The sequence below is a fragment of the Halalkalibacter alkalisediminis genome, from assembly GCF_028610705.1.
Lineage (GTDB): Bacteria > Bacillota > Bacilli > Bacillales > Bacillaceae_D > Halalkalibacter > Halalkalibacter alkalisediminis.
This window is the reverse complement of sequence record NZ_JAQQWT010000003.1, coordinates 1-57,671: the sequence shown is the minus strand read 5'-3', so window position 1 is coordinate 57,671 and position 57,671 is coordinate 1. Positions and strand designations below refer to the sequence as shown.

Annotated in this window: 55 protein-coding genes and 2 pseudogenes (1 of these 57 running past the window's edge); 53 read left to right on the top strand and 4 right to left on the bottom strand. The window is 38.4% G+C overall.

Translation table 11 applies throughout. The features are described 5' to 3' along the window. The 7 genes from PQ474_RS05145 to PQ474_RS05115 form a co-directional block, all read left to right on the top strand. On the top strand, positions 1-260 hold the 3' portion of the coding sequence (locus tag PQ474_RS05145) for a cupin domain-containing protein (protein ID WP_273840974.1). Its footprint begins 82 nt before the window's first position; the window shows 260 of its 342 coding nt (coding positions 83-342); the start codon falls outside the window, past its left edge; the stop codon is at positions 258-260. Between the two features lie 24 nt (positions 261-284). Next, on the top strand, positions 285-1,421 hold the full coding sequence (locus PQ474_RS05140; RefSeq protein ID WP_273840973.1) for an acyl-CoA dehydrogenase family protein: 1,137 nt from the start codon (positions 285-287) through the stop codon (positions 1,419-1,421). 64 nt (positions 1,422-1,485) lie between these two features. Further along, positions 1,486-2,859, top strand: a complete 1,374-nt coding sequence (locus PQ474_RS05135) for a solute carrier family 23 protein (protein WP_273840972.1) — start codon at positions 1,486-1,488, stop codon at positions 2,857-2,859. 113 nt (positions 2,860-2,972) lie between these two features. After that, on the top strand, positions 2,973-5,189 hold the full coding sequence (locus PQ474_RS05130; RefSeq protein WP_273840971.1) for a helix-turn-helix domain-containing protein: 2,217 nt from the start codon (positions 2,973-2,975) through the stop codon (positions 5,187-5,189). Positions 5,190-5,239: 50 nt separating this feature from the next. Beyond that, complete coding sequence (locus PQ474_RS05125) at positions 5,240-6,037, top strand: MBL fold metallo-hydrolase (RefSeq protein ID WP_273840970.1); 798 nt, start codon at positions 5,240-5,242, stop codon at positions 6,035-6,037. A 15-nt stretch (positions 6,038-6,052) separates the two neighbouring features. Next, positions 6,053-6,457, top strand: coding sequence for an acyl-CoA thioesterase (locus PQ474_RS05120; protein ID WP_273840969.1), 405 nt, complete (start codon positions 6,053-6,055; stop codon positions 6,455-6,457). A gap of 234 nt (positions 6,458-6,691) precedes the next feature. Beyond that, positions 6,692-7,936, top strand: a complete 1,245-nt coding sequence (locus PQ474_RS05115; protein WP_273840968.1) for a benzoate/H(+) symporter BenE family transporter — start codon at positions 6,692-6,694, stop codon at positions 7,934-7,936. A gap of 15 nt (positions 7,937-7,951) precedes the next feature. On the opposite strand, the gene PQ474_RS05110 is transcribed toward PQ474_RS05115, so the two are convergent. Next, positions 7,952-8,926, bottom strand: coding sequence for an MBL fold metallo-hydrolase (locus PQ474_RS05110; protein ID WP_273840967.1), 975 nt, complete (start codon positions 8,924-8,926; stop codon positions 7,952-7,954). A 327-nt stretch (positions 8,927-9,253) separates the two neighbouring features. On the opposite strand from PQ474_RS05110, the gene PQ474_RS05105 reads away from it, so the two are divergent. The 6 genes from PQ474_RS05105 (at position 9,254) to PQ474_RS05080 (ending at position 15,366) form a co-directional block, all read left to right on the top strand. Further along, positions 9,254-10,477, top strand: coding sequence for an ABC transporter substrate-binding protein (locus tag PQ474_RS05105; RefSeq protein ID WP_273841340.1), 1,224 nt, complete (start codon positions 9,254-9,256; stop codon positions 10,475-10,477). Between the two features lie 23 nt (positions 10,478-10,500). Continuing rightward, positions 10,501-11,367: a branched-chain amino acid ABC transporter permease gene (locus tag PQ474_RS05100; protein WP_273840966.1), complete on the top strand. Its 867-nt coding sequence runs from the start codon at positions 10,501-10,503 to the stop codon at positions 11,365-11,367. Between the two features lie 2 nt (positions 11,368-11,369). Further along, positions 11,370-12,344, top strand: a complete 975-nt coding sequence (locus PQ474_RS05095; protein WP_273840965.1) for a branched-chain amino acid ABC transporter permease — start codon at positions 11,370-11,372, stop codon at positions 12,342-12,344. Between the two features lie 27 nt (positions 12,345-12,371). Beyond that, positions 12,372-13,142: an ABC transporter ATP-binding protein gene (locus tag PQ474_RS05090; RefSeq protein WP_273840964.1), complete on the top strand. Its 771-nt coding sequence runs from the start codon at positions 12,372-12,374 to the stop codon at positions 13,140-13,142. Continuing rightward, the gene (locus PQ474_RS05085) at positions 13,136-13,828 is read left to right on the top strand and encodes an ABC transporter ATP-binding protein (RefSeq protein ID WP_273840963.1); all 693 of its coding nucleotides are present in this window, start codon (positions 13,136-13,138) and stop codon (positions 13,826-13,828) included. The genes PQ474_RS05090 and PQ474_RS05085 overlap by 7 nt, the downstream gene beginning before the upstream one ends. Positions 13,829-14,100: 272 nt before the next feature. Beyond that, positions 14,101-15,366 (top strand): benzoate/H(+) symporter BenE family transporter, encoded by a 1,266-nt coding sequence (locus tag PQ474_RS05080; protein WP_273840962.1) that lies wholly within the window; start codon positions 14,101-14,103, stop codon positions 15,364-15,366. Between the two features lie 67 nt (positions 15,367-15,433). Here the strand turns inward: PQ474_RS05080 and PQ474_RS05075 are convergent, their stop codons facing one another. Next, positions 15,434-15,676: a ferredoxin gene (locus tag PQ474_RS05075; protein ID WP_273840961.1), complete on the bottom strand. Its 243-nt coding sequence runs from the start codon at positions 15,674-15,676 to the stop codon at positions 15,434-15,436. A 26-nt stretch (positions 15,677-15,702) separates the two neighbouring features. Further along, positions 15,703-16,692: an NAD(P)/FAD-dependent oxidoreductase gene (locus PQ474_RS05070; protein WP_273840960.1), complete on the bottom strand. Its 990-nt coding sequence runs from the start codon at positions 16,690-16,692 to the stop codon at positions 15,703-15,705. Between the two features lie 370 nt (positions 16,693-17,062). On the opposite strand from PQ474_RS05070, the gene PQ474_RS05065 reads away from it, so the two are divergent. The 28 genes and pseudogenes from PQ474_RS05065 to PQ474_RS04935 all read left to right on the top strand — a co-directional run. Beyond that, a complete protein-coding gene (locus PQ474_RS05065; RefSeq protein WP_273840959.1) occupies positions 17,063-17,860 on the top strand; it encodes an enoyl-CoA hydratase/isomerase family protein in 798 nt (265 codons plus the stop codon). 87 nt (positions 17,861-17,947) lie between these two features. After that, the gene (locus PQ474_RS05060) at positions 17,948-18,862 is read left to right on the top strand and encodes a CoA transferase subunit A (RefSeq protein WP_273840958.1); all 915 of its coding nucleotides are present in this window, start codon (positions 17,948-17,950) and stop codon (positions 18,860-18,862) included. Positions 18,863-18,880: 18 nt separating this feature from the next. Then, positions 18,881-19,654, top strand: coding sequence for a CoA-transferase subunit beta (locus tag PQ474_RS05055; RefSeq protein ID WP_273840957.1), 774 nt, complete (start codon positions 18,881-18,883; stop codon positions 19,652-19,654). 1 nt (position 19,655) lies between these two features. Then, positions 19,656-20,105, top strand: coding sequence for an acyl-CoA thioesterase (locus tag PQ474_RS05050; protein ID WP_273840956.1), 450 nt, complete (start codon positions 19,656-19,658; stop codon positions 20,103-20,105). A gap of 72 nt (positions 20,106-20,177) precedes the next feature. Further along, positions 20,178-21,056 (top strand): PaaX family transcriptional regulator, encoded by an 879-nt coding sequence (locus PQ474_RS05045; protein WP_273840955.1) that lies wholly within the window; start codon positions 20,178-20,180, stop codon positions 21,054-21,056. 259 nt (positions 21,057-21,315) lie between these two features. After that, positions 21,316-22,092 (top strand): enoyl-CoA hydratase-related protein, encoded by a 777-nt coding sequence (locus PQ474_RS05040; RefSeq protein ID WP_273840954.1) that lies wholly within the window; start codon positions 21,316-21,318, stop codon positions 22,090-22,092. Positions 22,093-22,113: 21 nt separating this feature from the next. Then, complete coding sequence (locus tag PQ474_RS05035) at positions 22,114-23,100, top strand: NAD(P)H-dependent flavin oxidoreductase (RefSeq protein ID WP_273840953.1); 987 nt, start codon at positions 22,114-22,116, stop codon at positions 23,098-23,100. A gap of 20 nt (positions 23,101-23,120) precedes the next feature. After that, a complete protein-coding gene (locus PQ474_RS05030) occupies positions 23,121-23,891 on the top strand; it encodes an enoyl-CoA hydratase/isomerase family protein (RefSeq protein ID WP_273840952.1) in 771 nt (256 codons plus the stop codon). Positions 23,892-23,901: 10 nt separating this feature from the next. Then, positions 23,902-24,864 (top strand): MBL fold metallo-hydrolase, encoded by a 963-nt coding sequence (locus PQ474_RS05025; protein WP_273840951.1) that lies wholly within the window; start codon positions 23,902-23,904, stop codon positions 24,862-24,864. Positions 24,865-25,129: 265 nt separating this feature from the next. Then, entirely contained in the window at positions 25,130-26,071 is a 942-nt protein-coding gene (locus PQ474_RS05020) for a Phenylacetic acid catabolic protein (RefSeq protein WP_273840950.1), read from the top strand. 3 nt (positions 26,072-26,074) lie between these two features. After that, positions 26,075-26,407 (top strand): metal-sulfur cluster assembly factor, encoded by a 333-nt coding sequence (locus tag PQ474_RS05015; protein ID WP_273840949.1) that lies wholly within the window; start codon positions 26,075-26,077, stop codon positions 26,405-26,407. After that, positions 26,404-26,628 (top strand): hypothetical protein, encoded by a 225-nt coding sequence (locus PQ474_RS05010; protein WP_273840948.1) that lies wholly within the window; start codon positions 26,404-26,406, stop codon positions 26,626-26,628. Before PQ474_RS05015 ends, PQ474_RS05010 begins: the two co-directional genes overlap by 4 nt. Beyond that, the gene (locus PQ474_RS05005) at positions 26,629-27,270 is read left to right on the top strand and encodes a Phenylacetic acid catabolic protein (RefSeq protein ID WP_273840947.1); all 642 of its coding nucleotides are present in this window, start codon (positions 26,629-26,631) and stop codon (positions 27,268-27,270) included. Then, on the top strand, positions 27,242-27,436 hold the full coding sequence (locus tag PQ474_RS26555) for a PaaD-like zinc ribbon domain-containing protein (RefSeq protein ID WP_420537702.1): 195 nt from the start codon (positions 27,242-27,244) through the stop codon (positions 27,434-27,436). The genes PQ474_RS05005 and PQ474_RS26555 overlap by 29 nt, the downstream gene beginning before the upstream one ends. Further along, complete coding sequence (locus PQ474_RS05000) at positions 27,436-28,293, top strand: 3-hydroxyacyl-CoA dehydrogenase NAD-binding domain-containing protein (protein WP_273840946.1); 858 nt, start codon at positions 27,436-27,438, stop codon at positions 28,291-28,293. Before PQ474_RS26555 ends, PQ474_RS05000 begins: the two co-directional genes overlap by 1 nt. After that, positions 28,286-29,038, top strand: a complete 753-nt coding sequence (locus PQ474_RS04995; protein WP_273840945.1) for a 3-hydroxyacyl-CoA dehydrogenase family protein — start codon at positions 28,286-28,288, stop codon at positions 29,036-29,038. The genes PQ474_RS05000 and PQ474_RS04995 overlap by 8 nt, the downstream gene beginning before the upstream one ends. After that, complete coding sequence (locus tag PQ474_RS04990; RefSeq protein WP_273840944.1) at positions 29,035-30,234, top strand: thiolase family protein; 1,200 nt, start codon at positions 29,035-29,037, stop codon at positions 30,232-30,234. Before PQ474_RS04995 ends, PQ474_RS04990 begins: the two co-directional genes overlap by 4 nt. Positions 30,235-30,247: 13 nt before the next feature. Then, complete coding sequence (locus tag PQ474_RS04985; protein WP_273840943.1) at positions 30,248-31,768, top strand: aldehyde dehydrogenase family protein; 1,521 nt, start codon at positions 30,248-30,250, stop codon at positions 31,766-31,768. Between the two features lie 65 nt (positions 31,769-31,833). Continuing rightward, positions 31,834-32,631: an enoyl-CoA hydratase/isomerase family protein gene (locus PQ474_RS04980; RefSeq protein WP_273840942.1), complete on the top strand. Its 798-nt coding sequence runs from the start codon at positions 31,834-31,836 to the stop codon at positions 32,629-32,631. A 154-nt stretch (positions 32,632-32,785) separates the two neighbouring features. Continuing rightward, positions 32,786-34,360, top strand: a complete 1,575-nt coding sequence (locus PQ474_RS04975; protein WP_273840941.1) for a benzoate-CoA ligase family protein — start codon at positions 32,786-32,788, stop codon at positions 34,358-34,360. Between the two features lie 123 nt (positions 34,361-34,483). Beyond that, the gene (locus PQ474_RS04970) at positions 34,484-35,470 is read left to right on the top strand and encodes a beta-ketoacyl-ACP synthase III (RefSeq protein ID WP_273841339.1); all 987 of its coding nucleotides are present in this window, start codon (positions 34,484-34,486) and stop codon (positions 35,468-35,470) included. Between the two features lie 138 nt (positions 35,471-35,608). Next, on the top strand, positions 35,609-36,982 hold the full coding sequence (locus PQ474_RS04965) for a sigma-54 interaction domain-containing protein (RefSeq protein ID WP_273840940.1): 1,374 nt from the start codon (positions 35,609-35,611) through the stop codon (positions 36,980-36,982). A 579-nt stretch (positions 36,983-37,561) separates the two neighbouring features. Continuing rightward, complete coding sequence (locus PQ474_RS04960; protein WP_273840939.1) at positions 37,562-39,187, top strand: amidohydrolase; 1,626 nt, start codon at positions 37,562-37,564, stop codon at positions 39,185-39,187. Positions 39,188-39,512: 325 nt separating this feature from the next. Then, the gene (locus tag PQ474_RS04955; protein ID WP_273840938.1) at positions 39,513-40,388 is read left to right on the top strand and encodes an alanine/glycine:cation symporter family protein; all 876 of its coding nucleotides are present in this window, start codon (positions 39,513-39,515) and stop codon (positions 40,386-40,388) included. Positions 40,389-40,437: 49 nt separating this feature from the next. Next, complete coding sequence (locus PQ474_RS04950; protein ID WP_337956344.1) at positions 40,438-40,674, top strand: alanine:cation symporter family protein; 237 nt, start codon at positions 40,438-40,440, stop codon at positions 40,672-40,674. A gap of 65 nt (positions 40,675-40,739) precedes the next feature. After that, positions 40,740-41,915: a M20 family metallopeptidase gene (locus PQ474_RS04945; RefSeq protein ID WP_273840937.1), complete on the top strand. Its 1,176-nt coding sequence runs from the start codon at positions 40,740-40,742 to the stop codon at positions 41,913-41,915. Positions 41,916-41,936: 21 nt separating this feature from the next. Then, a complete protein-coding gene (locus PQ474_RS04940) occupies positions 41,937-43,157 on the top strand; it encodes a YfcC family protein (RefSeq protein ID WP_273840936.1) in 1,221 nt (406 codons plus the stop codon). A 53-nt stretch (positions 43,158-43,210) separates the two neighbouring features. Continuing rightward, a pseudogene (locus PQ474_RS04935) lies at positions 43,211-43,363 on the top strand (YfcC family protein); the annotation flags it as partial. Positions 43,364-43,432: 69 nt separating this feature from the next. Here the strand turns inward: PQ474_RS04935 and PQ474_RS04930 are convergent. Further along, entirely contained in the window at positions 43,433-44,893 is a 1,461-nt protein-coding gene (locus tag PQ474_RS04930; protein ID WP_273840935.1) for a sigma-54 interaction domain-containing protein, read from the bottom strand. 284 nt (positions 44,894-45,177) lie between these two features. On the opposite strand from PQ474_RS04930, the gene PQ474_RS04925 reads away from it, so the two are divergent. The 12 genes and pseudogenes from PQ474_RS04925 to PQ474_RS04870 all read left to right on the top strand — a co-directional run. Continuing rightward, positions 45,178-46,374: an ornithine--oxo-acid transaminase gene (locus tag PQ474_RS04925; RefSeq protein WP_273840934.1), complete on the top strand. Its 1,197-nt coding sequence runs from the start codon at positions 45,178-45,180 to the stop codon at positions 46,372-46,374. A gap of 35 nt (positions 46,375-46,409) precedes the next feature. Then, positions 46,410-47,672 carry a Glu/Leu/Phe/Val family dehydrogenase gene (locus PQ474_RS04920; protein ID WP_273840933.1) on the top strand — a complete coding sequence of 421 codons (1,263 nt, stop codon included), beginning with the start codon at positions 46,410-46,412 and terminating at the stop codon, positions 47,670-47,672. 11 nt (positions 47,673-47,683) lie between these two features. Beyond that, complete coding sequence (locus PQ474_RS04915) at positions 47,684-47,932, top strand: biotin/lipoyl attachment domain-containing protein (RefSeq protein ID WP_273840932.1); 249 nt, start codon at positions 47,684-47,686, stop codon at positions 47,930-47,932. A 41-nt stretch (positions 47,933-47,973) separates the two neighbouring features. After that, complete coding sequence (gene pruA / locus PQ474_RS04910; protein WP_273840931.1) at positions 47,974-49,521, top strand: L-glutamate gamma-semialdehyde dehydrogenase; 1,548 nt, start codon at positions 47,974-47,976, stop codon at positions 49,519-49,521. Positions 49,522-49,649: 128 nt separating this feature from the next. Next, a complete protein-coding gene (pdxS, locus tag PQ474_RS04905; RefSeq protein WP_273840930.1) occupies positions 49,650-50,534 on the top strand; it encodes a pyridoxal 5'-phosphate synthase lyase subunit PdxS in 885 nt (294 codons plus the stop codon). 30 nt (positions 50,535-50,564) lie between these two features. Then, positions 50,565-50,750: a hypothetical protein gene (locus PQ474_RS04900; RefSeq protein WP_273840929.1), complete on the top strand. Its 186-nt coding sequence runs from the start codon at positions 50,565-50,567 to the stop codon at positions 50,748-50,750. A gap of 517 nt (positions 50,751-51,267) precedes the next feature. Next, on the top strand, positions 51,268-51,540 hold the full coding sequence (locus tag PQ474_RS04895; protein ID WP_273840928.1) for a hypothetical protein: 273 nt from the start codon (positions 51,268-51,270) through the stop codon (positions 51,538-51,540). Further along, positions 51,541-53,190 (top strand): solute symporter family protein, encoded by a 1,650-nt coding sequence (locus PQ474_RS04890; protein ID WP_273840927.1) that lies wholly within the window; start codon positions 51,541-51,543, stop codon positions 53,188-53,190. A 20-nt stretch (positions 53,191-53,210) separates the two neighbouring features. Continuing rightward, the gene (locus tag PQ474_RS04885; RefSeq protein WP_273840926.1) at positions 53,211-53,759 is read left to right on the top strand and encodes a hypothetical protein; all 549 of its coding nucleotides are present in this window, start codon (positions 53,211-53,213) and stop codon (positions 53,757-53,759) included. A gap of 105 nt (positions 53,760-53,864) precedes the next feature. Further along, a complete protein-coding gene (gene mbcS / locus PQ474_RS04880) occupies positions 53,865-55,451 on the top strand; it encodes an acyl-CoA synthetase MbcS (protein WP_273840925.1) in 1,587 nt (528 codons plus the stop codon). A gap of 165 nt (positions 55,452-55,616) precedes the next feature. After that, positions 55,617-56,744, top strand: a complete 1,128-nt coding sequence (locus tag PQ474_RS04875) for an NAD(P)/FAD-dependent oxidoreductase (RefSeq protein ID WP_273840924.1) — start codon at positions 55,617-55,619, stop codon at positions 56,742-56,744. Between the two features lie 161 nt (positions 56,745-56,905). Further along, positions 56,906-57,595: pseudogene (locus tag PQ474_RS04870) on the top strand (DMT family transporter); the annotation flags it as partial. Between the last annotated feature and the right edge of the window lie 76 nt (positions 57,596-57,671).

Below are 57,671 nucleotides of genomic sequence, written 5' to 3'. Positions count from 1 at the left end.
TCAAAACTCTTTATAAATTCGAGGAGGGTGGAAGTACCGTTCTTATTAAGATGGAACCGAATAGTTCCTTTCCCTTACATGATCACCCTGCTGATGAAGAAGTTTATGTAATTGAAGGTGAGTGCCGAGTAGGAAAGTATTCTTTAGTAAAAGGAGATTACCTCTTCACGAGCCAACATACAATCCATGCGCCATTTACTCGTGAAGGATGTATTTTACTTGCTAGAACAACAGAAGCATTGAAATTCTTGAAACAATAAATTTGTTACAGTCGAGGTGAAACAATGAGCTTCCAATTGAACGAAGAGCAAATAGCAATCAAGGCGTTAGCAAAAGATTTTGCAACGAATGAAATTGCTCCATTTGCCAGAAAGTATGATGAAGATGAAGCTTTTCCGCTAGAAATTATGCAGAAATTACATGAGTATGGTCTTAGTAATTTAGCGATACCAGAAAAATACGGTGGCCCTGGGATTGATAAAATTTCACATGCGTTAATCGTAGAAGAAATCTCAACTGCCTGTGCCGGTGTGGCGACGAGTTTAGAAGCGAATTCACTCTCCTCTTATCCGATATTGGTGGGGGCTAGCGAAGAACTAAAGAAGAAGTATTTAACAAAACTGACGAAAGAGGGGAATTACGCCGCTTTTGCTTTGACAGAACCAGGAGCGGGAAGTGATGTAAGCTCTTTAGCTACTGTAGCTAGACGTGTAGGCAATGAATACATTCTAGACGGGGAAAAATGCTTCATTACGAATGCAAGTCATGCTGAATTTTTTGTCGTCTTAGCAAGAATCAAAGAGGAAAGTGCATCAAGTAAATATACAGCCTTTATTGTAGACCGTGACTTACCTGGTGTAAAAATCGGTGAAAAAGAAAAAAAGCTAGGCTTACGGGCTTCAGACACGGCTTCTGTTATTTTTGAAGAAGTGCGGGTTCCTGCTGCAAATCGAATAGGGGAGGAGGGAGAAGGGTTTAAAATTTTTATGAAGGGTCTCATGAATGCTAGACCAATGGTTGGTGCTCAAGCTCTTGGTATTGCTCAAGCTGCCTTTGATGCATCAACCTCTTATGCAAAAGAGCGCAAACAATTTGGTAAACCAATCTCTCAGCTTCAAGCCATTCAATTTATGCTAGCCGATATGGCTATGAAGATTGAAGCGTCAAGGCTTTTAGTTCATAAAGCCGTAGACTTACTTCATAGAGGCACACCATCTATGAAACACGCATCGTATGCAAAATGTTTTGCGTCTGATACGGCGATGGAAGTCACAACAGACGCTGTGCAAATCTTTGGTGGGTATGGGTTTATCCGTGAGTATCCAGTAGAGAAATATTTTAGAGATGCTAAAATCATGCAAATTTATGAAGGAACCAACCAAATCCAACGAGTCGTCATCGCTAAGGAACTGCTTTCTTAACATAGTGCCGTTTCACTTTTACGTATGTGAATTGAATTTAATACCATTTTGAGGGGGAAAACAAATGGCACTTTATAAGCGTAAAGATGGAGAAGAACAACCATTTTGGAAATTAGGGCCTTTTCAAATAAGGTTACCGTTTGTTCATTTCAGGCTCGAGACGCCGGAGCTTATTCAAGGATTTGTTCTATTTTCTATCGGATTAGCCGTTATTCCATTGTTACAAAATTATGTTGGTTTCTCCTATGATGCAGCTTTAGCTGTTGCCGTCATTTATCTCATAACGATGCTCATGGGACCGTTGATGGGGGTTCCGTTAGTTCCAGGATTTATCACGGCAGCTATCCCGTTGGTTATCATCTTTCTAGGGAATTTTGAACCTGGGCCAGATGCGGTCAAAGCCCTGGTTGCTCTTCAACTATCTGTTGCTTTTATTTTCTTGATTCTAGGAATTACTGGTTTAGGTAAAGTTATCGTAAGTAAGTTACCAAACTCTTTAAAGGGTGGTATATTAATAGGTGCAGGGATTGCCGCCATCCATGGCGAAATTATTGATGGTGGAAGATTAGCCAACACACCTATTTCGTTAATTATAGGTACTCTTGTATGTTTTTATGTCATGTTCTCAAAATCATTCCATCATTTATACAAGTCGAATAAGATTGCTAGGTTTATTGGGAATTACGGAATTATGCCAGCGATCATTGTCGCAATCATTGTGGGGTGGGTAACAAGAGAATATCCTGCACCGGCAGTTGAGTGGGGAATTGTTGTCCCTAATTTTGCAGAACTATGGAGCTTTACACCTTTTGTAGTTGGTTTCCCAAGTTTAAGTATTATTTTAATGGCCATCCCTACAGCTTTACTTGCCTATATTATCGCTTACGGAGATATTGTTGTCGGAGCATCTTTATTCCAAAAAGCAAGTGAATTCCGTAAAGATGAAAAGGCTCATTTGAGTTTAAGTAATATGCATACGCTTACATTTATTCGGAACTTTATTCATGCTTTGTTTGCTCCCCACCCAGGGCTTGCGGGGCCGATCTTTACAGCGGGTACAGCTTCGGTCATGGAAAGATATAAATATGGACGTAAAGCAATGGACTCCATTTATTCTGGTACAGCGTCGTTAATTATGGCCATGCTTTTGGCAACCGTATTGTTACCATTAGTTACCCTTTTCCAACCTGTGTTACCGATTGCCCTATCGCTAACCTTAATCATTACAGGTTATCTATGTATCTCGATTGGAATTGAACAACTAAAAGATAATACGGAACGTGGAGTTGCGGGAGTAATGGCGATCGTCTTGTTTGCATATGGTGCAACATACGCCATTGTGATCGGACTTGTCTTATACTTGGTCATTCAAAAGACTAGTTTAGTTAAAAAAGAGGAGAATTCTTCGAATAAAGAGAGTGTTGATAAAGTAAGTTAGTCTTATATAAGTAGTGGACTATGAACGATAAATCTGAACGAATCAGCTTGAGAGTTTATTTCAAGCTGATTTTTCAGTACATATTTATATGGTTGAAAAAAGGGGTAATACCAATGGATCAGAACATGAAGCAGGAAAAATTAAAACAGAAAATAAACACACATCTTCGAAATATCACTCGTCAACTGATTAAGTTCGATACGTTACAAGAAACCCTGAATTACTTGTTGGAGTCCTTTTATAATGAATTCACTTGTGATTTAGTAGGCGTTATCTTAAAAGAAGATCATCAATTGTTACCAAAAGTTTGGATCGGTGAAGAATTTACGATTGAAGAAACGTTAAAGTTAAATTTGGATGATTGTTCATCCAATCTTTTACAAGATGCGCTTTGGTGGCCTAATGATCAAGAAGAGGGCGTTGCCTGTAGTTTTAGAAAAGCAATGGAAAAAGAACAACTGTCTACATGGTTTACGGTGCCCCTAAATCACAATAATAAGCAATTCGGTCTTTGTGTAATTGGGTTTCGCGATTTTATTCCTCTTGTCATTGAAGCAGAGAAAATATTCGTAGAGTTCGGACATGATGTAGCTGTTGCCATGGATTTAGCGAAAGAAAAGGAAAAACAGAAGCGGAAAATTAAAGGTGTCGAATGGATGAGAGAAAATATCTTTCCTGGGTCATCGATCGAACATTTAATTGAAAAAATAGTAGAACGAGCCGGTAAAGGAACTCAAGCAAAAGGGGCTAGTGTGTATTTATTCGATGAAACAAATAGTTGCTTTACATACCATCCACCAAACTTTGGAACTACGAACCTCTTTAAGACAATTATGGTTGAAACCAATTTACCGATTGATAACTACTTTCCCTCAGTAGAAATACCTGGTAGCCATGAACTGACGATTCCACTTATTGTTAATTTGAAAACCATTGGGGTTCTTTATGTTACTAAGGAGGAGAACGGTCAATTCTCTGATGATGACCTGGAATTTCTAGAATTCGTTTCGGCTTTTGTTTCCATGCAAATTGAAAACGCTAGACTGTATGAATTAGAATCAGAAAGCAAAAAGAGAATGGAACGGCTAATGGAACATCATCAAGAGCTTGTAAGAAAAACAGTTCAAGGTCAAGACTTACATGATATATCTAAAACGATTAGTTCGATGTTAGAGAGTTCCCTTTTACTTTATGACCGATTTATGAAATCCATTTCTACTTACTTTAAAGAAGAGGAAATGCATTTACAACCAATCATTGAACAAAAAGTAATGGATCAAAAACAGGAAATCACGCAAATGAAAACCCGCGAGTTTTGGCTTGATGAATGTGGGGAACAACCATGTGCGGTTTGGCCGATTATTGGTGGGAGAGATGTATTAGGGTATTTAGTTATTTGTTTACCAAAAAGAAAGATCAATCGTATGCTACGCCTTACTCTTGATCATGCACTCAATGTGTATGCAATTGAATTTATCAAGCAAAAGTTAGTGTTAGATGCAAAAGAGCAAGTAAAAGAAAGTTTTATAAATCAACTTTTTTCAGAAAAAATGGATGATCAAGAGAAAATTATTAAATACGCAACATTGATTAATTGGAATGTACTAGAATCTCATCAAATTGCTACATTATCATTGGAGATGCCTGAGCAGGATGAAACGAATCTCGTCGTACTCGAGAGTTATAAGTCTTGGCTTTGGGATCAGATTAAAACCAAGCTCGCTTTATATGATCTGTCCATCATTTTCACTCGAAAGGATAAAGAATTTATTTTCATTGTGAAAACGTTAAATAATAACGAACATGTAGAGTATTGGAAAGGCTTGCATCAACGTATTATCACCTTACTGAGTAAAGAAAGAACGAAAACGAAAGTGTTTTTAGGTATAGGTGGCAAAACAGAAAAAATAGAAGACTATTATTACTGTTACGTCCAATCCGTTAAAGCGAAAAATGTAGTGACATATCGCTATCCACAAGGAGGATTTTCCTTCTATGATGACCTTGGTTCGTATACCATTCTAAACAATACAAGTGACCCGTTAGCAGCTGAATTATTTGTTAAAAAACATTTAGGGCCTCTGATTAAGTATTCAAATAATAATCATGTTGATTTATTTGAAACATTACAGGTCTTTTTAAATCATAACGGAAACCTTCGGGATGCTTCCAATCAGCTTTTTATTCATCGCAGTACGTTAGAATATCGATTGGAACGTGTAGCTGAACTGGTACAAATTGATTTGAATGATGCGGAGGTGCGATTTGAATTAATGATGGCCTACAAACTTTACTCTCTTTTTAATTTTAATACTGAACAATTAATATAGTTGAAGTCTTTTGATACAAATAAAACAAGAGTTGGCAGGAGGAGTTTACGATGTTAGAAGTAACCTCTTATTCGAATGTGACATGTGTGAAAGGGACAGTGAATTTAAAGGGAATTCAACTAGCGGTTCATACGTTTTTAACAGATTTTATGTTGGTTGATACGGGTCCCGTGTCAATGCTTAATCAATTCATTCCCTTTTTTAGGGAAAATGTTTTTGATTTAGTTGCTCTAACTCATCACCATGAAGATCATACAGGTTGTGCTCCTTGGATTCAAAAGAATCTGAAGCTCCCTATTTATATTGATCAACTGGCTGTCGATGAATGTTTGAATGTCAGTGATTATCCACCATTTCGAAAAGATTTTTGGGGAGAAAGAGAAGCGTTTCGCGCCCTGCCATTTCATGATCGTCTCCAGTCAAGAAATGAAACTTGGAAAGTCATTTCGACACCTGGCCATGCTTCAGATCATGTCGTGTTATTAAATGCAAACACAGGAATGCTATTTTCAGGTGATTTATTTGTTACCTCGAAGCCAGAAGCCATTCTTCCTGAAGAGTCGATAACTACTATGATTTCATCTTTACAAACCATTTTATCTTATGATTTCTTGGAGATGTTTTGTAGTCACGCAGGATATATCCCAGATGGTAAGCGAGCACTGAAGAGAAAATTGCATTACTTAGAGAATCTAAAGTCCGATATTCTTGATTTGAGCTGGAATGGGTTAACGGCTAGAGAAATTAAGGAAGTGTTATTTCCGCAAGCTCCTGCTTTAGTGACACTATCAAATAATGATTGGGATTCGATGTATATAATAAAAAATGTGTTGGAAGAGGATGTATAAGGGAAGGAGGCCACTATGAAAAAATTTCACTATCAATTTAGAGTTGAATGGGGAGACACTGACGCAGCGGGAATTGTTTATTCACCGAACTACTATAAATGGATGGATCAAGCCACACATCAAGTGTTTTCCACGATAGGCTATCCTTTATCTAGTCTAATACGAGATGAGCATATTGGAATACCGATGATTGAATCAAATTGTTCATTCAATAAGCCTCTCTATTTTGAAGAAGACGTCGCAATTATCTCAACTGTTCTGGAGTTACATGACAAGGTTTTTAAAATAAAACATGAATTTATTAGGGGAGAAGATGAAATCGCTCATGGTATAGAACTAAGAGCACTTGCTAGTTTTGCTGGTGAGAAGCCAAAAGCCGTTTCTATTCCAGAAGATATGCATGAATTATTGTTACGATAAAAATAGTCGATTGGACATCTAGACTTATTTATCGTTGATTGACATAAAAACAATAAAATCATCATAAAACACTTGGCCTCCAAGTGTTTTAAAAGTTTAAAAATTTAAGCATACAGGGTATTGTATAAAAAATACGGAAGTTTTAAAAGCGTAATAAAAACGGTTGACTATCATTACTAGATGTATTTTAATTAAGGTATAAAAGTAAAAATTTTCTAAAGATAGGATAGGATTATGAAAAATGGTAATGAAAATTTGTTTTCAAATTGGACCATACAAGGAATTGTAAACGGATTCATTGCGTGGTTATTTGGAGTAACAGGTCCACTCTTAATTGTGTTAAACTCAGCTGAAGTAGGGGGACTCAGTGATTCAATCACGACGTCTTGGATATTCGCGATCTATGTCGTGGGAGGGCTTTCGACCATTGGTTTATCGGTATATTATAAGCAACCAATTGCTGTTGCTTTTACAATTCCGGGAGCCGTTTTAGTTGGGACGACGCTAATGAGTCACTCTTTTACGGATGTGTTAGGAGCTTATGTGATGACTAGTGTGCTCCTACTGATTATTGCCGTTACGAAGTCAACTAGTCTATTTATGAATGCGATACCGTTACCAATCATGATGGCAATGGTGTCAGGAGTATTGTTGCCATTTGGAATAAACATTTTTATGTCCGTTCTGGAATTACCTTTAGTAAATGGCGCTACTCTCATCGTTTTTTTCCTTTTGACTTTTTATAATAGGATAGGGACGTTTGTACCTCCCATCTTAGGAGCTATTGCCGTTGGATTCATATTGCTCTCTTTAGAACAACCTGTGTCGCTTTATTCAAATTCATTCGAATTGTCTTCACCTGAATTTTTTCTTCCAACATTTAGTCTTAGTACTATTAGTGAGCTAACCATCCCTTTACTAGTAACCGTTATTGCAATTCAGAATGCTCAGGGAATTACGATCTTAAATAGTATTGGATATAAAGCGCCTGTCAATTCCCTAACGACATGGTCGGGGATTGGATCGTTGTTAAACAGTTTTTTTGGTGCACATTCGGCTTGTATAGCAGGACCGATGACCGGTATTATTGCAGATCAATCATCGGGTAAGTTAGAACATCGCTATAAAGCAGCTGTTATCATGGGTCTACTTTGGATTCTATTTGGATTATTTGCAGGTTTTGTCATGGGAATTGTACGTGAGATTCCGATCTCATTAATTCAATTACTAGCCGGTTTGGGTTTGTTGATGGTTTTAAAAAATTGCTTGGCTGCTAGTTTTTCGTCTACGTTTCAAATTGGTGCTCTTTTTTCATTTATGATTACACTATCTGATTTTACTTTAATTAACATTGGCTCGCCATTTTGGGGACTTGTGTTCGGTACTTGTTTAAGTTTTGTTTTTGAAAAAGATGATTTTAAGAAGAGGTTAAATGAAAATAAGGGAGTTACGAGTAAAAAACAGAGGATCTCTAGTTAAGAGATCCTCTGTTTTTTACTGTTTAATTGAATAGTGCCATACACCAGAGGTTAGTTGTTTTTCTATACCTTTCTGGGTTTCTAAATAATCTAGGTGGCCAATAATTTCTGACATTACAAGAGAAAATTGTTTGTTGTAGTTTTTTTTATAAATGGCTAGCGCTAGGTCATTTGCTGTTTGAATCCCTTGCTGAATAAGGGATTTTAATTTGCTAGCTTTTTCTTCAACGCCATCTAACCTTTTTTGGATTAACATATCTGGTTGTTCAATCAGGATACCGTGGCCAGGAAAAACAACATCGATAGATCGATTTTGGCATTTTTTTAAAGAATTCATATGATCGACTAGGGTGAGCATACGCTCTCCATTTTGATCAGGTTCAACTAAGGCATTGCTTGAAATGTGATTAATTAATAAATCGCCAGAGAATAACCACTTTCTTTTTTGATCCAAAAGAGCCATTTGATCAGGGGCATGCCCTGGAACGTGAATCACATCAAACTCTTTTAAAAATGTATTACCAATTGGGAGAAGGTCTGAATGAATGGCATTATGCTTGTTTTTTTCGATAGATTGCTTTAAGAAGTCTACTTGACTTCGACCAGCTTCACCACAGCCCATTTTTTCGTATAGCTGGTCGAAGAATTCAATTCTCATCTCCAGGAAATCTTTGTCCCTTTTTAGACGTTGGATCGATAAAGGGTGGACGTATACAGGTATTGATTGCATAGATACGATCCGGTTTACTAAACCAACATGATCGATATGATGGTGAGTTAAGACAATTTCAGTCAAGTCATTAAGGGTTAACCCCTTTTCATTCAACGTGTGAATTAATGCGGTAAAACAATCATCAGTATTGAAACCTGCATCAATTAACGTAAGGGAGTGACTAGCCTTGATTAAATAAAAATTTATGCTTTTTAGCCCAGATTGATTGGGTACGACAATAGGAAAGACTTCGTAATTTTTTTTCTTAAGTTCAATCATTTCTACACCCTCTTTCTCAAAAATGATTCTGTATATCGTTAAAATTATATAACGTATTTAAAACGAAGGTTTATATTTTGTGAGAAACGAACAAGCATTATGGTGTTAAAAACTACATTTCTTTTATTATATCGCATTATTTAATTTCAGTAAACGAAATTATTATTCGTTTTATAGACGAAAGTAATAAAAAGATGTTGAAAAATACTTTTATCAGATATATTATAATATTTAGAATACATACGAAGGAGGAATGAGAACTCTCTGTTTTGAAAGCGGTTACCAAAAAAATCGAAGAGGTGTATGAATGTGAAAAGAAAATGGCTGATGATTTTGGGGTTCGTCTTCGTGTTAACTGTGCTCGCTGCTTGTGGTAATAGTGCAATACAATCAGGTTCTAATTCAGATTCAAGTCAAACAGATAGTTCAGCAGAGCAGCAAGGTGATAGTGAGAGTAATAAAACAGTGAAAATTGGTTCTATTCTACCTTTCTCAGGTGTATATGCATCGCTAGGAAAAGATTTATCTGATGGAATGAAACTCTATTTTGACAGTATTGACTGGCAAGTTGGGGATACAAAAATTGAGTTAATAGAGGAAGATACAGAAGCCGATCCACAAGTCGCTTTAAGACGTGTGCGAAAGTTAATGGATCAGGATAATATCGATATTTTAACGGGGGCAGTAAGTACAGCTGTTGCATATGCCATCCGTGATGAAGTTGATTCTAATAAACTACCATATCTTGCGTCACATGCTGGAGGAAATGATTTAACAAGAGCACAACGTAGTGATTACATTTGGAGATCGTCGTTCTCCTCATGGCAAATTGGACACTCAATGGGTGAGTGGGCATACGAAAATGTCGGAGGGAAGATGTATATTGCTGCTGCCGATTATGCATTTGGTCGAGAGGTTTCAGCTGCATTTATCGAAGCTTATACGGCTGCTGGTGGAGAAGTAGTTGGTGAAGTGTACCCACCACTTGGAAATAATGATTATGCCTCTTATCTAACGACAATTGGGGGAGTAGAAGCTGATGGAGTATATGGTTTTTTTGCAGGAAGTGACGCTGTTCGTTTCGTTCAGCAATATGAACAATATGGATTAAAAGGAAAACTTCCTTTAGTAGGTTCTGGATGGTTAGTTGCAGAAGACCTACGTGAATCGATTGGGAATGCAGCTGAAGGAGCATTTGCATCGACTTTCTGGGATTATAGTTTAGATACAGAAGAAAATGTCGCGTTTGTAAAAGCTTACGAAGAAGCATATGATCGCAGGCCTACTATTGAGTCTTTAGAAGGATATGATGCAGCACGAATTCTTGCTGAAGCACTTACAACTTTAGAGGGAGATGTATCCAATCCGGACGCAATTGTTGATGCGATTTCAAAGGTATCGTTTGTCAGTCCTCGTGGACCAATTGAGTTTGATAAAGACACTCATCATATTATTCAAAATATGTACATTACAGAAACCATTCTCGCTGGGGAAAAAACGGACAATACAGTGCTTGAAACGATTGAAACCGTTCAAGATCCAGGTGAATAATTAAGTGGGGAGTGAGATTTGACGTGGATATAATCGGAGCGCAATTGGTTAATGGAATATCGTATGGTCTATTATTATTTATCATCACCTGTGGTTTGTCACTTGTTTTTGGAATATTGGGAGTGTTGAACTTAGCTCATGGATCTTTATACATGTTTGGAGCATACGTTGCTTACTCCCTCACTGTAACATACACGCAAAGCTTTTGGATGGCCTTACTTATTGCGCCGATTGTCGTAGCATTATTAGCGTTGGTGGTGGAGCGGACGTTGCTCCGCCCCACCTACCATTTGGGGCACTTATCACAAGTATTATTAACGTTTGGATTAGCCTATGTTTTTCACGATATTGCAAAGTTTATTTGGGGTTCGAACGTTCTATCCATTTCAGTGCCTCAGGTCTTTGCAGGTTCAACATCGATCTTTGGTCAAACCTTTCCTGTTTACCGTTTAGTTGTCATTATTGTTGGGATCACAATTGCTGTGTTGCTATGGCTGATTCAAGACAAAACACGTTGGGGAGCTATCATTCGAGCGGGTCTTAGTGACAAGGAAATGATTGGAGCTCTGGGAGTAAATATTAAATTAGTATTTACCATCGTTTTTGTCATTGGAGGAGTATTAGCAGGATTTGGTGGTGTCGTAGCAGCTCCGGTGCTCGGAATTTATCCAAGTATGGAATTTCAAACGTTAATTCTCGCATTAGTCGTACTCGTTATCGGAGGATTAGGGTCTATTGCAGGGACATTAGTTGCCAGTGTTCTTGTTGGGATTTTAGAAACCTTTAGTCGTTTTCTTTTCCCTGAGTTAAGTATGTTTTTAATCTTTGGATTAATGGCAATCGTTCTCGTTTTTAAACCGAATGGGTTACTTGGAAAGAAGGTGGCTTAAATATGAAAAGCGCATTGTTGAAATTTCTCGTAGCGATTGTCGCTTTAGCACTGGCCCCTTTTGTTCTTTCACTGTTTCACCTTAATTTATTATCTGAAATATTAATTCTTGCCGTTTTTGCTCTTAGTTTAAATATATTAGTTGGATTTACTGGACTCGTTTCATTAGGTCATGCAGCTTTTTTTGGAGTAGGTGCTTATACGGCTGGACTTGTTGCTCAAAATATTTCTAGTAATTTATTTGTTTCCTTAGGCTTAGCGATCGTTTTGTCTGCGATTGTAGCAGCTATCGTGGGGGCATTCTGTATGAAGGTGAGCGGATTTTATTTCTTAATGCTAACCCTAGCATTCTCACAGATGATTTATTCGTTTATCTATCAATCAACCAATCTAACAGGTGGTTCTAATGGTTTATCAGGTATACCACGGGTGACGCTCGGAGCTTTTCAGTTTTCGAATTCAGTATACATTTTTTACCTCATATTAGTTGTATTCTTTTTGATATATGCTGGTTTACGAATATTAATGAACTCACCATTTGGTCAAGTGTTAATAGGAATTAGAGAGAATGAAACGAGAGTTAAATCAATGGGCTATAACACAAATCTTTATAAATATATGGCTTTTGTAATAGCGGGCTCACTAGGTGGATTGGCTGGGTCGTTATACACTTATTTTAATGGTTTCATTGCTCCGAGTGATGTGTATTGGACGATGTCTGGTGCTGTATTAATTATGGTTTTAATAGGTGGTGCTGGAACGATACTTGGTCCCGTATTAGGTGCGGCGTTAATTGTTACTCTAGAAACCATTGTAAGTTCTTATACAGATCTTTGGATGTTAATTGTTGGAGCCGTATTTATCATCTTTGTTATCTTTTTCCCGAAAGGAATTGTTGGAATTGGTCAGAGTTTTTTCCGTAAGTTGAAGCTCAATAAGCCCCAATCCCTTCAAAGAAAAAACTCTCGTGCAGCTTAAAGCGAAAATGAAATGGAGGTGAGTTGCTTGGATCAGGAAACGATTTTAACGATTAGTGGTGTTGGAAAAAGCTTTGGAGGATTGCATATTTTAAAAGATATTTCCCTTGAAATAAAAAAGGGAGAGAGAATTGGAATTATTGGGCCCAATGGAGCGGGGAAAACAACCTTTTTTAATTTATTAACAGGGGATTTGGAACCTTCGCATGGAGAGATTTTTCATTATGGTACGAACATAACGAAACAACCTAACTATAAGCGGGTTCGCAATGGAATGGTTCGGACGTTTCAGAAAAATAATCTATTAAACGAATTATCGGTTTTAGATAATTTATTATTAGTTTTACAAAGAAAAGAAGGATTTGGTCGTATATGGTTTAAATCTAGAAGTACAAAGCAGTATCCGAGCTTATATCTAAAAGCCAACGAGCTACTTGAAACGTGGGGCCTATCGCATCGTCGTGATGCGATCGTTAAGAACCTATCATATGGGGAACAGCGCCAGATTGAGATATTACTTGGAGTCGCAACAGACCCCTCTATTCTATTACTTGATGAACCAACTGCAGGTATGTCGCAATCAGAAACAGATTATATCGTTGATTTACTTTATCAGCTTCCGAAAGACTTAACCTTGATGATCATTGAGCATGATCTTGAAGTTGTCTTTGGTCTAGCTGACCGCATGGTTGTATTGTACGATGGTGGTGTGCTTGTAGAAGGGGAACCTGAAACAGTAAGAAAAGATGAGAGAGTGAACAAAATTTACATTGGTAGCGGGGAGGAAGTCGAATGCTAGATGTTCAAAATCTCCATGCATATTATGGAGAGAGTCATATATTGCACGATGTTTCTTTACGTGTAAATCAAGGTTCAGTCTCTGTTTTACTTGGTCGTAATGGGATGGGGAAGACCACGACTCTCCATTCAATTATGGGAATGGTCTCTCCAAAAAAAGGGTCAATCTTCTTGAATGGTCAAGAACTGAAAGGAAAGCCAAGTTATCAAATCTCTAAAGCTGGAATCGGTTTAGTTCCACAAGGAAGAAGAATTTTTCCTAATCTAACAGTAAAAGAGAATTTATTAACGACGTATCGCCCTGTAAAGGATGGATGGAATTTAACGAAGATTTTTGAAATGTTCCCTAGACTAAAAGAACGTGAAACGTCAATGGGGGGGAACTTAAGTGGCGGAGAACAGCAAATGCTGTCAATTGGTAGAGCCTTAATGACCAATCCAGATTTGCTTTTACTCGATGAGCCATCTGAAGGACTCTCTCCTTTAATGGTAAGAGAAGTGATTAAAATTATTAAGAGGTTAAAAGAAGAAGGACTGTCGATGTTGCTCGTCGAACAAAACCTGTCGATGGCTTCCGATTTAGCAGACCATGTGTATATTTTAAATAAAGGAGCCGTTGTTTTTGATGGCTCATCTGAAGATTTTGACATAGAAGTCCGAAATAAATTCTTGTCTTTAAGTTCTTAAAGTATTTCGTTGCGTAGCATGGTAATTTAAGGTGTTTAACAAAAAAACAGCCAGTAAGTTCGAGCTATATAAAAAGGGGAGTAAGATCTTTTTTTGTAGACTCGCTGTATCCCTGGCTGTTTTATATGATCCATCGAGTGTTCAAGTGAAATTGGAAAACTTTAGTCTGCTTTGATGTGTTTTAGTGACTTTCACACCATAATTTAATTGCTTTTATTTCAAATGTATACATACATCATTCGTTTACTAACAAATTACAAGAGGTGTATATGATGAAGATTGAAAAAGGTGTTGGCTTCACAAATGTGTTTTCTGATTTTAAAAGTGATTTAAATTCTAAAAATTTTGCCGCAGGTTTAGTTGCTGGTATTTTTGGTTTAAGTGTGGGATTGGTTTTTATTAGTGCTGGCACCGTTGCTGGTTTAGGTTCAGGATTAATTATGATGTGGATTACTAGTTTTTATTTGATAAACGGTTTATTTGGAATATTAGTCCCGTCATACTATCGCCAACCATTAGCGATGGCCAATTCAATACCGGGTGCATTGTTGTTTACTGCAGTGATTCCAATGGTAGGTCTAGGGCCCGTATTAGGGGCGACTTTAATCGCGGGTTTAATATCATTGTTAGTTGGGTTCTCAGGTATTATGGGGAAAGTAATGCGTTTTACACCAACCCCGATTGTAATGGCGATGATTGCGGGTGTTTTATTAAAATTTGGTTTGGACATGGTACGCGCATTAGAAAGTGCACTGGTCCCAACACTTATTATGGTAGGAACATTTCTTATTCTATCGAAAATGGCACCTAAAATTCCAGCTGTTTTGGGTTCATTAGTGGTTGGAATCATCTACTTAATCATTAGTGGGGTTGAATTTACGGGAATTGAATTTACGGTAAACTATCCACAATTTGTGATGCCTGAATTTACTTTAGAAGCCTTTCTAGCATACGGACTACCTCTTGCCATTATTTTAATAGGGATGGAAACGCCAGTTGGAGTAAGTTTATTGAAATCAGCGGGGTATAAGGGTATTCCCGTCAACGGTATTACAGCAGTTAATGGATTTGCTACAATGGTTTCGTCTTTCTTCCACCTACATAGTACGTGCATTGCTGGTCCGATGACAGCTATTAGTTCATCTCCAGATGCAGGGAAAAGAGAGCAAAGGTGGGTAGCTGCAGTCATTATAGGTATTATCTTTGCTGTAAGTGCTCCATTTTACGGTGGTTTTGTCAAACTATTTGAAGTGATGCCAGGTTATTTTATCGCGATTATTGCTGGATTGGCGTTAGTTAAAGTTTTAATATCGGCTATAAGTGCATCTTTTGGAAGTACTCATAGAATTGGAGCCATTTTTACTTTCCTAATCGCTGCTTCAGGTGTTCAATTGTTTTCAATCGGTGCTCCATTTTGGGCATTAGTGTTCGGAATCATTGCTTCGTTAATCGTTGAGCCAAATGATTTTAATTTTAGGTTAAAAGGCGAAGATTCAGAAGAAGAGGCAGATATTGAGCTTAAATCGAAGGGGGCTTAAGGTTCTATTTAAATAAGAAAGGGTGAATGGATCAAAATCCATCACCCTTTCTTATGTTAGCTTTTACTTAAATATTCGCGTGAGAATGAAATGGGAGTTCGGATACTTTGATCGATTCAGTCGGGCAACCTTCTTGGGCGTCAATTAAATCATCTTCTAAGTCACTATCAATTTCAGTAACACCTTGATTGTTGTCAAGGATTGCCTCGGCAATACCCTCGTCGTCATAATCAAATAGATCAGGAGCCGCTGCTCCACATGCTCCACATGCAATACATGTATCTTTATCAACCATTGTATACTTAGCCATCTTGATCGCCCTCCAGAATTTGAATTTTATGCAAAAACACTCGTACTATGCAACGGTTGCACCTTAGCGGCTGGATCAATAAATGCTTTCGCATTGTTAATCGCAGTTGGTGCTTCTCCAAAGCCAGTCGCAATTAATTTTACTTTTCCCTTATACGTACAAACATCACCTGCAGCATATACACCTGGAATATTTGTCTCCATCTTTGAATTTACAACAATTGAATTTTTTTCAATGTTTAAACCCCAGTTTTTCATTGGACCTAGAGAAGACAAAAAGCCGTAGTTGATAATAACGTCATCAACTTCTAAGGTTTCAATACTTTTATCTTTTGCATGCTCGAGTGTAACGGAGTGAATACGGTCATTGTCGCCATTTAAACGAGTAGGGACATAAGGTGTTCTGATAAGAACCTTGCTTTCCATTAGCTCAGTTACACTAGATTCATGGGCACGGAATTTGTCGCGCCGATGAACGAGAGAGACCTGCTTTGCAATAGGTTCAAGCATGAGTGACCAATCTACAGCGGAATCTCCTCCCCCGCATATGAGCACCTTTTTATCTCTGAATTTCTCTAGATCATCAATAAAATAATGTAGATTGCTAGTTTCATATTGTTCAGCTTCATCTAATTCAATTTTACGAGGTTTAAATGCACCATTTCCAGCTGTTAAAATGACTGTTTTTGTAAGATGTTCCTCTTTATTTGTTGTAAGGCGAACCATTCCATCTTCTAATACTTCTAAGGTTTCAACCATTTGCTCAAGACATATGGTTGGGTTAAAGTGAGTCGCTTGCTTTGTTAAACGATCGACTAACTCTTGTGCTCGCACTTTAGGAAAGCCAGCTATATCATAAATGTATTTTTCTGGATACAAAGCAGATAGCTGTCCGCCTAACTGGGGTAAACTTTCAATGATTTTTACGGAAGAATTACGCATTCCTGCATAAAATGCAGCGAATAAACCAGTTGGCCCACCTCCAATAATGGTAATCTCATGGATCTTATCTGACATATAAAAACCTCCTAAGACTTGTGAATAAAATTAATATTATGTTTATTTAACTATCGTTAATTATATGTAATATAGAATATTCTTAAAAGTCTGTCAAGGTGTTTTCAATATATAAGAGATGTTATTTTTTAACTCCACTTAATAGAAGGGAGATGTACAAAAAAATAAGCATAAAAGAATTGTGTATTTTTTACGTTCGTTAAGAAAATGAGAATAAGTTAGAATTAAAGAGAAAGTGAGAGTTATATATGGTATTACCCCTAAAAATAGGGAGTTCCCCCTTTTGATAATTGGAGAAATATTATGTATATTATGAATTAGTTACGAAAGAAACAAAATCATATTAGGGAAAACCAAGGAGGTTCTTTACATGTCAACTACACTAACAGGGACGAAAACGCTTACAGTTAAGAAAGCTAATGGGATTGCAGAGGTACACATTCATGTGAACAAAACAAATTCTTACGATCTCGATTATTACAAAGAGTTAAATGCTGCAATTGATGATATTCGCTTTGATACTGATATTAAAGTGGCTGTATTAATGAGCGACATGCCTAAGTTCTTCTCGGCTGGTGCGAACATTAATTTCTTAAAAGCATCTGAGCCACGTTTCAAAACTCAATTCTGTTTATTCTGTAACGAGACACTTGATAAAATTGCTCGTTCACCGCAAATCTGGATCGCTTGCTTGGAAGGACACACAGTAGGTGGCGGTTTAGAAATGGCTCTTGCTTGTGACCTACGTTTCATGGGTTCAGAAGCTGGTAAGATCGGTCTCCCAGAAATTACACTTGGTGTACTAGCTGGTACGGGTGGAACACAACGTCTACTACGTCAAGTTGGTCACTCTAAAGCACTTGACCTTAACCTTACTGGTGAGACGCTTTCTCCTCAAGAAGCATTGGATATCAAATTAGTTGATCGTGTCTTCCCACAAGAAGAAACTAGAGCGAAAACACTAGAATATGCTGAGAAAATTGCAAACAGTGCTACATACGCAGCACAAAACATTAAGCTATCGATTATGAATGGAAAAGAAATGCCATTAAATGTAGCCGTTCGTTATGAAGGTGAATTACAAAACCTTTTATTCCGTTCAAATGATGCACAAGAAGGACTAAGCTCATTTATTGAAAAACGTGAAGCGAATTGGTCTGGTCAGTAATTTATAAATGTTAAATGGCGATATCGGAATTCCGATATCGCCATTTTAAACAGGATGACAATTTCTCTAGAAGTGGAAGTGATGATAATGAGAGATAAAATACAAATGTTAACTGAAGCCATCGAATCACATATTAATCATGGTGATTCTCTCGTATTAGGAGCTTGTTTAGAGCCAATGATTCCGTTTGCAGCTGCACATGAAATCGTTCGTCAAGAAAAGAAAGATTTAACATTGGTTGCACCGATTTCTGATATTTTATTTGATATGCTAATCGGTGCGGGCAGTGTCAAGAAAATTACGGCTGCTTGGGCTGGTAATGTAAGCGCAGGTCTTGGCCATAATTATCGACGTTCGATTGAAAAAGGGGTGCCTCATCGAATCGAGATTGAGGACCATAGTAACTTTTCGTTAGGTCTGGCTTTACTAGGAGGGGCAATGGGAGTTCCTTATCTACCAACGAAGTCACTTTTAGGGACAGGACTTCTATCAAGTAATCCGAACTTGAAAGTGCATGAGTTTGAGGGAGAAAAACTTGTTCATGTTCCAGCTTTAAATCCTGATGTAGCTGTTTTAGGTGTTCAAAGAGCTGATAAACAAGGAAACGCACATTTATGGGGAAATATTGGTGTTGCTCAAGATGCAGCACTTGCTAGTAAGAAAGTTATTCTATTAGCAGAAGAGATTGTTGATACAGAAGTGATTGAAAGTGATCCTAACAGAGTGTTAGTGCCTGGATTCAAAGTAACATCGGTTGTTCATTGTCCGGCTTATTGTCACCCCGCACCAATGCAAGGCCATTACGGAAGAGATCATGCGTTTTTTCATGAATATCATACGGATACAAAAACGAGAGAAGGCTTTACAGAATGGATAAATAAATGGGTGACGGGTGTATCTAGCCACGCCGAGTATTTGAATTTAGTGGGACAATCACGAATGGAAAAGCTAAAAGTAAAAGGAGAATACCTTGCTTCGCCAGTCAATTACGCCTCTGAATAATAGAAAGGAGTGAAAAAAATGAGTTATACAACAGAAGAATTAATGGTTGTTGCTGCCGCAAGAGAAATTCAAGATCATGAGGTTGTCTTTGTCGGAATGAGACTGCCGATGCTTGCATTTGCTGTAGCTAAAAAAACGCATGCGCCAAATGCAGTTGGATTTTATGAATGCGGAATCGTTCGTGACTTTCCATCGGAAACGTTGCTCTATACGATGGGAGACACACCTAATGTTATTGGTGCACAGTGGTGTACAACAACGAACCATTTGATGTATCTGATGCAACAGGGAAATGTTGATGCTGGTTTTATCGGTGGAGCAGAAATTGATAAATATGGAAACGTTAACACTTCTTATATAGGAAACCATGAGGACCCTGTTCTTAAATTACCTGGTAGTGGTGGAGCTGCTGATATTGCATCACTCTCTAAAAGATTGTTAGTCATAATGAATCACGAGAAACGACGCTTTAAAGAAAGAGTCGATTATATTACTTCTCCAGGATACGGAGATGGGGGGGGTTGGCGTGAAGAACAAGGACTCCCTCGTGGTGGAATTGGTGCTTTAATTACAACTTTAGGATTAATGAGACCGGATTCTGTAAATAACGAATTAGAACTTATTTCGGTGCATCCTGGTGTATCCGTCGATGACGTTAAAGAACATACAGGTTGGGATTTAAAACTCTCTTCTAATCTAAAAGAAACGGTAGCTCCTTCAAAAGAAGAACTCGAAGTTATTCGAAATATTGATCCAGATGGTTTTTGGACGGGAAAGAAAAGGGGGACCTGATATGAGGTCAAATGAAATAGACATTTTAGTTAATTGGGGAGATACGGATAAAGCAGGCATTGTCTATTACCCGAATTATTTTAAATGGTTTGATATTGCAGGCCATCAGTTTTTTCGTAGTTGTGATTTAGCACCAAGTAAATTGGAACTAGAAAGACAAATTATCGTTCCCTTATTAGATGCAAGGTGTAGTTTTGAAAAAACATTGTTATATGATGACGTCATAACGGTACGCACCGTAGTGGAAGAGATCAACAATAAAACAATTAAACTTAAACATGAAGTTTTCAATGGGAAAACGCGAACAGGTCATGGTTATGAGTTAAGAGGTTGGGTCAAGCAAACAGCTGAGGAAATCAAAGCGGTTCCAATCCCACAGGAGGTCATAGAGATTCTAAAGGAAGAAGTGCACTCAAATCAAAGCAAGAGCAGAACTCCATTTAATGCATAATTGATAACTATCCTCTATAATAAAGGGTGTCTCTAAAAAGCATAACTATAACTAAATGGACGGTGAAAAGCGTTGAAGCCAAGGTCATTAATGTTTACATTATACGGAGAATACATCCAATATTATGGAGGAGAAGTCTGGGTTGGAAGTTTAATTCAGTTAATGGATAAATTTGGAGTTTCAGAGTCTTCTGTTAGAGGAGCTATCTTTCGGATGGTTCAAAAAAATTTATTGCAAGTAAGAAAAATAGGAAATAAAAGCTATTATTCTGTAACTGAACTAGGAAGACGAAGAATAGAAGATGGGGTAAAAAGGGTTTACACGACCCAAAGTCAAAGTTGGGATGGGATGTGGAGAATCCTTACATATTCATTTCCAGAAGAAAAACGAGAGTTGCGAAATGTGATTAGGAAAGAGTTAAACTGGACTGGATTTGGAGTAATTTCTAATAGTACATGGGTAAGTCCCAATCCATTAGAAGAACAAGTCATCGAAATGATTGAAACATACAAACTGCAAGAGCATACCTTTTTATTTAGTTCATCTTCAATTGTCTCACATGATAATGAAAGCATCATAAATAAAGGATGGGATTTACAAGGTATCTCAGATGAGTATGATATTTTTATTGAAACATTCACACCGAAATTTGAAGAGTTACGTGAGCAAGCATTAAATAACTTATTAAAGGACGATGAATGTTTCATTGAACGAACAAATCTTGTTCACCAATACCGGAAATTCCTATTCCAAGACCCAGGTTTTCCTCGCGACCTTTTACCAGTAAACTGGTCAGGAACAAAAGCTAGAGAACTATTCTGGAACATTCATCAACTCATATCAATACCTGCTGTCCGTTTCTTTGAATCACTATACGAACCCGCTCCAGACAAAGAAATAGAAGCAAACCGCGACAAAGCCATTAATCCATTTAGGAAGATATATATGTAAGAGTCGTTTCCAAAAGGGTGAACTTCCCTTTTGGAAACGACGAAGCATTGAGCGGAACCGCTGCAAGGTTTTAAGGGATTTTGAGTGGGCTTCTCAAAAAGCCCGCGCAGCGAGTGGAGCCAATGCCACTTTCGCGCAAGGGTGAACTTCCCTTTTGGAAACGACGAAGCATTGAGCGTCTTGCTCTATTATGAAAACGCTTAAAAGAATAGCTTCGCATAACAAATTCGCAAAATTCAAGTAATTGGAGAGATGATCAATGAAAAAAGTGATTTTAGAAAAAAGCAATCATTTAGCATTTGTGACGATCAATCGACCTGAGCAATTGAATTGCTTTGATTTTGAAACGCTTGTGGAATTAGAAAATATGGTTGATGACATTAAGTTAGATAAAGAAGTGAGAGCCGTCATCTTTACTGGTGCAGGTGAAAAAGCATTCAGTGCAGGTGCAGATCTAAAAGAAAGACGAACGTTAAATGAAAAAGAAGTGCGTCGAAATGTGAGTAAAATTCGTGATGTATTTACAATGATTGAGGAATTGCCTCAACCGACGATAGCGGCAATAAATGGCTATGCACTTGGTGGTGGATTTGAACTAGCGCTTGTTTGTGATTTCCGTTATGCCGTCAAAAAGGCAACAGTGGGATTAACTGAAGTGAGTTGGGCTATTATCCCAGGAGCAGGTGGGACTCAGCGATTAAGTCGTTTAATTGGAACTTCCCGTGCGAAAGAATTGATATTAACTGCTAGAAAGATCGATGCTGAACAAGCTTATGATTTAGGCATTCTAAATAAGGTTGTTGATGAAGATGAGTTGCAAAGTAGTACGATAGCTCTTGCAGAAGAAATTATGAAAAATGGACCGTTAGCTGTGACTCAGGCAAAATATGCGATTAATTATGGCAGTAACGTAGACGTGAAAACAGGACTCGCAATTGAATCAAAAGCATATGAAGTGATTATTCCAACAAAAGACCGCGTTGAAGCTTTAGAAGCTTTTAAAGAGAAACGAGCTGCTCAATTTAGAGGAGAATAGCAACCGTCAGGAGTGCTTAAAATGAATGACCTTTTTAAGGAAAACCGAGTTACGAAGCTCCTAGATATTCGGTACCCTATTATTGAGGGGGGAATGGCGCAAATCGGTGATGGTACGTTAGCTGCAGCTATTTCAAATGAAGGTGGCCTAGGGCAAATTGCTGTTTCTGGCATGAGTCCAAGTAAGTTTCGTGAAGAAATAGAAATAGCAGTCTCAAAAACAACCTCACCTTTTGGAGTAAATATTCCAATCAGTGGTTACTTTTCATCCAATGAATACTTTGACGTTATTGTAGAAAATAAAGATAAAATTAAGGCTGTAAGTTTATCTTCTGGCGATCCTCGTTCCTATATCCCTTTTTTTAAACAATTAGGACTGAAGGTGATGGTTGTCGTTGGTACCGTTAAGCACGCTTTAAATGCTGAAAAAGCGGGTGCTGATCTAGTTATTTGTGAAGGATTTGAGGCTGGGGGACGAAACAGTCCATATGAATTGACATTGTTTAGTTTAATTCCCCAAGTTCGGCGAGCGATTGACATTCCAATCGTGGCTGCGGGTGGGATTTCAAGTGGAGAGGGAATTCTTGCCGCACTAGCCTTAGGAGCTGATGGGGTTCAGATAGGGACACGTTTCATTGCAACGAAAGAATGTATGGCTCACGATAGCTATAAGCAATTGCTTGTAAATTCAAATGATGCAGATACAATCATTATGGAGAGAAGCATTGGTGGAGTTAATCGGGTCGTAAAGAGTATCTATGTTGATCAAGTTTTGCAATTAGAGAAGCAAGCGACTTCATTTCAAGACTTATATCCTTATATAAATGGATATAAAAATAAATTAGGTGCCTTACAAGGGAATTTTGAAGAGGGTTGGGTTCATGCCGGACAATCGGTAGGATTAATTGATTCGATTGTCAGTGTAGAGGAATTGTTTGATCAACTGATACGAGAGTTGGAGCAAGCACAAGAATCACTTTTTCAAAACGTAGAAAAGCTTTTAAAATAATTAAATAATGGGTGATGTCAATGTCGAACTACGAAACAATTCATTTACAAATGGAGAATCAAGTTGCGTGGCTAACGTTAAAAAGAGAACCAGTCAATGTATTAAACATTGAAATGATGCAGGAAATTGTAGACGCGTTAGAACATCTTATCGCAAATGAAGAACCACATGCATTAGTGATCCGAGCTGATGGGAAGGCTTTTTCTGCTGGTGTAGCGATTGAAGATCATATTGGAGATAAAGCAGAACCTATGATTCATGTATTTCATAAGATGTTTCATTTGTTGGCAAAGATACCCTGTCCAACAGTTGCTGTTGTTGAAGGAGCAGCGATTGGAGGAGGTTGTGAGATTGCTAGTTTCTGTGATATTTCCGTTGCGACAGAAAAAGCGAAATTCGGTCAGCCTGAAATTAATTTAGGTTTGTTTCCACCTGTTTCAGTTGCGGTATTCCCTTTGCTGATGGGTTTTAATAAAACAATGGAGCTACTTCTTACAGGAAAAACAGTTTCTGCAGCGCAAGCGAAGGAATATGGTCTTATTAATGAAGTGATTTCAGAAGAGGAATTAGAAAGCTATCTAGAAGATCTTCTAGATTCGTTTAGATCGAAAAGTCGTGTAGCACTTGAGTTTACTAGAAAGGCGATACGTGAAGCGATGGCGACTACATTTGCTCAAACGATTGGAAAAGTAGAACAAATTTACTTAAATGACCTAATGAAAACAGATGATGCACAAGAAGGGCTAGATTCATTCTTGGAAAAACGCAAACCAGTTTGGAAGCATTCGTAGGAGGTGCATCATGAACATAGAAGAAATTGAAAGTGGAGGATATCGGATCGGAATTCCGGTTCCTTTTCCGATGAAATATGTATACTGTTATCTTTTTCCACAAAATAATGACTATGTGTTAATTGACGTTGGCTTTAATTATCAAGCCGCTAGAGAAGCGTGGGAAGAAGTGTTCACTTATTTAAAGATCAGTCCTTTGCAAATTAAAACGATCTACTTAACGCATTTTCATCCAGACCATTCCGGGTTATGTGGTTGGATGCAACAACAGACGGGAGCCCATGTTTTTATGCATGAAATAGACATGCAAATGATGGAGAGAGTGTGGGGCGATGATAGTGTACAAACGACACGTATGAAAGAGATGATTCTTGATTCCGGGGTACCTGTGCCATTAAGTGAAGCCATTATCGAACATATGGAAAAGATTACAAAGCACGTGCTTCCCTTGCCGAAGATGACTCCTATTGGTAGACAGGTAGAGTTCAGCGGAAAAATATGGGATGTTATTCATACTCCTGGTCATAGTGCTGGTCACATCTGTTTTTATCAAAAAGAGGATCAAATTCTTATTTCTGGTGATCACGTCTTGGATAAAATAACTCCTAATATAAGTGTGTGGCCTGGGTCTAGTCAGGAGCCATTGCATGAGTATATTGACTCTCTGTTGAAGATTAAACAGTTTCCTACAAAGATCGTTTATTCGGCTCATGGTAAGCTAATAGATGATCTAAATGACCGCGTTGATGAGCTTATTTTGCATCATGAGGAACGGTTATTAAAAATGGAACAGCTTGCTAATACGAAAACAGCCTATGAAATTGCTGAAGTTTTATTTGCTCATAAGGACTTATCTCCTCACCAATGGCGTTTTGCTATTGCTGAGACACTTGCTCATTTGTATTTCTTAGTGCAGGAAAATCGAGTGGTCAAAATAGGCACAAAGCCTGTAGTTTATCAAAAGGTTATTTAATAAAAAAATATGATCGTAAAAAATGCATGTGTATTCTTTTTGAATGCACATGTTTTTTTATGCAATTAAGCGTTATGCAGAAGAATTTCACTTACTAATTATAGAATGTAAATTCATTATGAATGATGAAAGATCAGTGATTTATTTTAAATTTATCTTTCGTCATAAAAACGTAATGAAAGTATTGACAAATAATTGAGAATATTTTATATTACTTAATATAGACGATCTATTAAAAAACATAATAAAAAAGAGGTGTTAACAAGTGAGTGTAAATCAAGCTGAAGTATTATTAGAAAAAGTTCAAAGCGGATTTAAGGTTGAACGCACAGATGATATGAATGAAGAGTATTTAAAAGCGCTAAAACAAACTTTAACAATTGTTGGAGATACGGAGTTATTAAGTGTCCCTCCTCTTTTAACGGTTTACGATCAAGCGCCGAATTTAAACTATAAAATTACAGCTTTAGCGGTTATGCAAGATGAAATTGGGCATGCACATATCGCTTACCGTTTATTAGAAGATTTAGGAGAAGATGTAGATCAACTTTTATACAACCGCTTACCAAATCGATGGAAGAATCCATATGCTTTTGATTTCAAACTTGATAACTGGATTGAATTAGGCGTGTTTAACGGACTGTTTGACCGTGCTGGTTATACATTGCTAGGTGACGCTCATGAACATACATCATATGGCCCTTGGAAGAGAGCACTAGTAAAAGTAGATAAAGAGGAATTGTTCCATTTACGAAACGGTGAAATTATTATGAAAGCCGGGATGAAGAAACCAGAAACAGCGAAACAAGTGCAAGAAGCTGTGGATTGGATGTTCTTAATGGCCCTGGAATTCTTTGGAGTAGCAGATAGTCTCAAAAGTCGTTCAGCACAACTTGATTACAGATTAAAGGGTAGATCAAATGATGAATTAAGACAAAAATGGTTATCTACTGCAGTTCCATTCTGTGAGTCAATCGGTATTAAAGTACCAGCTCATTATGATGAAAAACAAGAAAAGTACGTGATCGATGTACCGTTCCCTTGTAAATTTGATATCGAAAATAAGAAGTGGTTATATGATCAACCAGATACATGGGATGGAGTAATAGAGCGTTTTAAAAAGCGCGGACCTGAAAATCAAGAGTTTGTTGATAGAATTCAAAAGGGAGCAAGAGAGTTAGAAGCAATGCGAGCAGAGGGGGTATAAACAATGAGTGAAGCAACGATGAATGAAATACCAACGAAGAAGTATTGGGATGCTTTGAAAGAAGTAATGGACCCAGAATTTCCAATAAGTGTGGTAGACATGGGTTTAATCTATGAGATTACTAAGAAAGATAATAATTTAGAAGTATTAATGACTTATACATCAACTGGATGTGCTTGCATGCAGTGGATTGAAAGCGATATCAAAGAACGATTATTAAAAGAAGAAGAAATTGCTGAAGTAGACATTCAAGTTGTCTGGGATCCACCTTGGACAGTGAATAATTTAAGTGAAGAAGGAAAAAAGAAGTTGAAGCATTGGGGGGTAAGTTCATGAGTAATCAACCTGTTGAATATCTGCTTCTTACTCGGATTAAACGAGGAGACGACCTCATTCAAGTAGGTTCATTTAAAGCTGTAAGTGACGATTTAGCAAATGTATATGCTCAGCATATTTATGATGAGGAAGATTGGGTAGAGATGCACGTTGTGCGCAAAGATGCTTTAATTCACGTCCGAAGCCCAGAACCATTATTCAATAAGGAAGGAGTGAGCTAAATGTCAAATTCTAAACATATATCTTTAGTCGAATTGGCAGAAACAATTGCGGATAATAAATATATTTTAGGGGATAGATTAGTTGAAATTGGTATTAGTGGACCGACGCTTGAATCAACTCTTTCATCCATTGCTATGGCTCAGCAAGAACTAGGTCATTCAAGATTAATTTATAGATGGGCATTTGATTTAAAAGGATTAAATGGTAGTCGAGTCGAAATCAAAGACCAAACTGGGAAAGCGTTTACAACAAATGTCGAAACAAGTAATTGGATTGAACTAATTGCTGGACTATACACAACGAATGTGGCTATAGATTTGGTTATGCGTGCCATTATTGATGCTGACCACTCAGAGATGAATCCACCGTTTAGCAAAATGTTAAAAGAGCAAAATGAACACCTTATTTACTCAAAGAGCTGGTGTAAGCAGCTATTACATGATCAAGGTTCCATTCCTAGAAGATTTAAAGAAGCATTGGAAAAAGCAACAAATGATGCAACAGAGTGGTTAAAGAAAGTTGAAAATGATCAACTATTAATCTCTGAAAAGATGATTGCGGCTAATGTAAATCTTGTGTCTAAGTATAAGAGCCAAGTTGATGAGTTATTAAATGATGGTGCTGTTACCAATGTCGGATAAAAATGTTGAGTGTTCATTCTGTTCTTCTGATAAGGTCGAGAAAATGTCATCATTTGGTACTGCACAATTAGTTCGTCAATATTATTGCAACGATTGTCATAGTGTCTTCGAATATATTCGTTGGCAAGAAGAAGAGAAACCGAATAATGAAAGGTGTCGAAACTAATGGATTTGATTAAGAAAATCGGAGTAGTCGGATCTGGAACAATGGGAGCAGGCATTGTTCAATTAATGGTTCAGAACGGCTATGCTGCAGTTATGTTCGATATCGACCAAGTGACAGTAGACAAGGCAAAAGTTGGAATTGAATCTAAGTTGGAACGTCTAGTGGAAAAGAAAAAGATTAGTACGGCAGAAATGAATTTAGCAAAAGAACTGTTAGAGTCAACTACAGACTTAACTAGATTTAAAGATTGTCAGCTAGTCATTGAAGCGGTGCCTGAGAAATTAGAAATTAAGAGATCGATTTTTCAACAGTTAGAAGAGATTTGTTCTGTAGAGACGATTTTAGCGACCAATACTTCTTCTCTTTCCATTACTGAGATTTCTGGTACAGTTCAACATCCAAATCGAGTTGCAGGATTTCACTTTTTTAATCCAGCACCAGTGATGCCTTTGGTTGAGGTCGTGCAAGGTTTAAAAACTTCACCTGAGACGATTGAATCACTTGTTCAATTTGCAATGAAGATTAATAAAAATCCGGTAGTTTGTAAAGATACTCCAGGATTTATTGTGAATCGTGTGGCTCGGCCCTTCTATAATGAAGCGTTACGAATCATGAACGATCAGGTTGCAAGTGTGGATCAAATTGACCGAATTATGAAAAAAGCAGGGAACTTTAAGATGGGCCCATTTGAGCTTCAAGATTTGATAGGGATTGATATTAACTTTGCAACAACGAAGTCCGTTCATGCTAGTTTTTATGGTGAGAGTCGCTTTCGACCGCACTATTATCAAGAACGCATGGTTCAATCAGGTAATCTAGGTAGGAAAACGAAAGGAGGGTTCTTTAGTTATGAGTAGCAAATCTATTGTAGTAGTAGGTGAAAACTTACTGGCTAAAGAACTTTTCAGAGCTCTCGAAAAAAGTGAAAAAAACGCAGTGTTTTTTTACGAATTCCCTACCAATGATCCTGTTGATGTTGTGATTGAAACTGAGAATCTTGATCTAGAGCTTAAAAAGAAAAATCTTCAAGACATTGAATCACGCGTTTCTGCCGAGACATTAATTTTAACATCAACGTTACAAGTAACGGCAACTGAAGCAGCGTCGTGGTTAAGTCAACCTGAGAGACTTATAGGGTTTGGGACGTTTGCAAACTTTCATGAAGGTCAACTGATTGAGATTGCTGCTCCTTTACAGGCTAATTTTGATTATGTGCAAGTGGCAACGAATACGTTTCTGGCAATAGAACAGGAAACAGAAGTCGTTGAAGATGAGGTAGGTCTAGTCTTCCCGCGTATTCTGTCCTTAATTATTAACGAAGCGGTATTTGCTCTAACAGAAGGAACTGCAGCTGTAGATGCAATTGATACGGCAATGAAAAAGGGAACGAATTATCCTTTAGGTCCTTTAGAATGGGCTGAAAAAATAGGAATCGATGACGTCTATTCTGTCCTACTTGGGCTCTATAAGCAGTTTGGTGAAGAGCGCTACAGGCCTGCACCATTAATCAAAAAACTCGTTCAAGCAGGCTGGATTGGTGGCGAAACAGATAAGGGTTTCTATCACTATCAAAAACGTAAAACGAAGGAGTATTCAATATGAGGGAAGCAGTCATTATTGATGCTGTTCGTACACCAATTGCCAAAGTAAACGGTACGTTGTCTGATGTTAGGCCAGATGATTTAGCTGGCCACGCTATTAAACAATTATTAGCGAGGGTTCAAATTGATCCTGCGCTTATAGAGGACGTCTACTTTGGTTGTGCGAATCAGGCAGGAGAGGACAATCGCAATGTTGCTAGAATGGGGTTGTTACTAGCAGGTGTTCCAGAAACAGTTCCTGGTGTAACCGTTAATAGACTTTGTGGTTCTGGATTAGATGCCATTAATCAGGCGACGGCTGCAATTAAATCAGGATTAGGTGATGTCTTCATTGCAGGTGGGACTGAAAGCATGACGCGTGCCCCGTATGTAATGATGAAACCGCAGTTATCCAATGCGCGTGGCAATCAAACCTTACATGACACCACTATTGGATGGCGTCTTGTTAATCCCGAGCTTGCTGAGGTGTATCCGCCGATCAGTCTTGGAGAGACCGCAGAAAATGTTGCAGAAAGATATGGGGTTTCAAGAGAAGAACAAGATGAGCTTGCCTTATTAAGTCAACAAAAAGCAGCGATTGCGATTGAAAGTGGTAGGTTTAAGGATGAAATTGTTCCGATTGCTGTGCCACAAAGAAAAGGCGACCCAATCATCTTTGATACGGATGAGCATCCCCGTTCAGGAACTACATTGGAAGCGTTATCAAAACTTCGTCCCGTGTTCCGCGAGGGAGGAACGGTTACGGCAGGGAATTCTTCAGGTATTAACGATGGTGCTAGTGCTGTTTTAATAATGGATAGAGAATTAGCTGAAAATCTTGATTTAAAACCTATTGCACGCATTATTACATCCGCTGTAAGCGGAGTGGATCCTGCTTATATGGGAGTTGGTCCAATTCCAGCCACCGAAAAGGCGCTTCAAAGAGCTGGGCTAACAGTCGATGACCTTGATTTAATTGAAATCAATGAGGCTTTTGCGGCACAATCGGTCGCTTGTATCAAAGAGCTAGGCTTTCATATGGATAAAGTAAATGTGAATGGTGGCGCTATTGCTTTAGGGCATCCTCTTGGATGTAGTGGGTCAAGAATTGTAACGACGCTTGTCCATGAGATGCAAAAACGTGACGTTAGGTATGGACTTGCAACGATGTGTATCGGTGTAGGGCAAGGAATTTCGACGATAATTGAGAAAGTTTAAGGAGTGAGTGAACGTGATTAAAGATACAGCGGTAAAAAGCACAGTAATCAAGGATACTTACCAATTATTAATTAATGGAGAGTATTCCAACAGTAGCAGTAATGAATTTTTTGAAACGTACAATCCAGCTACAGGTGAAGTGTTAGCTAAGGTAGCAAAGGCTACAAAAGAAGATGTTGATCGTACAGTTGAAGCGGCTAGAACGGCATTTGAATCTGGAAAATGGCCGAAAACGTCTCATGCGAAGCGTGCGAGATTATTAAATAACATTGCAGCCATTATGAGAGATCGTTTTAAAGAACTTGTTGAAGCTGAAGTACTTAATAGTGGTAAAACGGTAGCTGCAGCACAAGGTCAAATTACGCAAGCAATTGAAGACTTTGAATTTTATGCAGGAACCATTGCCACGTTTGGTGGACGTACAAATCCAATGCCTAATGGATTTTTCAACTATACGTTAAAAGATCCGGTTGGAGTATGTGCACAGATTATTCCTTGGAACTATCCATTCATGATGGCAGCGTGGAAAATTGCTCCGGCTCTAGCTGCTGGATGTCCGGTCATTCTTAAGCCTGCATCACATACGCCAATCACAGCTTATATGCTTGCCGATATTTGCCATGAAGCTGGTGTACCTGCAGGGGTTGTAAACGTTCTCACAGGAAGCGGTTCTGAAATTGGACCATATTTAACCGAACATCCAGGTGTTGATAAAGTGGCATTTACTGGAGAAACGGAAACAGGTAAAGACATTATGGCAAGAGCATCTGAAACGTTAAAGCGGGTAACGCTTGAACTTGGCGGTAAATCACCAAGCATCGTTTTTGATGACTGTGATATCGATGGTGCAGTAGCTGGTTCTATCTTTGGAATTTTCTATAACACTGGTCAATCGTGTGAGGCGCGTTCTAGACTGTTTGTTCATGAAAACATCTATGATGAATTCTTAGAAAAATTTATTGAAAAGGCAAAGCTGTTAAAGGTAGGAGATCCTTTTAATAAAGAAACTCATATGGGTGCTTTGATTTCAGCCGGTCATGAAAAAGTCGTTGATAGTTATGTGAAAATCGCTGTTGAAGAAGGCGGAGAAGTCCTTTTTGGAGGAAAACGTCCTGATGCTTCTGAGTTAGGTCCAGAATTTGAAAATGGACATTGGTATATGCCAACAATTATTGGTAATGTCACAAACGATATGAGAATTGCTCAAGAGGAAGTGTTTGGTCCTGTTGTAGTCGTGATGAAGTTTAGTGATGAAAAAGAAGTTTTGAAGCAAGCTAACGATTCAATCTTCGGTTTAGGTTCTGCAGTTTGGACGAAGGACCATGGGAAAGCCCATCGTTTTGCTGCTGGATTACGCGCAGGAATTGTGATGGTAAACAACCCAATCTCAGCCTTCCCTGGTACACCATTTGGTGGTTACAAGCAATCTGGTTTTGGTCGAGAATTAAGTGTGGAAACGTTAGATTTGTACACAGAAACAAAGAGCGTTGTTTCATATATTGGTGAGCGTCCGTTAAATATTTTCGGAATCTAATCAAAGTTCATATTTTTTTAACAAATAAACACTATATAAACAATTATAATTGGAGGAATGTTAAAATGACAACAGTACAAACAGGTGCAAAAAATCTTACAGTGGTAAAAAATAATGGGGTTGCAGAAGTACACATTCATGTAAATAAAACAAATTCTTATGATCTTGATTACTACAAAGAGTTAAATGCCGCGATCGATGATATCCGCTTTGATACAGATATTAAAGTAGCGGTACTATTAAGTGATATGCCTAAGTTTTTCTCGGCTGGTGCAAACATTAACTTCTTAAAAGCATCTGAGCCACGCTTCAAAACTCAGTTCTGCTTATTCTGTAACGAAACACTCGATAAAATTGCTCGTTCACCACAAATTTGGATCGCTTGTTTGGAAGGACATACAGTAGGTGGCGGATTAGAAATGGCTCTTGCTTGTGATCTACGTTTCATGGGCTCTGAAGCTGGTAAGATTGGTCTTCCGGAGATTACACTTGGTGTACTTGCTGGTACAGGTGGTACGCAACGTCTAGCTCGTCAAGTTGGTCACTCTAAAGCACTTGATCTTAACCTTACAGGTGAGACGCTTTCTCCACAAGAAGCTTTAGATATTCGTTTAGTTGATCGTGTCTTCCCTCAAGAAGAGACTAGAGCTAAAACGTTAGAATATGCTGAGAAGATTGCAAACAGCGCTACTTATGCTGCACAAAATATTAAACTATCAATCATGAACGGTAAAGAAATGCCTTTAAATGTTGCGATTCGTTACGAAGGTGAGTTACAAAACCTTTTATTCCGTTCAAATGATGCACAGGAAGGATTGAGTGCATTTATCGAAAAACGCGCTGCAGATTGGTCTGGTCAGTAAAATATCCGTTAGGACACGCAACAAAATTTCACCTAGATAATCCTAAATTTCAAGGTAAGAGCAAAAGCTTTTACCTTGAAATTGTTGAGGAAATAGCCTGTGATAAGTTTGTTTGTATGTCTTTCCATTATCATTTTTTATTGGGGGGAACTAAATGATAGAGCCAGCTTTAAATGTAAGAGGGATCAAGGAACATTACAATGCTACTAGTAGATTTATTGAAGACAACATACGCAAGGGTTTAGGAAATAAAGTAGCCATTGTCTGTGATAACGAGCAGTTAACCTATCATGAATTACTTCGCAGAGTCAACCAGTTTGGAAGCGCACTAAGAAATGTTGGTGTAGAAAGTGAAAATCGGATTTTGCTGTTAACTTATGATTCACCAGAATTTGTAGTTACCTTCTTTGGTTCAATGAAAATTGGTGCCATTCCAATTCCGGTTAATACGATGTTGCAACCCAATGATTATGAATACTTACTAAATAACAGTCGAGCTAAAGTGCTAGTTGTACATGAAGATTTTTGGGACAAAATTAAAGAAATAAGAGAGCGTTTTATTTATTTAAAGCAAGTGATTGTTATCTCAGAAAATTTCTCAAAAAAGACTGATGTAATCGATTTTTTTGAGTTTGTTGATTGTGCATCAGAAGATCTTGAAACGTATTATAGTACATCTGAAGATCCTGGATTTTGGCTTTATAGCTCTGGAAGTACCGGAAACCCTAAAGGAGTCATTCATCACCAAAAAGGCATGGAAATGGCCTATGAAAATTATGCAAAAAACGTATTGAACATAACAGAAGATGATATTACGTTTTCAGCCTCCAAACTTTTCTTTGCATATGGCTTAGGTAATGGAATGTATTTCCCTTTCGGAGCAGGAGGAAAAGCCGTCCTTATGAAAGAAAGGCCGACTCCAGAGAACGTATTTGAAAAATTAGTTGAAACTAAACCAACGATCTTTTTTGGAGTACCTACCCTTTACGGAGCCATGATCAATTATGTTGAGAAAACAGGAATTGTGCCTGATTTGTCTTCAGTTAGAGTTTGCGTTTCTGCTGGAGAGGCACTTCCTGCTACATTTTTTAATAAATGGAGTGAGCTTTTTGGTGTTGATATTCTTGATGGTATTGGATCAACGGAGGCCTTACACATCTTCTTATCTAATCGGAGTGGAGATATAAAAGCAGGCAGCACAGGAAAAGTCGTACCTGGCTATGAAGCACGTATTTTAAATGATCAATTAATAGAAGTTGGTCCTAATGAAATTGGTGACTTAGTCATAAAAGGAGAAAGTTTAACAGGTGGTTATTGGTGTAATCTCGAAGAAAACCACCGTAAATTTTATGGAGAATGGATGCACACTGGAGACAAGTATTATCAAGATGAAGAAGGGTACTTTTGGTATTCTGGTCGTTCGGATGATATGTTGAAGGTTGGGGGCATTTGGGTATCGCCAATTGAAATTGAAACCGTTTTATTTCAACATGATAAAGTCCTCGAAGTCGCTGTGATTGGAAAGAAAACAGAAAATAATCTTGTTTTCCCGAAAGCTTTTATCGTGTTGAAAGATGGAGTGACTCCTTCGGACGAACTAAGTGATGAATTAAAGTTATTTGTAAAGACTAACTTAGCTCCGTACAAATATCCGCGAGAAATTGAATTTAAGGATGAATTACCGAAAACGGCAACGGGCAAGGTGCAGCGTTTTAGATTAAGAGTTTAATGAATAGAATTTCGTAAAAATAGCCAGGTGTACTGGCTATTTTTATTAGTAGAGTCTGTTCAAACAGGGGTGATTTTCCCTGTTTGAACACGTTCTAGTAGATAGAGATTTAAGTATATGGAGGTGGCTAAGTTGGGTAAAGCTGTTATTAGTGGAGCGGGGGCGTATGTACCATCAACCATTATGACCAATCAAGATCTTGAAAAATTAATGGATACGTCCCATGAATGGATTGCTACTCGAACGGGTATACATGAAAGAAGAGTCATTGATGAGACCGAAAATACATCTGATTTGGCTTATAAAGCTAGCTTATTAGCTCTAGAAGATGCTAGATTAGAGCCTAAGGATATTGATTTTATTATTGTGGCAACGGAAACCCCAGACCATATGTTTCCTCCTGTCGCAACCAAACTTCAGACACTATTAGGTTGTAGAACCATTGGTGCATATGATGTACATAGTACATGTGTTGGTTTTATTTCCGCTTTGCAAATCGCTGAACAGTTCACTAAAATAGGTAAAGCTAAGCATGTGTTAATAGTAGGGGCAGACGCGCTTTCGAAAATTGTTGACTATACAGATCGTTCAACAGCTATTTTGTTTGCAGACGGTGCTGGAGCATTCGTTATATCTCAAGGAAATGACACGGATGGTGAGGGCATTATCGACTCAGCGATTCATTCAGATGGTCAATTTTATGAAGATCTATATGTTAGTGGTGGTTCAAGTCGCGCACGAGATAATAGTGACTATAATGTTCCGAAAATCAAAATGAATGGGAATAAAATTTTTAAATTGGCTGTCAATGCGATGTCTGGCAGTGTAAAGGACCTTATAAAGAAAAACAATCTAGAGTATAATGATATTGACTGGTTAATTCCACATCAAGCGAATCAAAGAATTATTGATGCTGTGGCTAGAAACGTAGAATTTCCTACAGAGAAAGTGATTAACAATATAAAATATTATGGAAATAATTCAGCAGCCACGATTCCGTTGGCTTTTACGAAAGCTAGAGCAGAAGGGAAAATTCAACGTGGCGATCGTATCGTGTTGACAGCATTTGGTGGAGGATTAATTTGGGGTTCCTTGCTCTTTCAATATTAATGATTTAATCACACTCTAACTGATAAAAGTTAGAGTGTTTTTCATGTGTTCTATTATTGTTGATGAGAATAGAAAGGATGAATTTATCTTAACTGTTTGAATATTTAATGGTATTCTTACACTGAGAAGGAGGGAGAAATGCTGATGATAGATTTTGATAAATTAGAAGGTTTATCTAATTTTGATAATATTTTGGTAACGGATGCTAATGGAATTATTATTTTTTATGATTTGGCAGATTTAAATGTTTTAAGAGAGCTTGATAGCCGACCAGAAGAATTTCTAGGGAAAAAAATAACGACTTTTTACCGAAATCTTTCAGATGATAATAGTACCGTTATGAGAGTGCTTAATGGTGGCGTGGCGTTGTGTAACGTCAAACAACAAATGATTACCAAAAAAGGATTTGTGATTGAATCGGTCAGTTCTACCTACCCGATTAAAGAAAATGACAGCATTATTGGAGCGATTGAATTCTCAAAACATTTCTATGCAAAAGAGAATATACATTCTTTAGATAAATATGCAGGCCATAAGGTGTACCGTAAAAACAATACAATCTATACAATAGAGGACATTATTACCGGAAATCCTAAAATGGAAGAAATAAAAAGTAAAATTAATAAAGTTGCACAGACAAACTCTACGGTTTTAATTGTTGGTAGAACAGGTACAGGGAAAGAGGTTGTAGCACAGGCCATTCATAATTTAAGTGACAGATACAATAAACCTTTTATTTCTTTGAATTGTGGAGCTATTCCCGATAATTTACTTGAGAGTACTTTGTTTGGAACGACGAAAGGGAGCTTTACAGGTTCCCAAGATATGCCTGGATTATTCGAACAAGCAGATGGAGGAACTTTGTTTCTTGACGAGATTAATTCCCTCGACATTAGCCTACAAGTAAAGCTCTTAAAAGCCATTGAGGAGAAAATGATTCGAAGAGTAGGTGGCAAGAAAAACATTAGTGTAAATATAAGGGTCATATCGGCAACGAATGAAGACCCTGAATGGCTACTCGCAGAAAAGAGACTAAGAGAGGACTTGTTTTATCGATTAGGAGTTGTGCAAATTGATCTTCCTTTATTAATAGAGAGAAAAGAAGATATTGAGGTACTCCTTCATTATTATATGAACTTTTACAATGATCATATGAGTCTTTATATTGAAGGTGTTGAAAAGGACGTTATTGAATGCTTTAGAAACTATAATTGGCCCGGCAATATAAGAGAACTCAAAAATGCGGTAGAGACGGCCTATAACAATGTTTCCTCAAATGTTATTATGATTCATGACATCCCTAACAGAATTGTCAATTTTCGTCAAACGACGAAGTATTTAAATACAGGGACCCAAATAACATCATTAAAGGATTCGGTTGAAAACTATGAAAAAGAAATTATTGTAAGCGAATTGAATAAAGCGAATGGAATTATAGCTGAAACGGCAAGACGGTTAGGTACTTCTAAACAATCATTAAAATATAAAATGGATAAATACAAGTTAAGGTAAAAATTTTTTTACTAAGGAGGTGGAATTTTTCCCCCTTCTTTTATTTTATTGCTGTCTGATTGTTTGAATTACTTTACATATAACGGTTAGATGAAATGGAATTCACCTAGGTGATTTTATCTATGCTATTAGGGTTTAATGTCCTTTTTAACGAAAAATTCATACCATTTTCATAATTGGCATGGAATTTGCAATTATGAAAATAAGAGTGGGGCATCCATTTAAAATCAAGGTGGTGGTTTAAGTAGGGGAAATGTTGACCAATGAAAGGGTATGAAGAATTTGTGTAAAGGTAAGGTTGCCACTAAGCATAAGGCATAAAAGCGATCTTTAAGTACGACTGTCATTATTAGGATGTTGAAAATTTTGGTTAGTTATTGGCGATTTTTTAATTATTGATGTGATTGCTTTCGTCCCCCATTATTCGCTGATTAATTATGGCTCTTACTTTAAAATGGTTGTATTTCTGGTTGGAGATCTCCTTCCATAAATGCATCTTAAAAAGTATATGCAAATTCAATTTACAAACAATTCATTTTACATGAAAACGAGTAAAAACATCATTAACGGGAGGAAACAATGAAATTAACAAATAGTAGTGATTCTATATTCATTAATGGCAAATTTTTTACGGCGAAATTAGAGCAACCAGAAGCGAGTGCTATGGTCGTTCGTGATGGAAGAATTGTTTGGATCGGGGAGCAGGCAGACTTAGAGCTTAAGGGAAGAGATTGCATAGATCTAAGAGGTCGCAGGGTTTTACCAGGTTTAATTGATGCTCATTTGCATCCGTTATATTTAGCCAATGCATCTAAGCAAATTGCTTGTACTCCTCCACTCGTTCATTCTATTGAAGATGTAAAACTACAAATTCAGAAGCAATGTAAATCTCTGACGAAGGATACCTGGATTGAGTGTTGGGGTTATGATGAAGGGAAATTAAGTGAAGGTCGGGCACCATCTCGGTGGGATTTAGATGAAGCAACGACGGAGTATCCCGTTATCGTTACCAGGACATGTGGCCATATTGCATCTGTAAACAGTCTTGCTTTGGAAATGGCTGGAATTAATAAAGATACACCTAACCCTGTTGGTGGACAAATTGATAAAGATGATAATGGTGAACCGACAGGAGTTCTAAGAGAAAATGCAAAGGAATTAGTTGCGAAAATAATGCCTGTTCAAACACTTGAGAATAATGCGGCAGCATTAGCGGAACTCAGTCCTAAACTTCTTGCACATGGAATTACATCGATTACAGAATTAATGGCCAAAAGAGAGCCTATTGATTATTTTGAAATGTATCAAGAAGCACGACAAAAAGGACTTCAACAACGTACAGTGCTGTATTATTTATGGGAAGATTTAAGAAGAAATTCTATGTTGGATGAGGAGCAGAAAAGAAATGAAAACCCGATTCATATTGGGGGGGTTAAGTTGTTCTCCGATGGTAGTGTCTCTGGGCAGACTGCATGGGTGAATCCTCCATTTTTAGGTGAAGACGAAGTTTATGGAATTGCGATGACGTCAAAACAGGAGCTATTAGAAGCAGCTGAGGTAGCTAAACAACACAATCTTCAAATGGTGGTACATGCCATGGGGGAGCAAGCCATTGATTTTATTATTCATACATTTTATGGTCAAGAAGGTTGGTTAAAGGATGCCCCTTCGATAAGAATTGAACATGCTTCTTTGCCGACAAAACAAGCAATCGAACGTGCGGCTGAGACGGGAATTGCTTTCGTTACGCAACCCATTTTTCTATATGCAGAAATTGAAAGCTATCTTAATAATTTAGGGGCTGAGCGTACAAAGCAGTCATATCCCGTTAAATCTATGTTAGAGGCTGGGATTCCAGTTGCATTTTCGTCAGACGCTCCAGCAACGGCGTGGGCGGACCCGGTAAATCCGTTTGTTGGAATGAAATCGGCAGTTACGCGTTTTGCCTATGACCAAACAGATACTGGTCAAGATGAGCGAGTAGATATACAAACCGCTATTACCCTTTATACACGAGCTGCTCAAGAAATTACACGAATTCCAGAAGTAGGGCAGCTATCACCAGGTTATCATGCTGACTTTATCGTTTTAGATCAAGATATTCTTAACATTAGTTCGGATAAGATTGATCAGATTCAAGTAGAAGAAACCTATATAAGTGGAAATTTGGTCTATGAGAAAAACAAGGAAGAGGTCTTGAGGTAGAGGATGGCAGAAATATAAGCATGACAAGCGGTGATCAAACGTAAACGATAAAAGGACTCCCACTTTAGGGAGTTGATCAGTTGGATAGGGGTCAATATGGATGTATTAATGAGTGTTATTGAAAAAGCATCAAATATCTTAGTTGTACCACTAATGCTTTTAATTGTAGGTGGAGGGATATTCTTAACTATTCGGCTAGGTTTCTTTCAATTTAGGTATTTCCCTCATATTTTGAAAAAAACGCTTGGAGGTATGTTTAAGAAAGTAGAAGGTAAAGGTACAATAACACCGTTTCAAGCAGTTGCAAGTGCATTAGTCTCAGGCGGTGGGTGTAGCGAATATTGTTGGTGTTCCTGTTGCGATTGCTTTTGGAGGACCTGGAGCTATGTTTTGGATGTGGTTAGTTGCCTTAATTGGAATGGCTACGAAATATTCAGAAGTGGTGCTTGGTATCAAATATCGACAAGTGAATGAAAAGGGGGTCTATGTCGGGGGCCCCATGTATTATATTGACAAAGGATTAGGATGGAAATGGATGGCTGTATTATTTTCAGTCACGCAGTTGTTCGTGGTATTTGCAAGTACATCTGTTCAATCTAACTCGCTAGCGAGTGCGATACATGGTTCTTTTCAAGTTCCGAATATCATTACTGGAGTAATCGTTAGTGCACTAATCTTAGTGGTTATGATAGGTGGAATTAAATCAATTGGAAAATTTGCAGAAAAGTGCATTCCGGCGATGGTTGTTGTTTATAAGGTGGCTGCATTAATTGTCATTTTCCTTCATGTGGAAGCGGTTCCAAGTACCTTTCACTTAATTTTTGCACATGCCTTTACCCCGATTTCAGCAGCGGGTGGGTTTGCTGATGCTGCGATTGCTGCTATTATTCGCTGGGGGGTTGCAAGGGGACTTTATTCGAATGAAGCGGGAATGGGTAGTGCGGCTATAGCGCATTCTAGTGCGAAGAACCAACATCCTGTAACTCAAGGTTTTTGGGGAGTGTTTGAAGTTTTCATTGATACCATTGTCGTTTGCACCGTAACGGCCATTCTCATTTTGTCTACCGATGTTTGGTTGATCGTAGATGCAAGTCAAGCAAATGAGATGACAACCGTTGTGATGGCGCAAGTATTTGGCGATAGTCTAGCAGGTTCATCATCACGATCACTTTGTTCTTCTTTGCCTTTACCCCGATTTTGATGATCGTTTATTTTGGAGAAAACAAGCCGAATATTTATTCGGTCATAAAATATCGATCGTTATTCGATATTTAAGTATCGGTTCGATCCTGTTTGGTTCTGTAGGGAGCTTGTTATTAGTCTGGTCCTTATTAGATATCATGTTAGCGTTTATTGTCATCCCTAATATGATAGCTCTTCTTTTATTAAGCGAAAAAGTAAAAGAGATTACAGTTGATTATTTTGCAAAGCGTGACCAATCGCGTGTTAAACAAGATGAAGATATCACGACTAGGAAATTAGATTAATCTATATCGTTTTTGCGTAAAATTATTTTTCTAGAGCTTATAAATTATTTAGAGGAGGCGCTCCATTGTTTACTCAAACATTAGATCAAGCAATAGAAAGTGTTAAAAAAGAGGTGATTGACTGGAGACGTCATTTTCACCAAAATCCTGAGTTATCCTACCAAGAAGAAAAAACGTCACAATTTGTCTACGAGACGCTGTTATCATTTGGTAATCTAGAGGTTATTCGTCCGACAAAATACAGCGTCATGGCCCGTTTAATCGGAGATAATCCTGGGAAAACATTGGGGATTCGTGCAGATATCGATGCATTACCGATTGAAGAAGAAAATTCGTTAGAGTTCGCTTCGCGAGTACCAGGCGTTATGCATGCGTGTGCTCATGATGGTCATACGGCCATGTTACTTGGAACAGCGAAAATATTATCTAGTATGAAGGATAAGATTCATGGGGAAGTCCGCTTTTTCTTTCAACATGCAGAGGAGCATTTCCCGGGTGGTGCTCAAGAAATGGTAGACGCTGGCGTAATGGAAGGGGTCGATATCGTCATTGCAGCGCACCTCATGTCTACTCTTGAGATTGGAAAAGTTGGCATTGCTTATGGTCCAATGATGGCAGCGACAGATGGTTTCTGGATTACGATTAACGGAAAAGGCGGCCATGGTGGAATGCCGCATCAAGCGATTGATAGTATCGCTATAGGGGCTCAAGTCGTCACCAATCTTCAACATATTGTCGCGCGAAATACAGACCCTTTAGATAACCTTGTCCTTTCAATAGGAAAGTTTGTTGGAGGAGAGGCAGGCAATGTGGTGGCTAATTCTGTTGAAATTAATGGAACGGTACGTAGTTTTGATGTGAAGTTCCGCAAACTCGTACCAGAACTTATGGAACGAATTGTAAAAGGGATTACTGATGCGCATGGGGCATCGTATGAGCTTGAGTATCAATGTGGGTATCTTCCGGTCATTAATGATGAAAAAGTGACTCGAACTATTGAAGAAACAGTCCGTGATATTTATGGAGATGAAACCGTTGATATTCAAAAACCTAATATGGGTGCTGAAGATTTTTCAGCTTTTCAACAAAAAGCTCCGAGTGCTTACTTCTGGATTGGAGCAGGGAATGAAGAAAAGGGAATCACCTATCCACACCACCATCCTCGTTTTGACATTGATGAAGATTCGTTACAATACGGAGTTAAGATTTTTGTTCATTCTGTGTTTAAGTTTTTAAAATAGATTACGAAAGAGGCGGATGGAATGGAAAAAGCTTTACGTAATGAAGTAAATCAGGATGTTAAACTGAAACCAGAGAAAAAGTGGAAACTCCCTCACGTATATGTTATTTTGTTTTCGTTGCTTTTAATGGTTTATATAGCTACTCTGTTAGTACCGAAAGGACAATTTGAAAGAGAAGAGGGGCCAACAGGCGCCCTTCTCATTGTTCCAGGGACGTTTCAGTATATAGAGAGTGCCAATTTAACATTGTTTGATTTGATTTTTGCGATCCCTACTGGAATGGTTCAAGCAGGAGAAATCATTTTTGGAGGATTTATGATAGGGGCCCTATTTGTCATTATTGAAAGGACGGGTCTTCTCTCACTTATTATTCAATTAATTATTAGAATATTTAGTGAAAATAGAATTCTAGTTATTCCGGTGTTGATGATTCCTATGGCACTGTTTACAGCATTTACGGGTGTGATGGAACTTGCACTGATTTACGTACCTATTATGATTCCGCTCATTCTAAAAATGGGTTACGATCGATTAACAGCTACGGCAATGGTGCTCGTTAGTACAGGGGCAGGTTTTTCGGTGGCTCTTACTGCTCCAGCAACCGTCGGTCTAGCGCAAACATTAGCTGAATTGCCGTTATATTCAGGTATTCAATTTCGTTCGGTCATCTTGGCTACTGTCTTGTTAATCGGAATTTGGTATGTGTGGCGTTATGCAAGGAAAATTGAGAAAAACCCTTCTTTAGGTTTGCTATATGGAGATGGGATTGATCATCAATATATGGATGAAGAGGAAAAAGAAGTTCGGAAGGCCACTAAAAAAGATCTCTTAGCAATCGTCTTTCTGATTGTAGGAATGGGCGTTATGATTTACGGTTTGTTAAATTGGGGGTGGTACTTTATTCAAATTGGAGGTTGGTATGCTCTAATGAGTATCGTTCTTGGCTTGATTTGCGGACTGAATTCAAGTGCGATTGCTGAGTCATTTAATGAAGGTTTTAAGAAAATGATCGTAGCGGTTGTCGTAATCGGACTATCTAGATCGATTTCGGTTATCCTTCAAGAAGGAAATATATTAGATACGATTGTACATGGCGTTAGCGAAGTGTTAAGTGGAATGCCAACAGCACTTACAGCAGTAGGGATGATGGTAGTTCAAGGATTATTTAACTTTTTTGTCGGTTCTGGTAGTGGACAAGCGATGATTACAATGCCTATTATGAACGGCTTGTTTATTTATTAGGTGTTTCGCGCCAAACTGCTGTCCTCGCCTTTCAGTTTGGTGATGGATTTACGAATCTTATTTACCCTGTGAGCTTAGTGATGGCGATGTTAGCACTTGCTCAAGTATCTTTCACACAGTGGATTAAATTCATTACCCCTTTAATTGTAACTTGGCTTGCGATTTCAGCTGTTGCTCTCGTAATTGCTCAATATATGGGCTGGTAGTGATAAGTTAGTTGAATGTTAGAAGTAGGATACGGTAGGAAGCCCCCTCAAAAGTTTGAGGGGGCTTTCCTATGCATCGATATTTAATCGCTTTATCCGGTACTGGAGAGTTTGTCTACTCAACCCCAGTTCATCTGCTGTTTTCGTTTTATGATATTTATTTTCCTCCAGTGATTTTTTAATATAGTATTTTTCTGCTTTTAATAAATAGTCTTTTAAATTCCCGCGTGGTCTATCACTACTTAAATCAGCTTGAATAAAAGGATCTTGAGCAGTAGAACGTTTGCTTTCGTTGTTTGTATCATAAACTCCAACCATGGATGACTCAATCGGTGATGCAAGGGATGATTTATTTCTGAAGTGATAGGGTAAGTGAGAAACATCAATGATCGATTCGCCAATCAGTACATTCATAGAGGCCTCGATCACATGTTCAAGTTCTCTAACATTTCCTGGCCAATCATATTGTCTTAGGAGTTGCAAGACTTCTTCGCTAATATTTGTGACTTCCATTTGAAAGATATGATTATATTTCTGGATAAAACTTTTAACTAGAAATGAAAGGTCTTCTTTTCTCTCTCTTAAAGGCGGAATAAATAGAGAGACGACACTCAGACGGTAATACAAGTCTTTCCGTAACCGATTGTTCGCGATGGCCTCCACCGGATCTTCATTTATCGTTGCAATAATTCGAACGTTAACCTTTCGATTCACCGTATCACCGATACGCTTAATCGATTTTTCTTGAATGGCCCTTAGCAGTTTAGCTTGTAGCATGGGACTTAGAGAATTAATTTCATCTAATAAAAGAGTTCCCCCTTCAGCTTGTTCAAATAAACCAATTTGGTCGGCTGCACCTGTGAATGCTCCTTTTTTCGTTCCAAATAGTAAACTCTCAATAAGTGTATCAGGCATGGCTGCACAGTTTTGAGAAATGAAAGGACCCGAGGAGTGTTCGCTTCCATTATGGATGCTTTGTGCGAATAATTCCTTACCAGTGCCTGTTTCCCCGATAATGAGCACCGAGGACGGTGTTCTCGTTGCTCTTTTAGCAATTTCGATCACTTCATTAATAGCAGCACTCTCTCCAATTAAACTATCAAAAGTAAAACGGGTATCGCCCTTGAGATTCAAATTATTTTTTATTAAATTTTCTAGTTTTGTTACATCTTTAGCGATCTCTATCGCTCCAATCACCTCATCATCCGAGTAGATCGGGAACGTATGATTGATCGTCGTAATGGCTTTGCCGTTTTTGGTGAAATACGTCTGTTTCACATTTCTAAACGTCTTTTTCTTGAACAATGCTTCGAGTAAAGTACTTCTTTGACCCTCTTCAAATTCAAATACGTCTAAGAAATCCTTATTGAAAACGTCTTCTTCTGAAAGGGATTCTATCTCCATCATCTTATGATTATATATAACAGTCTTACCAGATTCATTGATGGCGTGGACTCCAACATCAATTTCATTCAATATAGTTTGATAGATTTTTATTAATTGATTGAATTCATTTTTGTTTAAGTGCATGGAAAAGCTCCTCTCTATTAAATTTCTCCAGTTTGTTTGTCTCTTTCTTTAAGTTTAAACGTGAACGTTTAGAATGACAATTTTTTTTATGAAAACCGTTTATTTGTTATGGGGTTTAGTTATTTTGTATAAAAAATTTTCGTATGTAAAATTTTTTATACAAAATAGTAAAAAAACTTTCTTTTTTGAAAGAAGATACGTTCGTTTACCTGTTTTGAAAGTTGGCATAGAACTTGCAGGTATAAATGTGAATAGAAAAAAGAGTTGGATTTTCTAAAGGAGGAATGACAATGTTCACGTCGACAATTATAAAAAAAACAGAAACATTTGGAGCTAGAAATTATCATCCATTACCGGTTGTTATTTCAGAGGCAAAAGGGGCTTGGGTAAAGGACCCTGAAGGAAATAAATATTTAGATATGTTAAGTGCTTATTCTGCAGTAAACCAAGGTCACTGCCATCCGAAAATAGTAGATGCTTTAAAAAAACAAGCTGATAAGATCACATTAACATCTCGTGCTTTCCATAATGATCAGTTAGCGCCTTTTTATGAGAAAGTAGCTAAGTTAACAGGTAAAGAGATGATCCTTCCGATGAACACAGGTGCTGAGGCGGTGGAAACGGCTATAAAAACAGCACGTAGATGGGCTTATGACGTAAAAGGTGTAGCAGATAATCAAGCGGAAATAATCGTTTGTGAAGAAAACTTTCATGGTCGAACGATGGCTGCTGTTTCTCTTTCTTCTAATGATGCCTATAAACGTGGATTTGGTCCTATGCTTCCAGGCATTAAAATAATTCCTTATGGTGATATCGATGCTTTAAAAGAAGCTATTACACCTAATACTGCAGCTTTTATGCTTGAGCCAATTCAAGGTGAAGCGGGAATTAGGATCCCTAGAAATGGATTTTTGAAAGAAGCATCTGAATGGTGTAAAGAGGGGAATGTTTTATTTATCGCCGATGAGATTCAAGCGGGCCTTGGACGCTCTGGAAAACTATTTGCTTGTGAGTGGGAAAATGTTGTACCTGATATGTATATTTTAGGTAAAGCACTTGGCGGCGGGGTATTTCCGATTTCTGTTATTGCAGCCAATGAAGATGTTTTAGGTGTATTTGAGCCAGGGTCTCATGGTTCAACATTTGGTGGGAATCCGCTTGCTTGTGCGGTTTCACTTGCAGCACTTGAAGTCATCGAAGAAGAAAACCTCGTTCAACGTTCACATGAACTAGGAACTTATTTAAAGGAACAATTAGAAAAAATAAACAATCCAATGATTCAAGAAATCCGAGGTAGAGGTTTATTTATCGGCGTTGAATTAAAAGAACCTGCAAGAAAATATTGCGAACAATTAAAAGAAGAAGGTCTGCTTTGTAAAGAAACCCATGAAAATGTGATTCGCTTTGCACCGCCACTTGTGATTGAGAAGGAAGATCTTGATTGGGCGATCGAAAAAATTCAAAAAGTACTCGGCCGTTAATGGCTTTGCAAAAATAAAAAATGAGGTGGATGTCCGTGGAAGCTGTCATCGAAAAAAGCAAAGAGGCAAGCGTGCTGTCGTCAACACAACAAGTTATCAAACAAGCCTTGAGTAAGTTAGGTTATAAAGATGAGATGTTTGAATTGCTGAAAGAACCTGTTCGTATGTTAACCGTCCGAATCCCCATACGTATGGATAACGGAGACATAAAAGTGTTTACCGGCTACCGCGCGCAGCATAATGATGCAGTTGGTCCGACAAAAGGTGGCATTCGGTTTCACCCTGAAGTAACAGAAGATGATGTTAAAGCTTTATCTATGTGGATGACCTTAAAATGTGGGATTGTCAATGTACCATATGGTGGCGGGAAAGGTGGAATCGTTTGTGATCCAAGAACGATGTCCTTTTCGGAACTCGAGCGCTTGAGTAGAGGGTATGTTAGAGCAATAAGTCAATTAGTAGGCCCTACTAAAGATATTCCAGCACCTGATGTTTTTACTAACTCTCAAGTCATGGCCTGGATGATGGATGAGTATAGTCGGATTCGTGAATTTGATTCACCTGGCTTTATTACAGGTAAGCCAGTCGTATTAGGAGGCTCTTATGGTAGAGAAACTGCAACCGCTATGGGAGTGGCAATTTGTATAGAAGAAGCGGCTAAGAAAAAAGAAATGAACATTGTCGGAGCAAAAATTATCATTCAAGGTTTCGGTAATGCTGGTGGATATTTGGCAAAAATCTTATCAGAACAAGGGGCAAAAATCATTGGGGTCTCTGATGCTTATGCAGCTTTATACGATGAGAATGGTTTGGACATTAATTACTTACTAGAAAAACGTGATTCATTTGGAACTGTAACGAATTTGTTTAAAAATACGATTACCAATCAAGAACTACTTGAACGTGAGTGTGACATATTAGTACCGGCGGCGGTTGCCAATCAAATTACGCGCGATAATGCTCATCAAATTAAAGCTTCTATTGTGGTCGAAGCAGCAAATGGACCAACGACAATGGAAGCAACAACGATATTAACGAATCGAGATATATTGATCGTTCCAGATGTGTTAGCTAGTTCTGGTGGGGTTACCGTTTCTTATTTTGAATGGGTACAAAACAATCTAGGATACTACTGGTCAGAAGAAGAAGTAAGTGAGAAACTTCGAGCAAAAGTAATTAGTGCTTTTAACTCAGTAATTGACACTGCCAATTTGCACAAAGTAGATACTCGCTTAGCTGCATATATGGTTGGTGTGCGAAAGACAGCAGAAGCATCAAGATTCCGTGGTTGGGTTTAGGGGGGATTCTAGTGGGTTACCTAGCAGTAGATAGTTTATCTGATGGGATCGTAGAAAAAGTATGCGTACATGAAGGGGCTTTTGTATATGAGTGGGAACCTTTGTTTTTTATTAGAACACCAAACGGAGCCGTTAAGAAAGTGGAACTAGGGGCTAGTGGGATCGTCTCGAAAGTGCATGTCACTCAGGGTGAAAGAGTATGTATACAGATGACGTTAGCTGTATTGGAAGAAGATACAAGTCCAACTGGTTGTGATTAATCTAGAAAACAATAAAATTGAGAAACTTGGAGGAAGTAGATATGTTAACAACTTATAAGCACGAACCATTTACTGATTTTGGTTTAGAAGAAAATAGAATTGCGTTTGAAGAAGCACTTCGAAGTGTCGAGAAAGAACTTGGTAAAGAATACCCATTAATCGTCGGCGGTAAGCGTATTACGACAGAAGCGAAAATCGTTTCAAATAATCCATCGAATAAAGAAGAGGTCGTTGGAGTTGTTTCAAAAGCAGATAAGGAAATAGCGGAAGCGGCAATTGAAGCTGCAGATCAAGCATTTCAAACATGGAGATACATTAATCCTGAAGAAAGAGCTAATATTTTAATCCGAGCAGCAGCCATCATTCGCCGCCGCAAGCATGAATTTTCTGCTTGGCTTGTCAAAGAAGCAGGTAAGCCTTGGAAAGAAGCTGATGGTGACACGGCTGAAGGGATTGACTTCCTTGAGTATTATGCGCGCCAAATGATTGAGTTAAAGGACGGTAAGGCTATTAATAGCCGAGTAGGTGAACAAAATCAGTATATTTATACGCCGACGGGTGTGTGTGTGACGATTTCACCTTGGAACTTTGCTTTTGCCATTATGGCAGGAACAACGGTAGCGCCAATTGTAACCGGAAATACGGTTCTTTTAAAACCAGCAAGCACAACACCGGTTGTAGCTTATAAATTTGTTGAAGTTCTAGAAGAAGCAGGTTTACCAAGAGGGGTTGTTAACTTCATTCCAGGTAGTGGTGCAGAAGTGGGCGATTATTTAGTAGACCATCGGAAAACGAGCTTAATTACCTTTACAGGGTCTCGTGATGTCGGCGTTCGTCTATATGAAAGAGCTGCGGTTGTTCACCCAGGGCAGCAACATTTAAAACGTGTAATCGTTGAAATGGGTGGGAAGGATACAGTGGTTGTTGATAGCGAAGTCGATTTAGACTTAGCGGCTGAAGCGATTGTCACATCAGCATTTGGATTCTCTGGACAAAAATGTTCAGCAGGTTCACGTGCTGTGGTTCACCAAGATGTGTATGATGAGGTGCTAGAAAAAGTTGTACGTTTGACAAAGGAATTATCTGTTGGAGAACCTACAACACGTGATATCTACATGGGTCCAGTTGTGGACAAAGCGGCCTTTGATAAAATCATGAGCTATGTAGAAATTGGAAAAGAAGAAGGGCAACTTGTGGCAGGTGGAGAAGGAGACGATTCTAAAGGATTCTTTATTCAACCGACTGTATTTGCTAACTTAGATCCTAATTCAAGAATTATGCAGGAAGAAATCTTTGGTCCAGTCGTTGGCTTTAGTAAAGCAAGAGACTTTGACCATGCAATCGAAATCGCCAATAATACCGAATACGGACTTACCGGTGCAGTGATTACGAATAATCGAGCTCATATTGAACAAGCAAAACAAGGTTTCCATGTCGGTAATTTGTATTTCAATCGCAATTGTACAGGAGCTATTGTTGGATACCATCCGTTTGGTGGTTTTAAGATGTCTGGTACGGATTCTAAAGCAGGTGGACCTGATTACTTAGCGCTTCACATGCAAGCGAAAACAGTATCAGAAATGTATTAATACCGCAGTTTTTAACTTCCCTACTCATTTTATGGGTAGGGAAGTTTTTAGCATATAGCTAAAAGGAAAGAGAAAGCGATAAGTTAACAGATACATGTATCAAAGTAGAGGCTGATGGAGGAAATGATATGCAGAATATAGGAACAGAACGAGTAAAACGTGGGATGGCAGAAATGCAAAAAGGTGGCGTAATTATGGATGTCATTAACGCGGAACAAGCTAAAATAGCAGAGCAAGCTGGAGCAGTCGCGGTGATGGCATTAGAACGTGTGCCTGCTGACATTCGTGCGGCCGGTGGAGTGGCGCGTATGGCAGATCCAACGATTGTTGAAGAAGTGTTGAATGCCGTATCGGTTCCAGTTATGGCAAAAGCTCGGATCGGTCATGTTGTAGAAGCACGAGTGCTTGAAGCAATGGGTGTTGATTATATAGATGAAAGTGAAGTGTTAACCCCTGCTGATGAAGTGTTTCATTTGTATAAGCGTGAATTCACGGTTCCGTTTGTTTGTGGGGCACGAGATCTAGGGGAAGCATCTAGGCGTATAAGTGAAGGGGCTTCGATGATTCGGACAAAAGGGGAGCCTGGTACGGGGAACATTGTTGAGGCTGTTCGTCACATGCGTATGATTCAAGGGCAAATCCAAAAAGTAAAACAAATGTCTACAGATGAATTAATGACGGAAGCAAAGAACTTAGGCGCATCATTTGAACTATTACTGCAAATAAAGGAGACGGGCAAATTGCCTGTTGTGAACTTTGCGGCGGGCGGAGTGGCTACCCCGGCTGATGCAGCATTAATGATGCAATTAGGTGCAGATGGAGTGTTTGTAGGTTCAGGAATCTTTAAATCAGAGAACCCTGAAAAGTTTGCTCGTGCGATCGTAGAAGCAACGACTCACTATGAAGACTATGGCTTAATTGCTGAGCTTTCAAAAGGGCTTGGAACAGCGATGAAAGGGATTGAAATCTCTTCATTGAATCCGTCTGAACGAATGCAGGAGCGCGGTTGGTAACAACAATCTAATTAGAGTGGAGTTTTACAAATGGACATAGACTGGATGGAGTGGCAAAAGAAAATTATAAGAGATGAGCATGTAGTACCTGAGTTGATGGACGAAAAGATGAAGAAAGTTAAAAGGAATCCTATGTTTTCTAATTATGTAAGTAACAAGGGACTTGTCAAAAACAACAGTTCAAAACATATTGACTCCGTAAAATATAATTTTTAGAAAATAGTAGGAAACATAGTGGTATAACTGTTTTGGAGTAGAGGGTATGGTAGCCTTTTCGGTAGCTTAGAAAAAAGGCTTTGGTTAAGGGTATCATACCTGCTGAGCTCTATTTCAATCAAATCTTACGGGGAAACTATCAAATTATACTAGAAAAAAGGATGAATAAAAAATTAGTAGGCAAAACGAGTTAAGTCCTACCCTTTCTATAATTGGTCATGACCTAATAGTTTTTCTGAATATTTAAATATGTCTTGACACTAATTTGAAAGCGGTTACAATAAAACTATATTCTGGATAGGGAGGTAAATTAAAACACATTACTCAGCCAAGTTAAATGTACGTAGCTTTGTTGAAAAAGAAAGGGGAGGTGAATCCTGAAAAACATTTTGGAATGTTAGAAAAAGCTAAACAACCAACTAGTAGAGTCTCTCAAGAAAATGCAAAAGGGTGAGGGTGTTAACGAACTGAGCGGTCGCTCTTTTTAAAGAAGTTAACTTATTTTTAGGGGGTACATATGGGAGCTTATAAAAAAGAAGTTTGGTTTACTGTTGTGATGTCTCTTGTTTTTATCGTTGTTGGTAATGCAGGATTGTTTTTTTCTATTTTTCCAGTTGGTGGAATGTTGTTCGGTTTTCCAGTTATGTATATCATTCCTATTCTCCTTGGTTGGTTCGGTATTTTTATTTTAACCATCATAGCGGGCAAGATTGGCAATCATATTGATGATGAGATTGACCGAGAGAGCGCTATGACAGTTGATACCGAGAAGCAGAAGGGAGTGTTGTAGATGGCAGAACAAGCATGGCAATTATCTAATCCACTACTTGGAATCGCTGCAATCATTGCAACATTTTTGCTATTTTATGTAGTTGGCTATATTTCAAATCGTAATAGTAAATCGGTTCAGGATCTATACGTCGCCGGAGCAAGTGTAGGACCACTTACGAATGGGTTGGCAATGGCCTCTACATATATGAGCCTTGCTACATTTCTCGGCATCACTGCACTAATTTTAAAGCTTCAAGTTCCTTTTATTATTCTTTGGATTCAGCTCATTCTCGCAATCCCTCTTATTACAATTATTTACGGGACGTGTCTTCGTAGGATGGGAGCCTTTTCTCCAACACATTTTATTCGAGAACGATACGGGGTGAGTGCATCGATCATTGCGGCTCTTTTTATGATTCTCGTATCCATTATGTACGCTCTTGGTCAAATGATTGGAATTGCCCTTGCATTTGAAACCGTTCTTGGAATCCCATATATGACAGGTTTAATTGTAGGTGGTCTGATTATAGTTGGTTACATTACACTTGGCGGAATGGCTGGGGCTACTAATAATGCAGCTATTCAGATGGTGATTATGGCACTTATGTTCATCGTGCCACTCGGTGCTATTATGAAAGCTGTTGGTGGCAGTGGCTGGTATTTCCCACCGCTTCTTTATGCGGACATGGTGCCTTCGATGCTTGAAGCAATGCCAGGATTTTTTGATTACCAATACTCGCCTAAGTGGTATTTTTCCATTATTCCTGCTCTGACAATTGGAGCTCTCGGGCTACCACATCTAGCTATGAGAATTTATACAGCATCTAGTTTAAAGAGTGCAAGATCTGCAATGGTCTGGTTCGCATTTATACTTGGTCTTGTTTTCTCTGCTACTTATGCAATGGGCTTTGTTGGTGTGTTCGCTACAGAGTCTCAGGGTATTGTCATTTCAGATGCGGATGCTGACAAACTTACACTCATTTTGAATTTAGTTTACAACCCTGAATGGGTCACAGCCCTTGTCATTGCAGGTGCCATTTCAGCAGGTCTTTCAACGTTAAGTGGTAACTTATTAGCGATTGGTGCCCTATTGTCACAAGATATTGTCACAACATTAAAACCGAACCTAACCAATAAAATGCGCGTTCGCCTTGGGTATATAGCCATCTTTTTTGGTGGAATCGTCAGTATTTTGCTAGCTATTAATCCACCAGCTTTTCTTGTTGTAAGTATCCTCTGGGCCTTTGGTCTCGCCGGAGTAACAAATGCCCCATTAATCTTGATGGGTGTTTGGTGGAAGGAAGCAAACCGAATTGGTGCGATTTCTGCATCTGTTATTGGTGGTTTGCTCTATATCGTAGTTTCACCATTTGTATTCCCGAGTATTGTTTTAACTGGGCATGGGATAACGGATGGTATGGGACTTTCCGGAGCTATGCTCGCCGTGCCTGTTAGTTTTATACTATTAATTGTTGTGTCCTATGTAACGAACCGAATACCGGCATTAAAAGGAAAACTAACTCCTGAAGCAGATGAAGCTTTAGTAGAAAGAATCCATGGTTGGAACGATGTTCAGCCTTATCGATACAATAGTAAACTGGGGGCTGCGGTTACGGTCATCTTTTGTACAGTTATTGCCATATGGGCAATTTTACCTTGGAATATGTAATGAATTAAGGAGGATTTCGATTGTTTGGAAGAATGATTGCTTTAGATGCACAAGCTTTCCGGATATTTGCTAATACCCCGAAGGCCGTGTTGTATAGTCGAATGATCCTTCTTGTTGTTGGCCTTGGTTACGGTATTTTTTCCATCATCGCTAACGCCAACTATATTGTAAGCTTTGAATCACCCATGCTTCGAAGAGTAATTGTCCCTTTTCTATTCGTGTTGTTTGGTCTGCTAACTGTGATCATAACAAAATTTGGACTTACTCTTCTCCTTTGGGCAGGGGCACGAGGATTCGGAGGTCCAGGTAGGATGAGGGAAATAAACAATTTTGTTTCTATCTCATTAGTTCCAGGTCTTCTTGGAGTTCCTTTTCTAGTAGGGGCTGGTGGGCTAATCTTATTATTGCCTCTAGTTTTAGGTGTTGGATGGATGTATTTAATTTGTGTGAAAATTTTAGAAGTGACACAGGAATTTCAAGGCATTAAAGCGTATCTATCTGTTATGGCTGTTTTCATCTTTTTTGCTAGTATCTACTATATCATTATGCCGACTGGCACAATCAGCTAATGCTGTAAGGTGAGTATCTATGAAGATAGAAAATGCAAGAAATCTTTAAAACTACAAAACGTTAGATTGGCAAAGGCCATTCTAATCAGTTAGGGAGAGAAGATGATGAATCAACTAAATTTACATGCACCGGAATACTATAATATGGCTCAAGATATTGATCGGTATGCCGACCAAGCAGAAAAGTTAGCACTACTTTGGGAAAATGAAGAGGGAGAAACAAGAGAAGTCACTTATTTGAACTTAAGGAAAGAGTCTAACCGAGTTGCCAGTGCATTTAAAAAGATTGGTTTACAAAAAGGTGATACAATCATCATTACGCTTCCTCGGATTCCTGAAGCATACTCCATTTATCTTGGGGCTTTAAAACTTGGACTAATCATTTCCCCTGGATCCGAGATGTTAAGAGAAAAGGATCTTTTATATCGTGCGGAGCATTCAAAGGCTAAAGCGACGATTTGCATCGATAGTTTAACAGATCGATTTGATCAAATCCGTTCTAGGGCTAAGAGTTTAAAGCATTTTATTACGGTAGGAAAAGAAACGGAAGGTTGGATCAATTATGATCACTTAGTAAAATCAGAGTCTGAGCAGTTTGAAATCGTTCAAACGAAAGGGAGTGATATAGCTTTTCTAAATTATACGTCAGGTACAACTGGGAATCCAAAAGGTGTTATACACCCGCATAGTTGGGCTTATGCGCATCAAGCGGTTGCTGCTAAATTATGGCTTGATGTAAAAGAGGACGATGTCGTTTGGGCAACAGCTGCACCTGGTTGGGCAAAATGGAATTGGACCCCTTTTATGTCAACCTTGGGATCTGGTGCAACCGGATTGGTTTATAATGGGAAATTTAATCCTGAGAAATACTTAAGCTTAATGGAAAAATATAAAGTTAACGTCCTTTGTTGTACACCTACAGAATATCGCTTAATGGCGAAACTAGATGGGCTTGAACGATTTAATATCCCGTCTATGCGAAGTACAGTGAGTGCTGGAGAACCATTAAACAAAGAAGTGATTGATACATTTAAAAAGCATTTTAATGTTCAAGTACGTGATGGATACGGACAAACAGAAAATTCATTATTAGTCGGTACTCTAATGGGGATGGAAGTGAAATCAGGATCGATGGGTAAGCCGACACCAGGAAATCAAATAGCGATTATCGATGAGGAGGGCCAACCTGTATCTGTTGGTCAGGTAGGGGATATAGCTGTTCATCGTAGCACACCGGCGCTATTTAAAGGCTATTTAAATGATCCAGAGAGAACGGCCGCTGCCTTCCGTGGTGATTGGTATTTAACAGGAGATCAAGCCTCACTAGATGAAGATGGATATTTTTGGTTTGAGGGGCGTTCTGATGATATAATCATTAGTTCTGGCTATACGATTGGTCCTTTTGAAGTGGAAGATGCGCTCGTTAGACACCCTGCGGTGAAAGAATGTGCGGTCGTCGCAGCACCTGACGAAATTAGAGGCTCCATTGTCAAAGCCTTTATTGTTTTAAAAGATCAAACAGAGGGCAGCGAAGGATTGATAAGCGAATTACAAGAGCATGTCAAACTGATGACGGCTCCGTATAAATACCCAAGAGCAATCGAATTCATTGATGAATTGCCTAAAACAACTTCAGGAAAAATCCGTCGTATTGAATTAAGACAGCTTGAAAAAAGCAAAAGTGCTTTATAATACCTGATCAAAAGCTCAATTGTTCGGTTGAACAATTGAGTCTTTATTTGGTTTGATAGGTTTATGAAGATCCTTCATTTAGTCATTTTCTTGAGTTATGTTGTACTTCATGAGTACAATAGAGTAGAGGAAAGTAAGTAATAATAAAATTGAAGGTGTTTTTTTATGAATTCATATATAGTAGTTGGAGCAGGAATTTTAGGCGCGACAGCAGCTTTTCATTTAGCAAAGTCCGGTGCAAAGGTCACTCTAGTAGATAGAGAGGAAAAAGGGAAAGCAACCAATGCAGCAGCTGGAATAGTTTGTCCGTGGCTGTCGCAGCGCCGTAACAAGGCGTGGTATCAATTAGCGAGAGGGGGAGCGAAATATTATCCTTCACTTATTGCGGAATTAGAAGCTGAAGGAGAGACGGAAACAGGTTATGCAAAAGTAGGTGCGGTCAGTCTTCAAACCGATGAAGAAAAGCTAGATAAAATGGAAGAGAGAGTTCGAAAACGCTTTACCGAAGCACCGGAAATTGGAGAAGTAACAAGATTATCGCCTAGCGAAACAAAAGCATTGTTTCCACTACTTTCAATTGAATTTGGCTCCATTCACGTGAGTGGAGCAGCCCGTGTCAATGGAAAAGCGCTTTGTGAGGCTTTGATTTCTGCAGCTCAAAAAAATGGTGCGACTTATATTCGTGCAGATGCACAGTTGGCTTTTGATGGAAACCAAGTAACTGGTATTCAGTATGAAGGGAATACGTTGTCGGCTAATCAGGTTTTAGTAACAGCAGGGGCTTGGGCGAAAGAGTTGTTGCTTCCGCTAGGCATTCATTTTAAAATTGAGCCACAAAAAGCACAAATTATTCATCTTGACCAGCCAGATACCGACACAAGCTCATGGCCTGTCGTAATGCCGCCCTCTAATCAATATTTGCTAGCGTTTGAAGGGGGGAGAATTGTGGCCGGTGCCACTCATGAAGATGATCAAGGGTTTGACCGCCGTGTGACGGTTGGTGGGGTTCACGAGATATTGGATAAAGCACTGAAAGTGGCTCCAGAATTAGAAGATAGTACAGTGTCTGAGATAAAAGTTGGTTTTCGACCAGTTGCTCCTAACTTTTTACCTGTAATAGGGGCTATTCCTCATTACCAAGGGCTTTTGGTTGCCAATGGATTAGGATCATCAGGGCTTACCGTTGGACCTTATCTCGGTGCTGAACTTGCTAAGTTAGCACTTGGAAAAGAGACGGAGATTGATCTTGAACTCTATGCTACAACCGTTGCTATTGAGTTAGTGAAAAAATGATAATATTCCTTGAAAAGAACCAACTCGGTTCTTTTTATTTTGATGAAACGGTGGTAAAAAGAGGAAATAGGTTCGTGGACATTGAACAATAATAGATAGAAAAAAAGAAGCAAATTGTTATGATTACTAAACAGGTTAGAAGATATAAGATAGGGGTTCATATGAATAAGATCATTTTTTCACTTCTAGTCATCTTAACAACAGCATTGATGGGATCTTCGTTTGCGATAGGGAAACTAGGGTTAGCTTACTCTTCTCCACTCTTACTAGTGGCTCTTCGTTTTACATTTGCAGGGATCATTATGGCGGTTATTGTTAAAGTATTTAAAAGAGAACACCCTAAACAAAGGGGTGAGTGGTTTAAAATTACGCTCATAGGGCTTGCGCAGACGGCTGGAGTGATGGGGTGTATTTTCGTTGCGTTGAGGACGATTAACGCTGGAGAAACATCTATTCTCACTTTTATTAATCCCTTACTTGTAGTGGTGCTTGCTACATTATTTTTAAAGATAAAATATGGGTTTCGCCAATGGCTAGGAGTAAGCATTGGGTTTATTGGAGTTTTTATTACACTAGGAGCGCATCTAGATTTTAAAGTTGGAACAATATTAGGTTTTCTATCTGCAGTGTCTTGGGCGATTGGTACGCTACTTATAAAAAAGTGGGGCGATCTTTTTGATACGTGGGTGTTAACTGCTTATCAGATGTTATTAGGTGGTCTAATTTTATTAGTGGCTAGCTTCATTCTTGAAACACCTTATTTTATTCTTTCATTAAATTCCATTATTATCTTGGGTTGGCTCGCCATTATGGCTTCTATCGTTCAATTTGCTGTATGGTTTTATTTATTGACGGTTTGTCAATCTAACTGCGACACTTCTTCCCAAAACGCTTCGTATGAAGTTTTCCAACCAAGACATTTTCTTG

Bases quoted from the DNA above. Each gene is read 5' to 3' on its own strand.
- PQ474_RS05140 (WP_273840973.1), top strand. From the start codon at position 285: ATGAGCTTCCAATTGAACGAAGAGCAAATAGCAATCAAGGCGTTAGCA.
- PQ474_RS05135 (WP_273840972.1), top strand. From the start codon at position 1,486: ATGGCACTTTATAAGCGTAAAGATGGAGAAGAACAACCATTTTGGAAA.
- PQ474_RS05130 (WP_273840971.1), top strand. From the start codon at position 2,973: ATGGATCAGAACATGAAGCAGGAAAAATTAAAACAGAAAATAAACACA.
- PQ474_RS05125 (WP_273840970.1), top strand. From the start codon at position 5,240: ATGTTAGAAGTAACCTCTTATTCGAATGTGACATGTGTGAAAGGGACA.
- PQ474_RS05120 (WP_273840969.1), top strand. From the start codon at position 6,053: ATGAAAAAATTTCACTATCAATTTAGAGTTGAATGGGGAGACACTGAC.
- PQ474_RS05115 (WP_273840968.1), top strand. From the start codon at position 6,692: ATGAAAAATGGTAATGAAAATTTGTTTTCAAATTGGACCATACAAGGA.
- PQ474_RS05110 (WP_273840967.1), bottom strand. From the start codon at position 8,926: ATGATTGAACTTAAGAAAAAAAATTACGAAGTCTTTCCTATTGTCGTA.
- PQ474_RS05105 (WP_273841340.1), top strand. From the start codon at position 9,254: ATGATTTTGGGGTTCGTCTTCGTGTTAACTGTGCTCGCTGCTTGTGGT.
- PQ474_RS05095 (WP_273840965.1), top strand. From the start codon at position 11,370: ATGAAAAGCGCATTGTTGAAATTTCTCGTAGCGATTGTCGCTTTAGCA.
- PQ474_RS05085 (WP_273840963.1), top strand. From the start codon at position 13,136: ATGCTAGATGTTCAAAATCTCCATGCATATTATGGAGAGAGTCATATA.
- PQ474_RS05080 (WP_273840962.1), top strand. From the start codon at position 14,101: ATGAAGATTGAAAAAGGTGTTGGCTTCACAAATGTGTTTTCTGATTTT.
- PQ474_RS05075 (WP_273840961.1), bottom strand. From the start codon at position 15,676: ATGGCTAAGTATACAATGGTTGATAAAGATACATGTATTGCATGTGGA.
- PQ474_RS05070 (WP_273840960.1), bottom strand. From the start codon at position 16,692: ATGTCAGATAAGATCCATGAGATTACCATTATTGGAGGTGGGCCAACT.
- PQ474_RS05065 (WP_273840959.1), top strand. From the start codon at position 17,063: ATGTCAACTACACTAACAGGGACGAAAACGCTTACAGTTAAGAAAGCT.
- PQ474_RS05060 (WP_273840958.1), top strand. From the start codon at position 17,948: ATGAGAGATAAAATACAAATGTTAACTGAAGCCATCGAATCACATATT.
- PQ474_RS05055 (WP_273840957.1), top strand. From the start codon at position 18,881: ATGAGTTATACAACAGAAGAATTAATGGTTGTTGCTGCCGCAAGAGAA.
- PQ474_RS05050 (WP_273840956.1), top strand. From the start codon at position 19,656: ATGAGGTCAAATGAAATAGACATTTTAGTTAATTGGGGAGATACGGAT.
- PQ474_RS05040 (WP_273840954.1), top strand. From the start codon at position 21,316: ATGAAAAAAGTGATTTTAGAAAAAAGCAATCATTTAGCATTTGTGACG.
- PQ474_RS05035 (WP_273840953.1), top strand. From the start codon at position 22,114: ATGAATGACCTTTTTAAGGAAAACCGAGTTACGAAGCTCCTAGATATT.
- PQ474_RS05030 (WP_273840952.1), top strand. From the start codon at position 23,121: ATGTCGAACTACGAAACAATTCATTTACAAATGGAGAATCAAGTTGCG.
- PQ474_RS05025 (WP_273840951.1), top strand. From the start codon at position 23,902: ATGAACATAGAAGAAATTGAAAGTGGAGGATATCGGATCGGAATTCCG.
- PQ474_RS05015 (WP_273840949.1), top strand. From the start codon at position 26,075: ATGAGTGAAGCAACGATGAATGAAATACCAACGAAGAAGTATTGGGAT.
- PQ474_RS05010 (WP_273840948.1), top strand. From the start codon at position 26,404: ATGAGTAATCAACCTGTTGAATATCTGCTTCTTACTCGGATTAAACGA.
- PQ474_RS05005 (WP_273840947.1), top strand. From the start codon at position 26,629: ATGTCAAATTCTAAACATATATCTTTAGTCGAATTGGCAGAAACAATT.
- PQ474_RS26555 (WP_420537702.1), top strand. From the start codon at position 27,242: ATGATGGTGCTGTTACCAATGTCGGATAAAAATGTTGAGTGTTCATTC.
- PQ474_RS05000 (WP_273840946.1), top strand. From the start codon at position 27,436: ATGGATTTGATTAAGAAAATCGGAGTAGTCGGATCTGGAACAATGGGA.
- PQ474_RS04995 (WP_273840945.1), top strand. From the start codon at position 28,286: ATGAGTAGCAAATCTATTGTAGTAGTAGGTGAAAACTTACTGGCTAAA.
- PQ474_RS04990 (WP_273840944.1), top strand. From the start codon at position 29,035: ATGAGGGAAGCAGTCATTATTGATGCTGTTCGTACACCAATTGCCAAA.
- PQ474_RS04980 (WP_273840942.1), top strand. From the start codon at position 31,834: ATGACAACAGTACAAACAGGTGCAAAAAATCTTACAGTGGTAAAAAAT.
- PQ474_RS04975 (WP_273840941.1), top strand. From the start codon at position 32,786: ATGATAGAGCCAGCTTTAAATGTAAGAGGGATCAAGGAACATTACAAT.
- PQ474_RS04965 (WP_273840940.1), top strand. From the start codon at position 35,609: ATGCTGATGATAGATTTTGATAAATTAGAAGGTTTATCTAATTTTGAT.
- PQ474_RS04960 (WP_273840939.1), top strand. From the start codon at position 37,562: ATGAAATTAACAAATAGTAGTGATTCTATATTCATTAATGGCAAATTT.
- PQ474_RS04940 (WP_273840936.1), top strand. From the start codon at position 41,937: ATGGAAAAAGCTTTACGTAATGAAGTAAATCAGGATGTTAAACTGAAA.
- PQ474_RS04930 (WP_273840935.1), bottom strand. From the start codon at position 44,893: ATGCACTTAAACAAAAATGAATTCAATCAATTAATAAAAATCTATCAA.
- PQ474_RS04925 (WP_273840934.1), top strand. From the start codon at position 45,178: ATGACAATGTTCACGTCGACAATTATAAAAAAAACAGAAACATTTGGA.
- pruA (WP_273840931.1), top strand. From the start codon at position 47,974: ATGTTAACAACTTATAAGCACGAACCATTTACTGATTTTGGTTTAGAA.
- pdxS (WP_273840930.1), top strand. From the start codon at position 49,650: ATGCAGAATATAGGAACAGAACGAGTAAAACGTGGGATGGCAGAAATG.
- PQ474_RS04900 (WP_273840929.1), top strand. From the start codon at position 50,565: ATGGACATAGACTGGATGGAGTGGCAAAAGAAAATTATAAGAGATGAG.
- PQ474_RS04895 (WP_273840928.1), top strand. From the start codon at position 51,268: ATGGGAGCTTATAAAAAAGAAGTTTGGTTTACTGTTGTGATGTCTCTT.
- PQ474_RS04890 (WP_273840927.1), top strand. From the start codon at position 51,541: ATGGCAGAACAAGCATGGCAATTATCTAATCCACTACTTGGAATCGCT.
- mbcS (WP_273840925.1), top strand. From the start codon at position 53,865: ATGAATCAACTAAATTTACATGCACCGGAATACTATAATATGGCTCAA.
- PQ474_RS04875 (WP_273840924.1), top strand. From the start codon at position 55,617: ATGAATTCATATATAGTAGTTGGAGCAGGAATTTTAGGCGCGACAGCA.